Source organism: Winogradskyella sp., from assembly GCF_016744625.1.
GTDB lineage: Bacteria > Bacteroidota > Bacteroidia > Flavobacteriales > Flavobacteriaceae > Winogradskyella.
The window spans coordinates 44304-95004 of sequence record NZ_JADGDZ010000004.1 but is presented as its reverse complement, the minus strand read 5'-3'; the positions used below and the strand labels follow the sequence as shown (position 1 = coordinate 95004).

General features: G+C 32.8%; 43 protein-coding genes and 1 pseudogene. 23 read left to right on the top strand and 21 right to left on the bottom strand.

Going from position 1 to position 50701, the window contains the following annotated elements:
* Together QZZ53_RS01965 and rpsO are read right to left on the bottom strand one after the other, a co-directional pair.
* Positions 1-537, bottom strand: a pseudogene (locus tag QZZ53_RS01965) (polyribonucleotide nucleotidyltransferase); the annotation flags it as partial.
* A 220-nt stretch (positions 538-757) separates the two neighbouring features.
* Positions 758-1027, bottom strand: a complete 270-nt coding sequence (gene rpsO / locus QZZ53_RS01960; protein WP_296380893.1) for a 30S ribosomal protein S15 — start codon at positions 1025-1027, stop codon at positions 758-760.
* A gap of 184 nt (positions 1028-1211) precedes the next feature.
* On the opposite strand from rpsO, the gene QZZ53_RS01955 reads away from it, so the two are divergent.
* Both QZZ53_RS01955 and QZZ53_RS01950 read left to right on the top strand, forming a co-directional pair.
* The gene (locus tag QZZ53_RS01955) at positions 1212-2318 is read left to right on the top strand and encodes a sensor histidine kinase (RefSeq protein WP_296380886.1); all 1107 of its coding nucleotides are present in this window, start codon (positions 1212-1214) and stop codon (positions 2316-2318) included.
* Positions 2319-2395: 77 nt separating this feature from the next.
* Positions 2396-3241 (top strand): hypothetical protein, encoded by an 846-nt coding sequence (locus tag QZZ53_RS01950; RefSeq protein ID WP_296380883.1) that lies wholly within the window; start codon positions 2396-2398, stop codon positions 3239-3241.
* Positions 3242-3296: 55 nt separating this feature from the next.
* Here QZZ53_RS01950 and accD read toward each other — a convergent pair whose 3' ends face one another.
* The 3 genes from accD to QZZ53_RS01935 form a co-directional block, all read right to left on the bottom strand.
* Complete coding sequence (gene accD / locus QZZ53_RS01945; RefSeq protein WP_296380881.1) at positions 3297-4157, bottom strand: acetyl-CoA carboxylase, carboxyltransferase subunit beta; 861 nt, start codon at positions 4155-4157, stop codon at positions 3297-3299.
* A 223-nt stretch (positions 4158-4380) separates the two neighbouring features.
* Complete coding sequence (gene fbaA / locus QZZ53_RS01940; protein WP_296380879.1) at positions 4381-5448, bottom strand: class II fructose-bisphosphate aldolase; 1068 nt, start codon at positions 5446-5448, stop codon at positions 4381-4383.
* 113 nt (positions 5449-5561) lie between these two features.
* Positions 5562-8129, bottom strand: a complete 2568-nt coding sequence (locus tag QZZ53_RS01935; RefSeq protein WP_296380877.1) for a BamA/TamA family outer membrane protein — start codon at positions 8127-8129, stop codon at positions 5562-5564.
* Between the two features lie 98 nt (positions 8130-8227).
* On the opposite strand from QZZ53_RS01935, the gene QZZ53_RS01930 reads away from it, so the two are divergent.
* Entirely contained in the window at positions 8228-8962 is a 735-nt protein-coding gene (locus QZZ53_RS01930) for an RNA methyltransferase (RefSeq protein ID WP_296380875.1), read from the top strand.
* Here the strand turns inward: QZZ53_RS01930 and QZZ53_RS01925 are convergent.
* Positions 8949-9668: a porin family protein gene (locus QZZ53_RS01925; RefSeq protein WP_296380874.1), complete on the bottom strand. Its 720-nt coding sequence runs from the start codon at positions 9666-9668 to the stop codon at positions 8949-8951. The genes QZZ53_RS01930 and QZZ53_RS01925 overlap by 14 nt on opposite strands.
* A gap of 1 nt (position 9669) precedes the next feature.
* On the bottom strand, positions 9670-10401 hold the full coding sequence (ubiE, locus tag QZZ53_RS01920) for a bifunctional demethylmenaquinone methyltransferase/2-methoxy-6-polyprenyl-1,4-benzoquinol methylase UbiE (protein WP_296380873.1): 732 nt from the start codon (positions 10399-10401) through the stop codon (positions 9670-9672).
* A 118-nt stretch (positions 10402-10519) separates the two neighbouring features.
* On the opposite strand from ubiE, the gene trkA reads away from it, so the two are divergent.
* The 4 genes from trkA (at position 10520) to QZZ53_RS01900 (ending at position 14224) form a co-directional block, all read left to right on the top strand.
* The gene (gene trkA / locus QZZ53_RS01915) at positions 10520-11869 is read left to right on the top strand and encodes a Trk system potassium transporter TrkA (protein WP_296380871.1); all 1350 of its coding nucleotides are present in this window, start codon (positions 10520-10522) and stop codon (positions 11867-11869) included.
* Between the two features lie 3 nt (positions 11870-11872).
* The gene (locus QZZ53_RS01910; RefSeq protein ID WP_296380869.1) at positions 11873-13375 is read left to right on the top strand and encodes a potassium transporter TrkG; all 1503 of its coding nucleotides are present in this window, start codon (positions 11873-11875) and stop codon (positions 13373-13375) included.
* Positions 13376-13582: 207 nt separating this feature from the next.
* On the top strand, positions 13583-13831 hold the full coding sequence (locus QZZ53_RS01905; protein WP_296380867.1) for a hypothetical protein: 249 nt from the start codon (positions 13583-13585) through the stop codon (positions 13829-13831).
* Positions 13832-13969: 138 nt separating this feature from the next.
* On the top strand, positions 13970-14224 hold the full coding sequence (locus QZZ53_RS01900; RefSeq protein WP_296380866.1) for a hypothetical protein: 255 nt from the start codon (positions 13970-13972) through the stop codon (positions 14222-14224).
* Positions 14225-14289: 65 nt separating this feature from the next.
* Here QZZ53_RS01900 and QZZ53_RS01895 read toward each other — a convergent pair whose 3' ends face one another.
* The gene (locus tag QZZ53_RS01895; protein ID WP_296380864.1) at positions 14290-15474 is read right to left on the bottom strand and encodes a pyridoxal phosphate-dependent aminotransferase; all 1185 of its coding nucleotides are present in this window, start codon (positions 15472-15474) and stop codon (positions 14290-14292) included.
* 31 nt (positions 15475-15505) lie between these two features.
* Positions 15506-16600 carry an acyl-CoA desaturase gene (locus QZZ53_RS01890; RefSeq protein WP_296380862.1) on the bottom strand — a complete coding sequence of 365 codons (1095 nt, stop codon included), beginning with the start codon at positions 16598-16600 and terminating at the stop codon, positions 15506-15508.
* 141 nt (positions 16601-16741) lie between these two features.
* Here QZZ53_RS01890 and rsmG point away from each other — a divergent pair, with 141 nt between their 5' ends.
* A complete protein-coding gene (gene rsmG, locus QZZ53_RS01885; protein WP_296380861.1) occupies positions 16742-17368 on the top strand; it encodes a 16S rRNA (guanine(527)-N(7))-methyltransferase RsmG in 627 nt (208 codons plus the stop codon).
* A 50-nt stretch (positions 17369-17418) separates the two neighbouring features.
* Here the strand turns inward: rsmG and QZZ53_RS01880 are convergent, their stop codons facing one another.
* Both QZZ53_RS01880 and QZZ53_RS01875 read right to left on the bottom strand, forming a co-directional pair.
* Entirely contained in the window at positions 17419-19098 is a 1680-nt protein-coding gene (locus QZZ53_RS01880; protein ID WP_296380859.1) for a DUF6029 family protein, read from the bottom strand.
* 42 nt (positions 19099-19140) lie between these two features.
* Positions 19141-19620 carry a TlpA disulfide reductase family protein gene (locus QZZ53_RS01875; RefSeq protein WP_296380857.1) on the bottom strand — a complete coding sequence of 160 codons (480 nt, stop codon included), beginning with the start codon at positions 19618-19620 and terminating at the stop codon, positions 19141-19143.
* Between the two features lie 100 nt (positions 19621-19720).
* Here QZZ53_RS01875 and QZZ53_RS01870 point away from each other — a divergent pair, with 100 nt between their 5' ends.
* Positions 19721-20803 (top strand): Omp28-related outer membrane protein, encoded by a 1083-nt coding sequence (locus tag QZZ53_RS01870; RefSeq protein WP_296380855.1) that lies wholly within the window; start codon positions 19721-19723, stop codon positions 20801-20803.
* An 85-nt stretch (positions 20804-20888) separates the two neighbouring features.
* Here QZZ53_RS01870 and QZZ53_RS01865 read toward each other — a convergent pair whose 3' ends face one another.
* Positions 20889-22598: a T9SS type A sorting domain-containing protein gene (locus QZZ53_RS01865; RefSeq protein WP_296380853.1), complete on the bottom strand. Its 1710-nt coding sequence runs from the start codon at positions 22596-22598 to the stop codon at positions 20889-20891.
* Between the two features lie 146 nt (positions 22599-22744).
* The gene (pruA, locus tag QZZ53_RS01860) at positions 22745-24370 is read right to left on the bottom strand and encodes an L-glutamate gamma-semialdehyde dehydrogenase (protein WP_296380851.1); all 1626 of its coding nucleotides are present in this window, start codon (positions 24368-24370) and stop codon (positions 22745-22747) included.
* A 144-nt stretch (positions 24371-24514) separates the two neighbouring features.
* On the opposite strand from pruA, the gene QZZ53_RS01855 reads away from it, so the two are divergent.
* The gene (locus tag QZZ53_RS01855; RefSeq protein ID WP_296380850.1) at positions 24515-25522 is read left to right on the top strand and encodes a DUF6695 family protein; all 1008 of its coding nucleotides are present in this window, start codon (positions 24515-24517) and stop codon (positions 25520-25522) included.
* On the opposite strand, the gene apaG is transcribed toward QZZ53_RS01855, so the two are convergent.
* The 3 genes from apaG to QZZ53_RS01840 form a co-directional block, all read right to left on the bottom strand.
* The gene (gene apaG / locus QZZ53_RS01850) at positions 25519-25905 is read right to left on the bottom strand and encodes a Co2+/Mg2+ efflux protein ApaG (protein WP_045475426.1); all 387 of its coding nucleotides are present in this window, start codon (positions 25903-25905) and stop codon (positions 25519-25521) included. The two genes, QZZ53_RS01855 and apaG, sit on opposite strands and share 4 nt — an antisense overlap.
* A gap of 61 nt (positions 25906-25966) precedes the next feature.
* A complete protein-coding gene (locus QZZ53_RS01845; protein WP_296380843.1) occupies positions 25967-27343 on the bottom strand; it encodes a pyridoxal-dependent decarboxylase in 1377 nt (458 codons plus the stop codon).
* A gap of 71 nt (positions 27344-27414) precedes the next feature.
* The gene (locus QZZ53_RS01840) at positions 27415-28665 is read right to left on the bottom strand and encodes a DUF5103 domain-containing protein (RefSeq protein WP_296380842.1); all 1251 of its coding nucleotides are present in this window, start codon (positions 28663-28665) and stop codon (positions 27415-27417) included.
* Positions 28666-28826: 161 nt separating this feature from the next.
* Here QZZ53_RS01840 and QZZ53_RS01835 point away from each other — a divergent pair, with 161 nt between their 5' ends.
* From QZZ53_RS01835 to nqrF, 6 genes are read left to right on the top strand one after another with little or no spacing between them, the layout of a single operon-like run.
* Positions 28827-30176, top strand: coding sequence for a Na(+)-translocating NADH-quinone reductase subunit A (locus QZZ53_RS01835; protein WP_296380839.1), 1350 nt, complete (start codon positions 28827-28829; stop codon positions 30174-30176).
* Positions 30176-31402, top strand: coding sequence for an NADH:ubiquinone reductase (Na(+)-transporting) subunit B (locus tag QZZ53_RS01830; RefSeq protein WP_296380837.1), 1227 nt, complete (start codon positions 30176-30178; stop codon positions 31400-31402). Before QZZ53_RS01835 ends, QZZ53_RS01830 begins: the two co-directional genes overlap by 1 nt.
* Positions 31403-31404: 2 nt before the next feature.
* On the top strand, positions 31405-32151 hold the full coding sequence (locus tag QZZ53_RS01825; RefSeq protein WP_296380835.1) for a Na(+)-translocating NADH-quinone reductase subunit C: 747 nt from the start codon (positions 31405-31407) through the stop codon (positions 32149-32151).
* Positions 32152-32154: 3 nt separating this feature from the next.
* Positions 32155-32787: an NADH:ubiquinone reductase (Na(+)-transporting) subunit D gene (locus QZZ53_RS01820; RefSeq protein WP_296380834.1), complete on the top strand. Its 633-nt coding sequence runs from the start codon at positions 32155-32157 to the stop codon at positions 32785-32787.
* A 51-nt stretch (positions 32788-32838) separates the two neighbouring features.
* Positions 32839-33576 carry an NADH:ubiquinone reductase (Na(+)-transporting) subunit E gene (nqrE, locus tag QZZ53_RS01815; RefSeq protein ID WP_296380832.1) on the top strand — a complete coding sequence of 246 codons (738 nt, stop codon included), beginning with the start codon at positions 32839-32841 and terminating at the stop codon, positions 33574-33576.
* Positions 33577-33588: 12 nt separating this feature from the next.
* Positions 33589-34902, top strand: coding sequence for an NADH:ubiquinone reductase (Na(+)-transporting) subunit F (gene nqrF, locus QZZ53_RS01810; RefSeq protein ID WP_296380889.1), 1314 nt, complete (start codon positions 33589-33591; stop codon positions 34900-34902).
* Between the two features lie 107 nt (positions 34903-35009).
* Here the strand turns inward: nqrF and QZZ53_RS01805 are convergent, their stop codons facing one another.
* Positions 35010-35387 carry a cupin domain-containing protein gene (locus QZZ53_RS01805; protein ID WP_296380830.1) on the bottom strand — a complete coding sequence of 126 codons (378 nt, stop codon included), beginning with the start codon at positions 35385-35387 and terminating at the stop codon, positions 35010-35012.
* Between the two features lie 69 nt (positions 35388-35456).
* On the opposite strand from QZZ53_RS01805, the gene QZZ53_RS01800 reads away from it, so the two are divergent.
* The 5 genes from QZZ53_RS01800 to QZZ53_RS01780 all read left to right on the top strand — a co-directional run bounded on the left by QZZ53_RS01800 (position 35457) and on the right by QZZ53_RS01780 (position 45111).
* A complete protein-coding gene (locus QZZ53_RS01800) occupies positions 35457-36323 on the top strand; it encodes a DUF4846 domain-containing protein (RefSeq protein WP_296380828.1) in 867 nt (288 codons plus the stop codon).
* A 430-nt stretch (positions 36324-36753) separates the two neighbouring features.
* A complete protein-coding gene (locus QZZ53_RS01795; RefSeq protein WP_296380826.1) occupies positions 36754-41535 on the top strand; it encodes a T9SS type A sorting domain-containing protein in 4782 nt (1593 codons plus the stop codon).
* 120 nt (positions 41536-41655) lie between these two features.
* Positions 41656-43599: a T9SS type A sorting domain-containing protein gene (locus tag QZZ53_RS01790; protein WP_296380823.1), complete on the top strand. Its 1944-nt coding sequence runs from the start codon at positions 41656-41658 to the stop codon at positions 43597-43599.
* Positions 43600-43754: 155 nt separating this feature from the next.
* Positions 43755-44132, top strand: a complete 378-nt coding sequence (locus QZZ53_RS01785) for a Na(+)-translocating NADH-quinone reductase subunit F (RefSeq protein ID WP_296380820.1) — start codon at positions 43755-43757, stop codon at positions 44130-44132.
* A 1-nt stretch (position 44133) separates the two neighbouring features.
* Positions 44134-45111, top strand: coding sequence for an FAD:protein FMN transferase (locus QZZ53_RS01780; RefSeq protein ID WP_296380818.1), 978 nt, complete (start codon positions 44134-44136; stop codon positions 45109-45111).
* Between the two features lie 92 nt (positions 45112-45203).
* Here the strand turns inward: QZZ53_RS01780 and QZZ53_RS01775 are convergent, their stop codons facing one another.
* Entirely contained in the window at positions 45204-45968 is a 765-nt protein-coding gene (locus tag QZZ53_RS01775; protein WP_296380816.1) for a class I SAM-dependent methyltransferase, read from the bottom strand.
* A 1-nt stretch (position 45969) separates the two neighbouring features.
* Positions 45970-46788 carry a type I methionyl aminopeptidase gene (gene map / locus QZZ53_RS01770; RefSeq protein WP_296380814.1) on the bottom strand — a complete coding sequence of 273 codons (819 nt, stop codon included), beginning with the start codon at positions 46786-46788 and terminating at the stop codon, positions 45970-45972.
* 124 nt (positions 46789-46912) lie between these two features.
* Here map and QZZ53_RS01765 point away from each other — a divergent pair, with 124 nt between their 5' ends.
* The gene (locus QZZ53_RS01765; RefSeq protein WP_296380811.1) at positions 46913-48178 is read left to right on the top strand and encodes an acetyl-CoA hydrolase/transferase C-terminal domain-containing protein; all 1266 of its coding nucleotides are present in this window, start codon (positions 46913-46915) and stop codon (positions 48176-48178) included.
* 12 nt (positions 48179-48190) lie between these two features.
* Here the strand turns inward: QZZ53_RS01765 and QZZ53_RS01760 are convergent, their stop codons facing one another.
* Positions 48191-48589, bottom strand: a complete 399-nt coding sequence (locus tag QZZ53_RS01760; protein WP_296380809.1) for a BT0820 family HAD-type phosphatase — start codon at positions 48587-48589, stop codon at positions 48191-48193.
* A gap of 44 nt (positions 48590-48633) precedes the next feature.
* On the bottom strand, positions 48634-50151 hold the full coding sequence (gene gpmI / locus QZZ53_RS01755) for a 2,3-bisphosphoglycerate-independent phosphoglycerate mutase (protein ID WP_296380807.1): 1518 nt from the start codon (positions 50149-50151) through the stop codon (positions 48634-48636).
* A gap of 276 nt (positions 50152-50427) precedes the next feature.
* On the opposite strand from gpmI, the gene QZZ53_RS01750 reads away from it, so the two are divergent.
* Positions 50428-50701: ankyrin repeat domain-containing protein (locus QZZ53_RS01750; protein WP_296380805.1), on the top strand; the 274-nt coding region annotated here is incomplete at its 3' end.

The window sequence follows — 50701 nt, the reverse complement described above, 5'->3', positions numbered from 1 at the left end:
CATCATATCTAAATCAGATTCTGCTAATTGAGCACGTGTTGGGTTGATTACAAATTCACCATTTACACGACCAACTCTAGCTTCAGAGATAGCACATTCAAAAGGGAAATCTGATAATTGAATAGCAGCAGAAGCAGCTAATCCTGCCATTGCATCTGGCATAACATCATCGTCATGAGACATTAATTGAATCATCACTTGTGTTTCTGCGGTATAATCTTTTGGGAATAATGGACGTAAAACTCTGTCAACTAAACGCATTGTTAAGACTTCACCGTCACTTGGTCTTGCTTCTCTTTTAAAGAAACCACCAGGATAACGACCTGCAGCAGCAAATTTTTCTCTGTAATCTACTGTTAATGGCAGAAAACCAAGATCTTTTTGTTCGTAATTGGAAACTACTGTACATAATAACATACATTTTCCTGATTGCACCACAACGCTACCATGCGCTTGTTTTGCTAATTTTCCGGTTTCGATAGAAATTTCTCTACCATCACCAAGGTCAATGACCTCTCTAAATACCTTTGGAATCATAAATTTTTTAATTCTAAATTCTAACGCATTATTGCGCGTTAGAATAATGTTAAACAATGGTCGCTGTGTTGTTGTGTAGTAGTTGTTGTGTGACTGTTAAAGTCGAGACCAATGAAAAACTGTATTAAGCTTCTTCAATTTTTGGTTTTTATACTCGTCCAAAAATCGAGTTATTATATATCAAAAAACCACGCTGTTAGGCGTGGTCTTTTTATTGAGATTATTTTCTTAATCCTAATTCTTTTACTATCGCACGATATCTTAAAACATCTTTCTTAGTTAAGTAATCTAGTAAGCTTCTTCTTTTACCTACTAATTTCACTAACGAACGTTCAGTGTTAAAGTCTTTACGATTGTTTTTTAAGTGTTCAGTTAAGTAATTAATTCTGTAAGTGAACAATGCGATTTGTCCTTCTGCAGAACCTGTGTCTTTTGCATCTTTACCGTGTTTCTTAAAGATGGCTTCTTTTTCTTTTGGATCTAAATACATGCTAATATTATTGTAAATGATTTTTATGTACAATGAAAGATTTTCTTTCAAGCGGCAAATATAGCGTTTTTTTACAATTTGTGATTTTTTTTTTGTAACTTTTAATCAGTATTTAAATGTTTTAATTAAGTCTCCCCTTGACCAATTAAGAGCTTTTGCTATGTAATCCTTTAAACTTTAATGGATGAAAGCCATACGTACAGAACAAAATTTTTCAAATGCTTATGATGTTTTAGATCGTGTCTTTAACAACACTTACAATGGAATAGCTGTTGTTAGTATGGATGGGAACTGGCTAAAGATTAATAAAAGTGTTTGCGATATATTTGGTTATACGAGGTCAGAACTGTTTAATATGGACATTGACAATATTGTGTTTATTGAAGATCTTGGTGTGCATGAAGAAAAATACGGAAATCTTATTCATGGTAAAATCGATAAATACCGTGTTAAGCAACGCTATTTTCATAAAGATGGTTCTATAATTTGGGTGTTAATATATGTATCGTTGGTTTATTTTAAAGAAGGGAGACCACACATGATATGGCAATTTACGGATATTACCAGCCGACAAAAAAACCAAGATAAGTTAAAGACTATGCTTAACGTTGCGATAGAGCAGAATGAAAGATTAACATCATTTGCAGATATTGTAACGCACAATTTAAGGTCGCACTCAGGTAACCTAGCTACAATTACTGAATTTTTAGAGGAAGATTTTTCAAATATATGCCAAAACGAAAATTATAAGCTATTAAAAATAGCGGTTGAGAATCTACAAGAAACCGTATCACATTTAACACAGGTAGCTAAGATTAAGGAAATTGATCCTTCAGAAATGGAAGCGTTAAATTTATATGCTTACGTACAAAAGGCGATGTATAATATTATTGCTTTAGCACAAAATGCTAATGCTATTATTTATAATGAAATTGATGAAAACCTTAAAGTGAAAGCAATTCCGGCTTATCTCGATAGTATTGTGCTCAATTTTCTTACCAACGCCATAAAGTATAAATCTGATGAAAGAATACCAATCATTGAATTATCTTCTGAAGTTCAGGATGATTTTGTGATCTTTAAGATAAAAGATAATGGATTAGGTATAGATATGGAGAAATTTGGAGATAAGATATTTCAGATGTATAAAACCTTTCATTACAATAAAGATGCTATTGGGATAGGTCTTTTTATAACAAAAAATCATATCGAATCACTAGGAGGTAAAGTAGAGGTGAACAGTGAGGTTGGTGTTGGTACGAAGTTTGTAATCTATCTCAAAAAAGCATAAATCCCTTTTTCAATGATTAAACCTTTTTATTGTTAGCTGGTCTTAACAGTATATTAACAATATAAAAAAAAGTAATCATGAAAAATTTCACAGCATTCAAAAACGGAATTTTAAGCCTTGTGGTTTTAGGTTTAATCTTTACGTCTTGTAGTAGCAACGATGAAGCTACAGAAACAGAAAATCCATTAGAAGATACTTTAGAGGTGCAACGCTCAGCCGAGATTGATCAGGTTGATAATGTTATAGGCGATATAATTATTGAGGTCTATGAAGATGAGGAATCTGGTATTGAAGACAGAAATCCGCAAGCTAGAGACATCCCAGAGTGTGTTACTATTACTGTTGTTGCTCAACAAGGTTATAGACAAGTAACTATAGATTTTGGGTCAGAGGGTTGTATAGTGCGAGGACATTTGTTAAAAGGGCAAATTGTGTTTGATTATACCAGAGATTCTGAAGCACAACAAATTATGATTAACTATAATTTGGTTAACTTTTACTTTGATGCCAAAAATGTCATTGGTAGTCGTTCTATTCTTAAAGAACTATCTAATGAAAATGGAAACCCACAGTTTACACACGATTTAAGTATAACAGTTATTTGGTCAAATGGTGTACAAGCGTCTAGAGAAGGAACTAAAATTAGAGAATGGGTTGAGGGTTTTGGTAGTGGTATTTTTAGCGATAATGTTTTTGAAATTTCAGGAGATTGGACAGCAACTTTCGTTAATGGAAATACGCATACTTACGAAGTGCTAACACCATTACGTAGAGAAGTAATTTGTGCTTATTTTGTTAGTGGAAGTTTTGATGTACAACGTACAAACTTTGGTGGTGTTTTTGACTATGGTCTAGGCGAATGTGATAACCAAGCCATATTTACATTTAATAATGGACAAGAAATTGAAATTACCTTGAATTAGTTGTTTTAATTAAGGTTGATTGGAGGAGAAAGCGAGCCAAATGGCTCGCTTTTTTTTATGCTCTTAAAGGTTGGTTTGTAATCAAATCGATATACAAGTTTACTTTATCCTTTAAATATTTACGATGGGTTATAAAATCCAAAAACCCGTGTTCTAATAAGAATTCTGAAGTTTGGAATCCTTCTGGTAATTCCTTACCAGTAGTATCTCTTACAATCCTTGGTCCAGCAAAGCCAATAAGTGCTCCTGGTTCTGAGATGTTTATGTCACCTAACATGGCAAATGAAGCTGTTGTACCACCTGTTGTTGGATCTGTGCATAGAGAAATATAAGGAATACCAGCATCTGCTAATTGCGCCAATTTTGCTGAAGTCTTCGCTAATTGCATTAAAGACAATGCAGCTTCCATCATACGTGCTCCACCAGACTTACTAATAATCATAAAAGGTGTTTTCTTTTTTAAAGCATAATCTGCTGCTCTTGCGATTTTTTCTCCAACAACACTACCCATAGAGCCACCTATAAAACCAAAATCCATACAAGCTATCACTAAATCTTTTCCGTTAGATTTACCAATAGCTGTTCTTACAGCATCCTTTAGATTTGTTTTTGCTTGTGCAGCTTTTAAACGGTCTGGATATTTTTTTGTGTCTTCAAATTTGAGTGGATCTTTTGAAGTTAGATTGGCATCTAACTCTTTAAATGTATTATTGTCAAATAGAATTTCAAAGTATTCTTTACTTCCAATTCTTACGTGATAACCATCTTCCGGACTCACATAAAAATTTTGCTCTAGTTCTTTGGTGTCAATTATTTTTCCTGTTGGAGATTTGTACCAAAGCCCTTTGGGAGTATCTTTCTTTTCCTCGGTTGAGGTTTGAATTCCTTTATCTTTTCTTTTAAACCAAGCTGACATATAAGATTATAATTTTTGGATTCGCGATTAAAACATTAAATGTGGCTAACCGTTATTTTTAGTTAGTAGTTAGTTGCAAATGTAAAACATATAAAATTACTACTTTATTTATTAAACTTAAAAATGAAAAAAAGGATAAGAAAGTAGAATTTTCATATAAATAAAAACCCATTAAAACTCTAATATTAAGTTTTAATGGGTTTTAAAAGTAGTTGTATAAATATTATAATGTATCTACATTATTTAAGTCTTCAAAAGCTTTTTTAAGTCTTTCAACAAAGGCATCTTCACCTTTACGTAACCAAACACGTGGATCGTAATACTTCTTGTTAGGTACATCGTCACCATCAGGATTACCTATTTGAGCTTGTAAATAGTCTTTTTTATCTTGTACATAATCTCTAACACCACTTAAAAAAGCATATTGCATGTCTGTATCGATGTTCATTTTAATAACTCCATAGCTAATACCTTCTCTGATTTCTTCAACAGTAGAACCAGATCCGCCATGGAATACAAAATCAATATGATTATGCTCAACACCATATTTTTCGGTAATATGTTCTTGAGAATTCTTTAATATTTTTGGAGTCAATTTTACATTTCCGGGTTTGTAAACACCATGTACATTTCCAAAAGCTGCTGCAATAGTAAACTGATCACTTACTTTACTTAACTCTTCGTATGCATAAGCTACTTCTTCTGGCTGAGTGTATAATTTAGAATCATCAACGTCAGTATTATCAACACCATCTTCCTCACCACCAGTAATTCCAAGTTCAATCTCTAAAGTCATACCCATTTTGCTCATACGAGTTAAGTATTGTTTACAAATTTCTATGTTCTCTTCGATTGGTTCTTCAGATAAATCAATCATGTGAGAACTATAAAGTGACTTTCCTGTTTCTTTAAAATGTTGTTCACTAGCATCTAATAAACCATCAATCCAAGGCAATAATTTTTTAGCACAATGGTCTGTATGTAAAATTACAGGTACGCCATAAGCTTCTGCCATCTCATGTACATGTTTTGCACCAGCAACAGAACCAGCAATTGCTGCTTTCTGACCTTCGTTGCTTAAACCTTTACCTGCATTAAATTGTGCTCCACCATTCGAAAACTGAATAATAACTGGCGCATTTAATGCCTTAGCCGTTTCTAAAACACCATTTATAGTGTTAGAACCAATCACATTTACTGCTGGTAAGGCAAAGCCTTTTTCTTTAGCGTAATTGAAAATATTCTGAACTTCTTTTCCTGTAGCAACTCCAGGTTTAATATTATGACTCATAATTTATGATTGAAAATTAGAAGTCAAAAATACGTAATTTTTGAGTATTTATTACTGATGAGGTACTATAAAATACCGAAAACGTTATAGTTAAAACAGGCTTATTAAGACTTTTAAAAAGGATAGTTAATACCAATATTATAAACGGCATTTCTAAAGTTGTAGTTTTTAAACCAACGGTTACCTATGTCTTGTGAAGGATCGTAAGTTTTAAAGCCAATATCAAAGCGTAATACAAAAAAGTCGAAGTCGTAACGCAAACCAAATCCAGATCCAACCGCAATGTCTTTTAAAGAGCTAAAATCAGTAAAGGTAGCCGCTTCTTCCTCTACATTGTCTAATACATTCCAAATATTACCTGCGTCAACAAATAGAGCACCACGTAAAGCTCCAAATAGACTAAAGCGCTGTTCTGCGCTTAAATGAATTTTAAAGTTAGCTTCATTAAACTCGTTAGTAGTTTTTGAGCTTCCTGGTCCTAGATTATAGGCAGTCCACGCTCTGTTATCATTTGGTCCACCAGCAAAGAAACTCTCAGCAAACGGAATGCTATTAGAGTTTCCATAAGGAATTGCAATACCAGAATAGGCTCTGAATGCAAACACGTTATTTCTACCTAAATCAACATACTTAATATAATCCAATTCAGTTTTAAAATATTGCGAAAATGTAACCCCAAAGACATCATAGTTACCATCTTCATTTTTAGGAGATCCTATAACTCTAGAGAGATTTGAAAGTAAATTCCCTGCTAATTCTACTCTCCATTTAAAAACAGAAAAGTCATTATCAAAAATATTTACGCGTTTATCCTTTTTATAATCGAAACTCGTTGAAAAAATAAGATTATTTTCGGTTAAACGTTGTTTTCGTTCTTCAATATTATTAACGGTTATAAAATCGTCGTCACTAGATGTTATGTTACCCGATAAAACGTCATTAATAAATTGATTGGCTTCATTTGGAAACCCTAAAGTAGCATCGCTATCAATATAATTAAGATCTCTAGCAACGGTATTTAATCTTCCAAAGGAATTACTATAAACTCCAAAATAATTACTAGTATTAAGGTTCTTCACAAACTGAACATTAAAAAGCTCTAAATTATTAGTAACTGTCTTTGAAGGAAACCAATTATAACTTACAATACCAGAGAGTGTTTGTTTATCTAATCCAATATTTTGTTGACTTGTCGCTGATAGATTAATAGCAGTACTAGGCGACATGTATTTTGGAATAATCTTATCTGTATTAAAAGGAGTAAATAAGCGCGGAAGAGTTAATCGAATATTTCCACCAAACTCATTAATATCAAAAAAGGCACTTTCATCTTTATTTCTACCTTCTGAAGATCCAATAGCTGCAATACCTGTAATTTCTAATGTTTCTGCACCTCTAAAAACATTTCTGATTTTTAAACCTGTACTAAAGGAAAACCCAATGGTTTGAATATTACTCTGATTGATTTCTGGATCAAAGCTTAAGGCGTATTTTTTCTTGGGTTCTAGATAGATGTTTGCTGTGAGTGTAGTGTCAGCCTCATTTTCTAGATATTCTATTCTTGGATATCTAAACATTTGTAAATCGTTAAGATAGCGCGAGGTTCTACTTCTGGCTAAATCACTATAGGTATCTCCTTTATTTATGAAAACTGCATCAGTAAGTGCCTTAGGTCTAAATCGCAAATTCTCTTTACTGTAAAGATTGAAATTTTTGTAAGTTGTTGTATCCGAAATAGCTTTGAATTGGTTCTCAAAATTATCGTCAGTAAATAAATTGACTTCCTTTATTTTATATATTTTAAAAGGTATTGTAGTGGTAGAATCTTCCCCTCTTATGGTACGATTAGAAATTCTTAATTCCGTATTAATTTTGTGGTCGGTATTAATAGTATCTGTTTCAAAACGGATATAGTCTTGCCCAAAATAATAGAAACCAGCATTACGCAAGTAAGTATTTATTCGTTCGCGTTCGTTTTCGAAATTTTGCTCATCGTATTGTTCTCCTTTTTTTAATAACGATGATTTGCTAAATGTATCATAAAGTGAATCTATCGCAGGACTGTTAATAATAGGTGTTATAGAATCTAAAGTGTAGGGCTTCTTTTTAGTGACTTTATATATCACTTGGGCACGTTTATTACTATCCTTTTCAATTTCATAGCTCACTTCATTATTAAACCAACCTTTACTATAATAGTATTTCCGTAGATTGGTAGCAGTTTTAATGGTTTTATCTTCATTGAGAATTACAGGTGCTTCTCCTGTACGTTTTAACCAACTATTAAAATTTCGTTGAGATTCAATTTGTTTATCAAACTGTTTTTTAGAAAGCAAAGCCGTTTTTCGTTTTACTTTTAAAGAATCGGCTAAGACGTTTACATCTATAATCGAATCTATATTTGGTCGTGCTAAGTTATAAACATGAAGTCGAAGCGGAAGACTCAAAAAACCTCGCATTCCGGAATTAGTCTTTTGAATAACGATATTATTAACACGTTCTTCATTGTTTTTCTTACCATCTTCTATTATTGTGTTTTCGGTGATGAGGTGTTCACCTTCTTTAACACGTTTTACTACATTACAAGAGTTAAGTGATAAAACAAATACAACCAACAGCCCATAATTACAAAGTGATTTGTGGCCTTTAATTAATGTTGAAATGCGAAGAAGCAAACTCAAAAGTTGTATCGTTTTTTTTGATAATGATTAAGCTATACAAATATTAGTCCAAAAAAGATTTACTTTGTATTAATAATAACAAATGTAAAGACATTTTAATGTTATCAAAGAATCAAATAAAGTTAATTAAAAGTTTAGGTCAAAAAAAATACAGACAGCAACTCGGCTTATTTATAGTTGAAGGGATAAAAGGGATTAATGAATTTCTCAATTCAGATTTTGAACTTGAAACCTTATATACAACAAAATCTATTTTTGATGTACCAGCTAATCGTATTTTAGAAATTTCTGAAGTGGACTTAAAGAAGATTTCGACATTAAAAAATCCCAATACAGCTTTGGCAGTTTTTAAAATGCCAAAGCAACAGGATCCCTCAGGAATAGGTTTAATTATTGCCTTAGATGCTATTAGAGATCCGGGTAATTTAGGGACTATAATTCGTCTTTGCGATTGGTATGGTGTCAAAGATTTGGTTTGTAGTTTAAATACAGTTGATTGTTATAATACTAAGGTTATACAAGCAACAATGGGTTCTTTAACACGTGTTAATGTGAGTTATTTAAATTTAGAAACTTATTTAGAATCTAGTATAACTGAAGTATTTGGTGCATTTATGAATGGTGAAAATATTTATACTACAGATTTACCTAATGAAGGTATTGTGATTTTAGGAAATGAGGCCAACGGGATTTCTAACGTTATTGAGTCTAAAGTAAAACGAAAGGTTACCATTCCTCAATTTGGTAATACTAAGTCTACAGAAAGCCTGAATGTCGCTAATGCTACAGCAATAGTTTTGAGCGAATTTAGGCGACAATCTATTGGAAAGTAAAATTGATAAAGATACCTCTAGTTTGCATTTTAGCAACATTTCCTGTCCATGGACTATTTGGATCTGCATCTCTAACGATTTCATCATTCATAGCAAAAATACCGCGAATAGAAGGAGTGAATTTAAAGTAGAGTAAGTACAAATCTACACCAAAACCAATCTCGTAAAAAAGCGTGTTTTTTGTCATTCTAAATTGGCCAGCACTATTATCATCTGGGTTCTCTTCATTACTAGAAAGATTTAACGCTGTAGAAATACCACCAATAATAAAGGGTTTAAAATTATTAATACGTTTAGTTGATACTTTTAATAAAAGTGGTATATGGATATAGGTAGACTTAACTTCTCTAAGTAAATCAGAGTCATTAAATTCCATACCATCAAAATAACTTTCGTTATAGTTTAAGTTTCTAGTGGCAAAGAATACTCCTGGCTCTAATCTAAGATTTAAGTAATCATTAATTCGCATATCTCCAACAAGACCAAGATGAAAACCAAAAACATCTTTATCTACGAGAATGTCTTCTAAATCTTCGTTATAGTTAAATTTGAAATCATATTGATTAAAACCTAAAAAATAACCCCAAGACAAAAACTTTTGATCAATATTATCAATGTTATTAGCTACTTTCTCTTTAGTGAATAGCTGAGCTGATGCGCTTTGAAACGCTACTAAAAATGCTATGAAAATTATTATTTTCTTCATATTATGCTTTAGATGCTGTATAAATTGTTGCCACACCCATTGTTTGTGGTTTGTCTTCGACACTAATAAACCCAATTTTTCTTAAAATATTGTTCAAAGCTTCTCCATAAGGAAAAACAGAAGCAGATTCGCTTAAATAAGTATAAGCGACTTTATCTTTAGAAAATAGTTTTCCTATTGTAGGCATAATTAGTTTAGTGTGTATGTTGTATCCAGCTTTGTAAATCGGATTTGTAGGCACAGAAGTCTCTAAAATAACAAAAATTCCATTAGGTTTTAAAACTCTCAGAATTTCAGAAAGCCCTTTTTCTAAATTCTCAAAATTACGAACTCCAAAAGCAACAGTAATAGCATCAAAGGTATTGTCTTCAAATGGTAAATCTTCAGAATCACCAACAACCATTGAGATAATATCCTCCAATTTCTTAGAACTTATTTTCTGACGACCAACTTCTAACATGCCATCACTAATATCTAACCCAATAATTTCTTTAGCATTTGTAGATGTTAGACTAATTGCTAAATCACCTGTTCCAGTTGCAATGTCTAAGATGTTTTTTGGATTTTTATTGGCAACCAGTTTTACCACTTTATTTCGCCACTTTACATCAATACCAAAAGAGATGACTCTGTTTAATCCATCATATTCCTTAGATATGGTGTCAAACATTTTTGTAACCTGAACCTTTTTAGATTGGTCACTATCTTTATATGGATTTACTTTTTTAGCCATCAAAAAATTTTTGCAAATATATGGATAAGTTCTATAGTACTTATAACTTTAAATACTTTAGGTACTTATTAACTTGCAACTTCTTAGTATATTTGCATGTTTATTTTAATAAATAATAATGAAGATAATTATCGCAGGTGCAGGAGAGGTAGGATTTCATTTAGCAAAATTATTATCCTACGAGTCGCAAGAGATAACACTTATAGATACAAAAAAAGATAGCTTGTCCTACGCAGGAGAGCATTTAGATATAAAGACCATAAAAGGTGACGCTACTTCAATTGCTATCCTAAGAGAAGCTCGTATAGAAAAAGCAGAGCTTTTTATTGCTGTTACATCTTCAGAGAGTATAAATATAACAGCTAGCGTTATAGCTAAACAACTTGGCGCAAAACGAACAATTGCGCGTATTTCTAATACAGAATTTATAGATAATAAAGAAACCGTTGGGTTTTCGAAATTTGGAATCGACGAATTAATTTCACCAGAGTCTTTAGCGGCTTCAGAAATAGAACTTTTATTAAATCAGTATGGGTTTAATGATACTTATGAGTTTGAAGGTGGAGCACTTACCATGCAAGGTTTGCGTTTATCTAGGACTGCAACATTTGTTGGTAAAACCGTAAAAGAAGCAGCTGAATTATATTCTGAGTTACACTTTATTCCTATCGTAATTCAGCGTTATGGAACTCAATATACGATCATACCTAGAGGAGATACTATTTTTAAAGAAGGTGATAAAGTGGTTTTTATTACTTCTAAAGGAGGTGATGATGAATTATTTGAATTATCAGGAAAAGTTAAGGTAGATATTAAGAATGTAATGATTCTTGGCGGAAGTCAAATAGGTTATAAAACAGCAAAAGACCTTTGTGCAAGTAAGTTCAATGTAAAACTTGTAGAAAGTAAAAAAACCGTAGCCGAAGATTTAGCCGAAGATTTACCGAATGCTTTAATTATTTGTGGTGATGGTAGAAATGTTGAGATTTTAGAAGAAGAAAATATTTCTGAAATGGATGCTTTTATTTCAGTAACTGGTAATTCTGAAACTAATATTATGTCTTGTCTTTTAGCAAAGTCTAAAGGAGTAAAGAAAACCATCGCTTTAGTTGAAAACATGGATTATTACCAATTGTCTCACTCTATTGGTATAGATACTCTAATCAATAAAAAATTATTAGCAGCAAACAATATATTTAGATACATAAGAAAAGGCGAGGTTGTAGCTATGACCAAACTAACAAATATGAATGCTGAACTTTTAGAATTCGTGGTGAAGCCAGATTCTAAAATCACTAATAAACTCATAAAGGATTTAAATTTCCCTAGATCAGCTATTTTTGGCGGAGTTATTAGAGATGGTAATGGGTTAATTCCTTTAGGAAGTTTTAAAATTGAATCAGGAGATAGGGTTGTTGTATGTTGTTTACCACGATCCATTTCTGAAGTAGAAACTTTTTTCTCATAAGCTATGTCTCGTATTAAGCTTAATTATAAAATCATTTTCCATTTTTTTGGATTGCTATTATTGTTTAATGGTGGTTTTATGATGATTGCCACATTAATAAGCTTCATCTATAAAGATGGTGTTACCTTCCAATTATTTCTTGCTGGTTTAGCAACTTTACTAATTGGCTCTTTTGCCATGATTGGTACGAAAAACCATCGCAAAGAAATGAATAAACGCGAAGGTTATATTGTTGTAGCTTTTGGTTGGATAGTGATGTCTTTAACAGGAACATTGCCATATTTGGTTACAGAAGCTATTCCGTCATTTACAGATGCTTTTTTTGAAACCATGTCTGGTTATACCACTACAGGTGCTAGTATTCTAAATGATATAGAAGTAGTGCCCAAAGGTGTTTTGTTTTGGAGAAGTACAACCCATTGGATTGGTGGTATGGGAATCATTGTATTGGCCATTGCTATTTTACCTTTACTTGGAGTCGGTGGAATGCAGTTATTTGCTGCAGAGGCGCCTGGTCCAGGTGGCGATAAATTACATCCTAGAATTACAGATACAGCTAAACGTTTATGGTTAATCTATGTTGGTTATACAGCAGCAGAAACAATTCTTTTACAAGTTGCTGGAATGTCGTTTTTTGATGCCATAAACCATGCGTTGAGTACGTTGTCTACAGGTGGATTCTCTACAAAAAATGCAAGTATAGCTCATTGGAATGATAATCCTGCTATACAATATATCATCATGTTTTTTATGTTTTTAGCTGGGACTAATTTTGTCTTGAGTTACTTTATGTTTAAAGGAAAAGTTTCAAAAATCATACAAGACGAAGAGTTTAAACTTTATTTTAAGTTCATTGCTGTTTTTACAATAGTTGCGGCACTTTTAATTTATTTTAGAGCAGATGTATCACTATCTTCCATAGACCATCCTATGGTGTTAGGAGAAGTAGAGAGTGCTATTAGACATGGCTTATTTCAAGTTTTGGCAATTATTACTACTACTGGATTTGTTACTGCAGATTATACCATGTGGACGCCATTTTTAACGGTGTTCTTTTTTGGTTTAATGTTCTTAGGTGGTTCTGCTGGTAGTACAGCTGGTGGAGTAAAAGTGGTACGCCAATTAATTTTGATAAAAAATGGTTTTATAGAATTTAAACGAGCTTTACATCCTAATGCAATCTTACCTGTACGCTATAACACTAAATCTGTATCTAAAGATATTGTATTTAATATTTTGGGCTTTTTTATCCTTTACATGTTGTCCTTTATAGTTGGAGCATTGGTCTTTTCAATGTTTCAAATAGATTTTACATCTGCAATTGGTCTATCAGCTTCTAGTTTGGGTAATGTTGGACCAGCCTTAGGTGATTTTGGACCTGTTAACAATTATTCTGCGTTACCTGCTTTAGGAAAGTGGTGGGCTTCATTTTTAATGCTTCTTGGACGTTTAGAATTATTCACAATTCTTATATTATTGACGCCTTTTTTCTGGAGAAATAGGTGATTTACAACTAGGATTTAATCTTATTTTTGGAAGAAATCAATAAATTTTCAACTTTTTTTTAAGATTTTTTAAAACATAGCTAGCCTATATTTTTATTGATTGTTTTTCGAATTGATATGCTTAATATAAAGCTATAGTTGTAACACAGGCTGTAACATTTTTAATAGTTGTGCGTCATATTTATGTAACCAATTAAAAATATCAATTATGGAATTAGCTGTAAATCATGAATTAGAATTTGTACCAGAACCCATTAAGGGAACTCATTTTACAACCAACGGATTGTTAAATTCTAATTACAAATCAGTTGTGAAGAAGAACTTTAGCAAATCAACTACAAAATCAGTATTCGGAATTAGACAACGTCTAAAATCTTCTCAACTAAACATGGTAAATCATACCGCTGTAATCTTAAAATTATCAGTATTTGCCATAGCTTTAGTCGCTTTATTCTAAATAGTACAGACTATTTACTTTTTTGATCTTTAACTGACACTTTTTTTTAAGTGTCTTTTATTCTTATTAATAGCATATTGTATTCTATGTTAATACTGTATACTATTGCCTTTACTTAACTTTTAAAACTCAGAAATTGTGGGAGCTCAAACGATGATTACAATATTGAAGAATAATGAAAGAATGATGGGTAAACGTACTAAGTTTAAAAAGACACTAGGAGGTTATGGTAAAAACAATAAAACGGAATATAATTTACCAAAAGCTACTCCTAAGCAATTGAGAGAGATTAGAAGAAGACTTAAAAAAGAAAATCGAATCCTTTGGGTAAAGATCATAGGATTAACTTTAATAATATTTATCACATTGGTTTGGGTGCTTTTTGCATTATAATAAAAAAGCTATAACGGAATAATCACGTTATAGCTTTTCTTTAAAAAGACGATTGATGTATTATATTAGCTTAACGCTTCTTTAATACGTTTAATTGCTTCTTTAATATTGTCTTGTGATGCCGCATAAGAAATTCGGATACAATTAGGATTCCCGAATGCTTCACCAGTTACAGTAGCTACTAAAGCTTCTTCTAACAAGAATAAAGACATATCTGTAGCATTATTAATGGTTTTGCCTTTTATGGTCTTTCCGAAATATGCTGATACATCAGGAAATACATAAAATGCTCCTTCTGGTTCATTAGCTTTAAAACCATCTATCTCACTTATTAAATTTAAAATAAGTTTACGCCGTACTTTAAATTCATCTACCATATATTGTACACTAGATGCTGGTGCTTCTAATGCCGTAATTACAGCACGTTGTCCAATACAATTTGCACCACTTGTAACTTGGCCTTGCATTTTATTACAAGCTCTTGCAATCCAGTCTGGTGCGCCAATGTATCCAATTCTCCAGCCAGTCATTGCAAAGGCTTTCGATACTCCATTTACTGTAATCGTTCTGTCGTACATATCATAAAACTCAGCCATACTATAATGACCACCTATAAAGTTGATATGTTCGTAAATTTCATCAGAGACTACAAATATATTAGGATATTTTTGTAAAACATCTGCCAATGCTCTCAGTTCATCTTTGCTATAAACAGATCCACTTGGGTTACAAGGAGAGCTATACCAAATCATTTTTGTTTTTGGAGTAATAGCAGCTTCGAGCTGTGCTGCGGTCATTTTAAAATCGTTCTCAATAGAAGTTTCAACTTCTACTGGTACACCATCATTAAGCTTTACAATATCAGCGTAACTTACCCAATAAGGACAAGGTAAAATAACTTCATCTCCTTCATTTAACATTACTGCAGCAATGTTGAATAAAGCTTGCTTTGCTCCTGTAGAAACCACAATTTGCGGTAAGGTGAAATTAAGATTATTATCACGTTTAAATTTAGTGATAATAGCCTCTTTTAACTCTACATAACCATCAACTGGTGTGTAGCTATTGTAGTTTTGATTTACAGCTTCTATGGCTGCATTTTTAATAAAATCTGGAGTGTTAAAATCTGGCTCTCCTAAACTCAATCCGATAATGTCTTTTCCCTCTGCTCTTAATTCTCGAGCTTTTGCTGCCATAGCAAGGGTTGCTGAAGTCGATAGATTGTTAATTCTATCTGAAAGTTGGTTCATTGTAATTAGTTGTTTTAATCTGCGAATTGTATTAAGCCATGCTTGGTTTTTTACCTAATTCTTTTAATTGCTGATAATGTTCCGAAATAGCGGTCCAAATAGAATTGTATTCGTTATAAGGTAAACTAAATTCATGGGCAGTTTCTCTAACTATTTTTGCGATATTTTTATAATGAACATGACTTATATTTGAAAATAAATGATGTTCAACTTGTCTATTTAAACCTCCAGTATAAAACTCTACCATCCAGCTTTTAGGAGAAAAATTAGAAGTCGTAAATAGTTGGTGAATTGCCCATGTGTTTTTCATATTTCCATCTTCGTCTGGTAAAGGCATTTCAGTATTTGGCATTACATGTGCTAATTGAAAAACCACACTTAGAATAATTCCTGCTGTATAATGCATAATTAGAAACCCGATTAAAACTTGCCACCAAGCATAACCTAGAATCATAGGTAAGGCCACCCAAATAGAATAGTATATTATCTTACCAACAATTAACTTCGTCCATTGTGTAGCAGGATTTGGGAAATCGCCATAAGACAATTTTCTTTTAAGGTATTGGTATGTTTGCTTAAAATCTGTTGTAATTGCCCAATTAACAGTTAATAAGCCATATAATAAAAAGGCATAATATTTTTGATATTGATGGATTTTTAGCCATTTAGAATGTTTAGAAAAACGAATAATTCTTCCAGCATCAATATCTTCATCATGTCCTTGAATGTTAGTATAGGTGTGGTGTAACACATTGTGTTGTACTTTCCAGTTGTAATCGTTACCAGCTAAAATGTGTATGCTGCTTCCCATTAACTTATTTACCCATTTTTTACTAGAAAAAGAGCCATGGTTTGCATCGTGCATAACATTCATTCCTACACCAGCCATACCAACACCAATAACCATCATAGATATAATCTGTAGCCAAGTTGGTAAATCAACTGTTAATAATAATACTAATGGTCCTAGTAATAATGCAAACATTATTATAGCTTTTGTATAAAGTTTCCAGTTTCCTGTTTTTTTAATATTATTTTCTTTGAAGTAATTGTTAACCCGTTTGTTTAAGGTTTTGAAGAACTTAGCGGAATCTGTTCTTGAGAATTTTAAGGTTTGTTGTGCCATTAATCTTAGTTTTTAAGATATAACGTAAGGGATTAAAATACATTATAACTGGTCAAAGATAGTTAATAATTAAAATTGAGCATATGAGAATACAATAATTTATACACATTATAATTGAGTATTTTTGAAAAAAATAAAGTTATGGAGTTAATCCTAAAATATTTCCCAGATTTAACCGAAACACAAATTAATCAATTTGAAGCTTTAGAAGGTTTGTATAAAGACTGGAATGCTAAGATAAACGTGGTGTCTCGCAAGGATATTGATGAGTTATATCTAAGGCATGTACTGCATTCCTTAGCAATTGCCAAGGTGATTCAGTTTAAAGATAATTCTTCAATTTTAGATGTAGGTACTGGTGGTGGTTTTCCTGGTGTGCCTTTGGCAATATTGTTTCCAAACTGCAAATTTCATTTGGTAGACAGTATTAATAAAAAACTAAAAGTGATTAATGCAGTTTCTGAAGCTATAGAGTTAACTAATGTTAAAACAACACATAGTAGAGTAGAAGCTATTGATGAAACTTTTGATTTTATAGTAAGTAGAGCAGTAACTGCAATGCCTGAGTTTACCAAATGGGTTAAAGGAAAGATTGCAAAGCATCAAAAGAACGATATAAAAAATGGTATCCTCTACCTTAAGGGAGGTGACTTAACTGAAGAGTTAAAACAATATACTAACGTTAAAGCTTTTCTTCTTTCAGATTATTTTGAAGAGGAATTTTTTGAAACTAAAAAAGTGATTTATTTACCTCTAAAACATAAATAATTTCTTCCAAATTAAATTAAGAGAGATAATTTTATGCTGTATTTACGTCTTTAAAAGGACATGGTTAAGTTTGCAGAAAGACCTGTGGCCTCAGCTACGAAACGACATACACCTCCTACACAAAGAAGACCTGCGCGTTGTCTTCCGTAATTTAATCCTAATCTTGTAGAGCCTTTTGTATAGCTACCACCAATGTTGTAATAATTGGTTTCTGCTGTATCACTATCATTACCTGCATTATATATATCATTAACGTAAAACGAAAACTTTGAGTTTAAATTAAACTCAATAGTTCCTCCAGTCCAATCATGAGATTCTGAATCAGACCATAATTTTTGAGCTTCAAATCTAAAGGACTTTCCGCCTCCAATTTTATAAGTGGCTTCAGCAACTACAATATTAGATTTTATAGATTTAGCTCCAAAATTCCCTTCTATTTCTCTTTTATTATAATATTGGTTAACATAGTATAATATAGAATTCCATTTAGAATTCCATTTTTTTCTTACTTCGAGGCTAACGTCTGAAAAGTATTTGTTTCCAAAACCAATAAGATCTGTATTATAATCTAGGTTAGCATAATCAAAATCACCTTTTAAACCAGCCCAATATGAAGCGTTAAAGGCAATTTTTGTTCCGTATTTTCCTCCAAGCGGAGTATCTTTCTTTATTTTATAGAATACATCTAATTGTCCACCGATTTCACCAACTTTTAATAATCCTGGATCTAAAAACGACACTGCTGATTGTGCCTGATAAACAAAAATATTTGTTAATAGATAATCATGTTGTTTGGTTAAACCAGGTGTGTAGTTGATAATGTTTTCGAGAAAAATATTTCCATCTTTTTTGCGTTCTGAAAAGAATGACATGTTTTCAAGCCTTCTAAACGTAGCATCTAATCCAAATCCTTTTTTAGAAAATCCTGTATTGAAAAGAATTGCACTTCCTGGTTGTATAAAATTATTAGATAATTGACCTACTTGTACCACAGCATCATCACTTATAGAGACATATTCTAAACCTGTATAAAAACTACCTTTAGAAAAATCTATACGTCCAGAAAAAGCATTGGTTAGTTCATCAAACTCTGGATCGATTATATCTGTTTCTTCTTTTCTTCCAACGTAGCTTAATCCAAGACTTAAAGAGGAGTTTTCAAAATTAAAAATAGATGAAAGGTCAACCTCAGCATTAGCTCCAAATACTTCTCCATTAGAAGATTCGAATCCAAAACGTTGTTTACCATATAAAGCTGTTAATGAAATAGATTCTATCGGAGTATATTCTATTTTACCTCCTAAAAGGGCGTTATTAAGACCTAATTGTCTGTCTTCCCAGTTTCTTAAGATTAACCCACTTCCAAATTGAGAATAAAAATGTCCAGCAGTGGCACTTAGTTTTGAATTTTTATAATTTAGAGAATATATACCTAAATCGGTACCCTTATAATTTGGTGAATAATTGATTAGCGAAAAAGGTTCGTAAGATTCTAACTGAATAGTAGCAGTGAAGTTTTTTAAAAATGTATAATTTAATTTTAAATAGTTATTAGATCTTATGTGTTTATCTCCATCTTGGTTTTCGGTGTCAAAAAAAGGTCCTGTTTTTTTGTCATCATTGTACCAAGCAGTATTAGATTCAAGTCCAATTCTTAAATTCTCAATTAATTGTGCGAAAATAAATTGTCCAGATAGACAAAAAACTAATAATAGCATCAGTTTTTTCATGGTATTGGTTTTGGTTGGTAGTTAGTAAATATATTTTGGTTTCTATTTAGAATGCTCTTTAATTACTTCATATAAATCATCTTCACTTCCAGGAGTATAGCCAGTACGTTGATGTATGATTTTTCCATTTTTTACTACAATTAAATATGGTAGAACAGAGATATTTAAAGCACGTTTAAGTTCTTGGTTATCATCTAGCAAAATTTGGTACTCCCAATCTTTGCCATTTACCATTGGTATTACTCTTTTCTTTGTTCTAGAGTCATCTGTAGAAATTGCTATAATCTCTACATTAGTTTCTTCTTGCCATTCTTCATAGACTTCGCTTATGGCATCTAATTCATTAATGCAAGGGACACACCAAGTCGCCCAAAAACTAAAAACTTTAATAGTGTCTGAATTGGCAAGTTCTTTTATAGAGATAGATTTATCTTCTGTACTTTTTAATGTTATGTTTGGTAGTTCTTGTGCCTGACTATATGAAATAGTCAGTAAACAGATTAAAAATAAAACATTCTTCATTTAGGTGGTTTTTGTCAATTCAATAATTTTTTTACAATAATAATACCAAAAATTTAAAATATTATATATTTGTCAACGAATTAATAAAAAAACATCAATAATGAAAAAAACATTGATTTTAAAATCCCTATTTTTTGCTTGCATTTTAATTTTTAATAGCTGTGGAGGTGATAGTAATGATGGGTCTGGTGGAGATGGAGGTACAGAAGAAATAACAAGTATAACATTATCTAGGCAAGTTAATACGGAAGTCTATGTTGGTGACATCGTATTTTTTAATGTAAAAGGAAATACTAATGAAGATGTAACTTCTTCTTCTACAATAACATTAAATGGTAATGATATTGGTGGAAGTTCATATCTTACACAAACAGAAGGAGTCTTAAACTTTGTTGCAACATATAACGAGTTTACAAGTAATACTATTCAGGTTACTGTAGTAGAGCCTTCTGTTAAATTTTCAAAAAATGTGTTGATCGAAGACTACACAGGTACATGGTGTGGTTATTGTCCAAGAGTTGCTTACGGTATAGAGCAAGTTGAGGCTGCCACTAATAATGCTATCCCAGTGGCTATACATCGTGGAAATATAGATCCTAATGGGAGTAATCACGATCCCTATAACTTTAGTGCTGGTGTACTTGAGGATGCAATAAACTTAGAAGGATATCCAACGGCAATGATAAATAGAACTACTTTGTGGACGTATCCAGAACCAAGTAATATTAGTCAAGTTGTTAATTTAACTAATTCAGGTGCTGATGTCGGATTAGCTTTGACTCCTGTGCTTAATGGTAATACGATTTCTCTTGAAGTAAAAATGAAGTTTGGAGAGTTGTTTTTTACTGACGCAAAACTTATAGTTTATGTTTTAGAAGATGATTTAATATATAATCAAGTTAATTATACAAGTTACTATGGTGGATCTAGTGTAATTGCTAATTTTGAACATGACCACGTATTGAGAGCTTGTTTAACAGATTTATTAGGAGATACAATTCCGCCAGCAGAAGTTGTTGAAGATAATGAATATACGGAAACCTTTAGTGTACCTGTGCCAAGTAATGTAACTGATATGTCTAAAATGAGTATTGTAGCATTTGTCGTAAATGGAGTAACAAGTAATGTTTATAATGCTAGATCAGCTAATTTTGGTGATACACAGACTATTGAGGAGTTGTAAAATCTCACTATATATAAAAAACCTGTAAAATATTTTACAGGTTTTTTTGTTGAAAATTACGCCTTAAGGCGATAAAGAATTTCTATTATTTTACAATAAATTTGGTAGAAAATCTTGTATTGTTCTCACCAGTAACATTCAAAATATAAAACCCTGAGGTTATATTTATCGGAATACTTGTACGATTATTCAAATTTAAATTTGTGTTATACATTGTTTTTCCTGTTACATCTATAATATGAATGTTAGCATTAGTGTTAATGTTAGAAAGTAATACTAACTCATTGTCAATAGGGTTTTTTTCTAGCTTAAAAGCAATCTCATTTTCATTTGAAACACTTAATGGAGGAGTTAGTATTTCTAATAAAGCAAAGTCAACATTAGCTTGAGTTAATTGCACATGTGGCTCATTATCGTCTGGTAAAAATGTATTGTCAAAAGGTGTATTGTTTGTCGTTCCACGACTTACGATATTAATATTATGATGCCAATTAACATCATCATCAGTTGCTTCATCTGTAATTTCGAGAGCTAAAGCACTCACGGAAGGAATAAAACTAAATTTATCGATTTGCATGGCTGTTAAGAAATCTGCGGCAATTCCACCACCAGCACCAATATCTCCTGTTAATGCCGATAAATCAAACAAACCACCTGGTGCTGAATCAACGCCATCAAAATTGGTAGTACCAGAACTTGCTACAGATAATAGGTCGGGAATGAAAGGTGGGAAAAGTGGTGCAAAGAAACGACTTACTTGTTGAGCTGAGCCTGCACTTGGTGTCATGTATAATTCTATTTCTACATCTATTGGAGCACCACCAAGAGGAGAATCTACAGGTATTGTGGTGTTAACAATAGTAAAACCATTTGTTACTGGTGTTGTGCCATCTTTTGCTAAGTAAGCACTTCCAATTCCGCTACCATTAATAATAGCAACATTACGAACATTTTCAGGGAAACCAGTTGATGTAAAACTATTTATTCTAGTTTCAAACTCTGTTCTAAATGGATGTTGTTCTGGTAATGTTAGTAATGGGTCAAATGTAAAAGCATCAGCTCCTGAGAGATGTGGTTCAAAATGATCTATTAATAATTGTCTTGCTGCAGATGATTTTAGAAAACCTTCAATAAGTGGTTCTAGTTCAGCTACAGGACTTAACGGATTATTCGCTAAAAAGTTTAGTTGATGTTGTAAACCAATAGGTACATTAGCACCAAGATGCGGTGAATCAAAAGACATATAAAGTCTGGTGTCTGGATCTATAGACGCATCTTCCATATAATTTAAAGCATAACGTGCTATAATTCCTCCCATACTTGGGCCTATAATAACATTTGGTTCAGGATTAGGATTAACTGCTTTTGCTATATTGATAACATTTAGTAACTCTACTAATATCATAGCATTACGATCCATGAAATCTGCACCACCATCAATAGTAGCTCCATCCGCATCTCTCAGATATGTAGGAAAGTTTAAAATGACAACATCAAAACCTTCAGCACGAACAAGGTCTGCTAGGTTTTGAGCACCAGAAGTGCCTGTAAAGTCTAATGAGCTATATAAGCCAGCAATATTTCTAGTGTCACCTGGATCAAAACCATCTACAATAATAATGGGTTTGTCTAAAACATTATCAGCACTCAAAAATATTTCGTATTCACCTTCACCAGGATATGTTGTAGCTTCACCATAAGCTGATAAATCTAAAGGTTCCGTAGAAATAATCTCTATCTGTGCAAACAAAAGCACTGGTAAAAATAATAAGATAAAAAAGTAATGTTTTTTCATAGGTCGTAATTTTTTATTTATAAGACTGAAAAGATACAAAGTTTAGGCTTGTAATTGAATTTTTTTAACGTCATTTCTATTAAAAGCAAAAAAAATCCTTAAAAGGATTAAACTTCTAAGGATTTGTATTTCAGTTTATTATAATCTTAGCTTAAGAAAGGATATCTGTAATCTGTAGGTGTTACAAATGTTTCCTTAATTAATCTTGGAGATACCCAACGTAATAAGTTTTGCGCACTACCTGCTTTATCATTTGTGCCAGATGCTCTAGCTCCACCAAATGGTTGTTGACCAACAACAGCACCAGTTGGTTTATCATTAATATAGAAGTTACCAGCAGAGTTTTGTAACGCCTTAGTCGCTTCTTCAACTGCGTAACGGTCTCTAGATATTATAGCGCCTGTTAAAGCATATTCGCTGGTTTCATCAACTAGTTTTAAAGTTTCCGAGAACGCATCATCTTCATATACATGTATAGTCATCACGGGTCCAAATAACTCAGTACACATTGTTGTGTATTTTGGGTTAGATGTTACAATTACCGTAGGTTCAATAAAATAACCTATAGATTTATCGTAGTTACCACCAGCTATTATTTCAGCATCACTATCGGCTTTGGCTCCATCAATGTATTTTGCTAATTTATCAAATGAACCTTCGTGAATTACAGCTGTAATAAAGTTACTCATATCTTCAGGAGAACCCATTTTGAATGACTTAAGATCTTCAACAAGATATTTTTTTACATCAGCCCAAATTCCTTTTGGAATATATGCTCTAGATGCAGCACTACATTTTTGTCCTTGAAATTCAAATGCACCACGAGCGATTGCTGTAGCTACTTGTTTAGCGTCAGCCGATTTGTGAGCCACGATGAAATCTTTTCCACCTGTTTCTCCAACAATTCTGGGGTACGTCTTATAGTTATGGATATTGTTGCCAATCTGTTTCCATAACTCTTTAAATATGAATGTAGAGCCTGTAAAATGTAATCCAGAGAAATCTGGACTAGCCATCACTGTATTCGTAATCATTACTGGATCACCAAAAACAACATTAATTACACCAGCTGGTACGCCTGCTTCTTTAAAAACATCCATAATCACTTTTGCAGAATAGACTTGGCTATCACTAGGTTTCCAAACCACAACATTTCCCATTAGTGCCATACAAGCTGGTAAATTTCCAGCTATAGCAGTAAAGTTAAAAGGAGTTACAGCATAAGTGAAACCTTCGAGAGGTCTGTATTCAACCCTGTTCCAAGCGTCACTTGTACTTTCAGGTTGCTCCATATAGATGTCAGTCATAAACTGAACATTAAAACGTAAGAAATCAATAAACTCACAAGCTGCATCAATTTCTGCTTGGTGTACTGTTTTAGATTGTGCAATCATTGTTGCAGCATTAATCTTTGCTCTGTATGGACCAGCGATTAATTCTGCTGCTTTTAAGAAAATACCAGCACGTTGTTCCCATGGCATCTGTGACCATGTTTTACGTGCTTCCAATGCTGTAGCAATAGCTTCATCAATATGTTTTTGCTCTGCTATATGATATTCACCTACAATATGTTGATGGTCGTGCGGAGGAGATATAGTTCTGGTATTTCCAGTTTTTACATCTTCACCATTGATATATAAAGGGATTTCAACTTTGCTATTAAACATTGTTTTATAAGTGTCTTGAACAGCTTTGCGTTCAGGTGAACCAGGTGCATAAGATTTCACAGGTTCGTTAACCGCTACAGGTACATTAAAGAATCCTTTTCCCATAATATATTTTGTTTTTTTAGTTTGAATTTTGAAAGTGCAAAGGTACGATATTTATGATATATTCTTAATTTCAAACGTAATAGTTGTGTGAAGATTGGAAGGATAATTTTTGTAAGTTGCATACTTAAATTTTTGAATTTATCGATGCTAAAAAGTGATGCCTTTATTTTAACACTTGCCTATCCTGATACTATAGTTAGAATATCTGATGAAAAACTTGTGCCTTATTTAAAATATATAAACGTTGGTTGCGAAAATTATGTACGAGCAGGACATGCAGCTTTGGTGCTAATAGATATTAAGACAGGGCATTTAGAGTATTTTGATTTTGGGAGATATACATGTCCCCAAGGTTATGGTCGTGTTAGAGGGAAAGTAACGGATCATGAATTAGATTTCCCTTTAAGCGCACAAATTAAAGATGGCAACTTAACTAACTTAAACGACATATTAACTTTCCTAGCAACTCAGCCAAATTTTACTCATGGTGAAGGGAAATTAGTGGCTTCAGTTTGTAATGCTATAAATTATAAAAAGGCTAAAGAATTTATTATGCAATTGCAGCATAAGGATTTTGTTAGATATGGTGCTTTCTTAAAAAAAGGAAGTAATTGTTCTCGTTTTGTAACTGATACTTTAATTGCATCTATTGCTATTAATAAGAAAAAGAAGAAGTTAATTAAATCAAAGCGTTTTACACCAAGTACAGTTAGTAATGTTGTGATTGCTAATACAGAACAAAAGGTTTATGAAATATCAGAATCTGGTACTATTACCGAATTTACATCGACACCCAAAGCTGAAAACAGACGTTGTTTTTTAGATAAGCTAAACGGTTATCAGCCCAATTTAATTGGTAATTTAGAGTCCAAGCGAGTTTTGGAAATCGCTGATCATGCGCAATGGCTAGAGGGCATTGGTGCTGGTGCATGGTTTGAGATTTATGATTTAGGTAACAAAATGGAATATCGATATAGGCGTATTTCTCCTTATGGTAATATTGATTGTGATGGTGTTTATTCTATTAATTCTGAAGGATTTGATATTAATTCTAAATATCAATTTATACACTATTCGAATTGCTCATTCTTTCATATAGAACAACATTCAATATACTATCGATTTGAATTTATAAAAAAATATGAATTTTAATTAAGTGCAAAAGGTGCGCTCAATTTGAAGGTCGGAATATAAACCTTAAATTTATTGGCTTTAGTAAAGTTGACCATATTGTAATGACCGCGCATTGCTCCAAAAGGAGACGTTAACAAACAGCCGGAATTGTAAGTATGAGATTCTCCAGGTTTTAAAACTGGTTTTTTACCAATAACACCTTCTCCTTCAATAATCTCTTCATTATTAAGGGCGTCAAGAATTTTCCAGTGTCTTGTATTAAGTTGAACAGAATCTTTACTTTGGTTTTCAATCGTTACTTTATACCCAAAGGCGAAGTGCACTTTATAGTTCTTGTAAAATGTACCTTCAAAATTGGTTTCGACAGAAATTTTAATTCCGCTTGTAACTTGTTGTACCATTAATCTTAAATAATTGTATGCTAAAATAGCATAATTTTTGAATGCTGAACTAATTAATACGTTAAGAAGCCGATAAATTTAACATATGTGTAGAAACAAAGGCTTCTAAGGTCTTAAAAAAGCTTAAAATATCTTCTTTTTCTAAAACAGTGTTTATAGTGACCATTCTAACAAATTCATTTTCTTGGAATTTTCCGAAGCCAACCATAAGCTCTGAATTTTCGTAAAGTGCAGTACATAATTCATTAGCGGGAATGCCTTTGTAATTGAAACAAACGGAGATGGAATCATTAAAACTATATAAAATATAATCTTTGTGTTCTTTAATATAATCTCTTGCGATGTTTGCCATTTCAAACTGCTTATCCACAATCTTTTCTAAACCTTTTGTACCGACAGATTTCCATAACGTCCAAAATTTTAAGGCATCATTTCGTCTTCCACACTGTAATGAGGTTTTTCCAAGATTAAAGTCATCACCATCTGTTTGATATAAGTAATCCGCTTCATTAGAAAAGGAATGATGAAGTTGCTCTTTATTTTGTGTTACAATTATTGAACAACTTAAAGGTGTGCCTAACATTTTATGTGCATTAACACTAAACGAATCCGAATGTTTTAAACCTTTAATTAAATGTTTGTATTTTTCACTAAAAATAACTCCTCCACAATAAGCTCCATCAACATGTAACCATAATTTGTGTTTTTCGCAAACTTTACTAATAGCTTCAATATCATCAAAAGCACCAAGTACAGTTGTGCCAGCTGTTGCATTTACAAAGAAAGGTTCGAAGCCATCATTAATATCTTTCTGAATTATTTTATCTAAATGTTCAGTAAGCATTTTTCCATTACTATTTGTCTCTATAAGTCTTACTTGATTTCTGCCAATACCAGTTAGAGCTGCATTTTTAGATATAGAGTAGTGAGAAGCTGCAGAGGTGTATAGTGTCATTTTTTTTGAAAGTCCTTCTGCTCTAATAGATTCGTTTTTATAATCTCTTGCCATGATAAGAGCCATCATATTACTCATAGAACCACCTGGTGCTAAAGCGCCATCACTATCACTAGAATAATCTGCTAAGGCACAAATATTTTTGAGTACCTGCTTTTCAATACCAACTTGCGGGCCAGCAACTTTATAGGTGTACATGCTATTATTAAATAGTACTGCGAGTAAATCACCAAGGGTTGCTTTACCAACTCTACCTCCAAATAATTGATTAAAAAATGATTTTGAAGCTGTTTTTGGAGTGCTTTTAATGATGTCCTTTAAGATGTTTTTTAAATCATTGTCAATGATTCCATCATTGTTTAATGATAAATCTAATTGTTGATATAATTCTGAAGTCGAAATTGGTTTTGCAACAGGTTGATTAGTTTCTGCTTCAAAAAGCACGTCACATAATTCAGAAAATAAGGCAATATCATTTTGCATTTTAAAAATGTTTAAAAAGAATGTGAAAGATAAAAGAAATTTAGTCCAAGAAGACCATATTCCTTACAGTTTTAGTTAGAAATATTTACAGAAGATGTATCTCCATAACCTATAAGACGGTCAAAACGTGCTCCCAAATCTCTATAATAGACTAAGACTTTGTAGTTGTTTTCGGTTTGCCAAAAATCGCCACTGATAGCACCTTCGTCAAGAACTCCTGTAGTTTTATCTATAGCAACATGTTTGTAATTATAGAAGCCTTGTTTTAATCTAAGCATGCATTCGTAACGCCCACTTTCTGGATTATATTCCATTTTAGTATAATCTTCAATAGCATAGGCATTAAAGTTACCGTAAATATGGAGGTCCTTATTCTTTAATTCTTCATGTAACAACGAAAAATGAATCATTGTGTAATCCGCTTCAATGTCCACATCAGTTCTGTCTATAACTGTGATCTGGAAGTTTCCATTAATATCAGGATTATAAGTATATGGTCTATCTTTTCGAGATATATTGGCATATAAATAATTATGATAAAGCTCTTTTAACTCAATATACTGAACACCAACATTAGAGGCTCTTACATTTTTATTTTCAAAAAACAGATATTCATTTCCTCCATAAAAAGCAGATTCGGTATCATATCTGTAAATAAGTTCGTTGCCTAAAGTGTATTGAGGTTTTAAATCTGAAATGGTTGTGTTGAGGTTGTTATTCTGAACTATAAGTGTTTTAATAGTTTCTAGCGGATTATTAAAATTGATGCTATTGGTAGAAATGACAATATCTACGGACTGCTTTTCTGCTATCACTTTAACATCTCTAGAACGTTTAACTTTGGCACCTACATTGACTAAATCTTCGTAAATCATGAATTTTCTACTGAACATAAGTTCATCATAATCATCATAAATAGAAATCATATAGTTTCCACTTTTTAATAAACCTCGTGTTTGTATATTAGGTATTCTTAAATCGTAATGAGAGTATATTTGATAGGTGTTGAAAGAGTTTTCGTAAGTCAAAATCCTTTGGTTATCTAAGCCTTTTAGATATTCAGATTTCACTAAAGTAGAAGGCGTCCAATCAAAATTAAAATGCTCTATGACGTAATAAAAATCTTCTTCATCACCAGTGAGTGCGTCAAATTCTAAATTTAAAGGTTCACCAAGTTTTAAAATAGGCAATTGACCTTGAGTTGTATTACTTTTAAAAGTTATTGTTTTTATAAAGTCAGGAGGAGAAACCTCTTCAACTTGAGAAATTAAAATTGTTGGTAATAGTAAAAGCAAAAAGGTGCTATAAAAATTCTTTTTCATTATTAAAATTCTGTGGAGTATAAAGATAATCAAAATCTGTGCCCTAATATATTTAACTTATTTATAATCACTATAAATAAAAAAGATGCTTCAAATTGAAAACTATTTAAGCATTAATTCGTAAATTTGCACGGATTTTTAGATAACTAATCTTTAAGTATATGTCAAAAGACATCAGAATTAAAAAGGGTTTAGATATAAAGTTAATCGGTGAAGCCGAGCAAGCTACAGAAAATGCTATCATTAGCAATTCGTATTCTATTAGACCCGAAGATTTCCACAGTATTATCCCAAAACTTGTTGCAAAAGAAGGTACGCGTGTTAAAGCAGGTGAAACATTGTTTTACAATAAAGATAATGAAGCTATGAAGTTTGTTTCGCCAGTATCTGGTGAAGTGACTGAAGTACAGCGTGGAGCAAGACGTCGAATCGACGCTATTAAAATTACTGCAGATAAAGAACAAGCTCATGTAGATCATGGTAAATTTGATTTATCATCTGATGCAGATAAAGTAAAGTCACATTTACTAGCTTCTGGTTGTTGGGCTTTTATAAAACAACGTCCTTATGATGTTGTTGCTAAAGCTGAATCTACACCAAAAGCAATTTTTATATCTGGTTACGCAAGCGCACCTTTAGCAGCTAATTTAGATTATACCTTAGCTGGTAAAGAAGCAGAATTACAAGCTGCTGTTACTGCATTATCAAAATTAACTGATGGTGGAGTTCATCTTTCAGTAGGAAGTTCTAACTCACCTTTGGCAAATTTAGATAACACAACAACTTATAAAGTTTCTGGGCCACATCCTTCTGGTAATGTAGGTACTTTAATAAATAAAGTAAGTCCAATAAATAAAGGGGAAGTTGTTTGGACAATAAATGCTCAAGACTTAGTTGTTATAGGAGAGTTGTTGTTAACAGGTAAGTTTAATGCTGAGCGTGTTGTTGCTTTAGCTGGTTCTTCAGTTAAGAAGCCAAGATATTTTAAAACTAAGATTGGTTCTGAAATAGCAACTATGGTTTACGATAATGGAGTAGATAAAGATGGTAATGATCGTATTATCTCTGGAAATGTACTAAGCGGAAAGCATGTGCAACCAGATGGTAACTTAGATTACTACAGTAACGTGATTTCTGTAATTCCTGAAGGAGATGATTATGAACTATTTGGTTGGAATAAACCAGTTTTTAATAAAGTTTCTACATCAAGAGCGTTGACGTTTTCTTGGTTAACTCCTAAGAAGAAATTCGCGTTAAACACTAATACAAACGGAGAGCATCGTGCATTTGTAACTACAGGGACTTATGAAGAGGTATTTCCTTTGGATATTTATCCAATGCAGATTTTAAAAGCTTGTATGTATAAAGATTTAGATGAAATGGAAGCTTTAGGAATGTACGAAGTTGCACCTGAAGACTTTGCGTTAACAGAATTTGTATGTGTGTCTAAGCAACCACATCAAAAAATTATAAGAGAAGGTTTAGACTTAATGCTAAAAGAGATAGGATAATGGGTTTAAAAAGTAGTTTACATAATTTTAAAGAAAAAAATAGAGACAAAAAATGGTTGCCAGCATTTTCGGCAATTCATACGTTTTTATTTCTACCTAATGAGACCACTCATAATGGAACTCATATAAAAGCTGCCGATGATTTAAAACGAACAATGAACACTGTTATTATGGCAATGGTTCCTTGTTTAATATTTGGTATGTTCAATGCAGGTTATCAGCATCATTTAGCATTTGGTGAAATTCAACAAGCAACAGGAGGATTCTTTAGTGCAGAATTCTGGACTTTAGATAATTTTTCAGTTGGTTTCTGGAAGGTGATTCCATTAGTAATTGTTTCTTACGTTGTCGGTTTAGCAATCGAGATTCTATTTGCTATAAAAAACAGTCACGAAGTAGAAGAAGGGTATTTAGTAACAGGAATGTTAGTGCCACTTATTGTACCAATTGATACTCCACTTTGGATGTTAGCTGTTGCAGTAGCTTTTGGTGTTGTAATAGGTAAAGAAGTCTTTGGTGGAACGGGAATGAATATTCTTAATCCAGCATTAACAATTCGTGCATTTTTATTCTTCGCTTATCCAACTTGGATGTCTGGAGATAAAGTTTGGGTTCATGGAGCTGTAGAACAAGATCAGTTGATTGCAGCAGGACAAAATGTTGATGCCATTTCTGGTGAAACAATCTTAGGTAGTTTGGCTCAAAATAAAGGAGCTGGCTATGAAGTCATGGATATGTTCTATGGTTTAATTCCGGGTTCAGTTGGTGAAACCTCTACACTTTTAATCTTACTTGGTGGTTTATTCTTAATCTTCGCTAAAATAGGAAGTTGGAGAATTATGCTATCATCTGTTGTAGGAGCCTTAGTAATGGGTTTAATCTTCAACGGAGTTGTTAGCTCTGGTTGGATTACAGAATCTAGTAAGTTTTACGGATTAATGAGTACAGAATTCTGGCAGCATATACTAATAGGTGGTTTTGCTTTTGGTACTGTGTTTATGGCTACTGATCCTGTAACAGCATCACAAACAACAAAAGGAAAATGGATATATGGTTTCTTAGTAGGATTTATTTCTATTATGATACGTGTATTCAATCCAGCATATCCAGAAGGTGTAATGTTAGCAATTCTATTAATGAATGTATTTGCACCAACAATTGATCATTATGTGGTTCAAGGCAATGTAAAGAAAAGAATGAAACGTGTAAAAGTTAAAGCAGCGTAATCATGGAACAAAGAACAGATAAAAATTCATATACTATAATTTTTGCCATTGGTATGGTATTAATTGTAGGTGCTTTATTAGCGTTTTTAGCGTCTTCGTTAAAGCCTATTATTACTGAAAATGAACGTTTAGAGAAACAACAGAACATTCTTTATGCAATGGGTGTTAATGCTAATGAAGGTACTAGTGCAACTTTTGTTTCTACAGATGAGGCGCCAAAACTTTTTGATCAGTATATCAAGAAACAAATTGAAGTTCAAGGTGGTAAAGTTGTAGAAAATGACCAAGCTTACCTTATAGATGTAAAGAAACAACAAGCTAATGCTAAGAATGGTGGAGTTAGAAAGCTACCATTGTTTGTTGGTGAGAAAGATGGTAAAACATTTTACATCGCACCAATACGAGGTAAAGGACTTTGGGATGCGATTTGGGCTTATGTTGCTCTAGATGAAAATATGGTTGTACAAGGAGCTTATTTTGATCACAAAGGAGAAACACCTGGTTTAGGAGCAAATATTAAGCAACGTTTCTTTATGGACGATTTTATTGGTGAGCATTTATTGTCTAATGGTGCTTTTAAAGGTATCAATGTGGCTAAAGGAAATGCAGATCCAAAGAATAATGATAAAACAGATAATGAGGTTGATGCTATTGCAGGTGCTACAATTACAGGTGATGGTGTTACAGCAATGATCAAAAAAGATTTAAAGCTGTATCTACCTTATTTTGAAACTTTAAAAGGAAACTAAGACATGGGAAAAGACAGTAGATTAATATTAGACCCATTAGCAGATAACAATCCAATTACTATTCAGGTATTAGGGATATGTTCTGCATTAGCAATTACTGCAGAGCTAGAAGCATCAATTGTGATGTCTATATCTGTATTGTTTGTATTAGGTATAGGTAACGTTGTTATTTCTTTAATGCGAAATATCATTCCTTCAAAAATTAGAATTATTGTACAACTTATCGTTGTTGCAACATTGGTAATTATTGTGGATTTAGTACTAAAGGCATTTGCATACGAACTAAGTAAAACACTTTCTGTATTCGTCGGGTTAATTATAACCAACTGTATTATTATGGGGCGTTTTGAAGCTTTCGCTTTAGGTAATAGTCCTTGGAGATCATTTTTAGATGGTATTGGTAATGCTTTAGGATATGGTGTAATTCTTATTATTGTTGGTTTCTTTAGAGAGTTATTAGGATCTGGTACTTTGTTAGGTATTCCTGTATTAGGAGATCCAATTGAAAAAACAGGATTGTATGCTTTTGGCTATGAGAATAACGGATTTATGTTATTATCACCAATGGCATTGATAGTTGTAGGTATAATTATCTGGGTACAACGTAGTAGAAATAAAGCTTTAATAGAAGACTAAAAAATTGAATTGTCATCCTGAACTTGTTTCAGGATCTCAAACTAAAAATATATGGAACATTTAGAATTATTTTTCAAATCGATATTTATAGACAATATGGTATTTGCTACATTCTTAGGAATGTGTTCTTATCTTGCTGTATCTAAAAAAGTTTCAACAGCTGTTGGTCTTGGTGCTGCTGTAATATTCGTATTAGCGATTACAGTACCTTTAAACTGGTTGTTAGATCAATATATATTACAACCTGGTGCTTTATCATGGCTAGGTGAAGACTATGCAAGCTATGATTTAAGCTTTTTATCTTTCATTATGTTTATTGCTACCATAGCAACAATGGTACAATTAGTAGAAATTGTGGTAGAGAAATTCTCACCATCTTTATATAACTCTTTAGGTATATTTTTACCATTAATTGCTGTAAACTGTGCCATCTTAGGTGGTTCATTATTTATGCAATCGAGAGAGATTGAAACCTTAGGTTTAGCCTTAAACTACGGAATTGGTTCTGGTATTGGATGGTTCTTAGCCATCTTAGCAATTGCAGCTATTCGTGAGAAAATTAGATATAGTAATGTACCACCAGCTTTAAGAGGCTTAGGTATTACGTTTATTATTACAGGTTTAATGGCCATAGGATTTATGAGTTTTGGGGGAATGCTGACAGGTGGAGATGAAGAAGCAAAGTCAGAAGATAAATCAGCCGTTATCGAAGTAATAAAAGAAGACATTAAAAAAGAAGAAGCTAAGCTTAAGTCTGACTTAGAAATAGCTGAAAATACAAACAAGTAATTGATTAGTATGATGATATTAGCCGCAAGTACAATCGGAACTATAGTAGCAACAGTAGCAGCCTTTTTATTGGTGACACTAGTGTTGGTAGCTTTATTATTATTTGTAAAACAGAAACTTTCACCTTCAGGACCTGTAAAGATTTTGATTAATGGTGAACGCGAAATAGAAGTAGCTTCTGGAAGTACTTTATTAACGACCTTAGGCGGAAATAAAATATTCTTACCATCTGCATGTGGTGGTGGTGGAACTTGTATTCAATGTGAATGTCACGTTTTATCTGGTGGAGGTGAAGCACTTCCAACCGAAACTCCTCACTTCTCTAGAAAAGAGTTAGCACATGGTGCACGTTTATCTTGCCAAGTAAAAGTAAAGCAGGATATGGAAATTACTATACCTGAAGAGATTTTTGGAATTAAAAAATGGGAAGCAACAGTAGTCTCTAATTATAACGTAGCTACTTTTATTAAAGAATTTATTGTAGAAATCCCTGAAGATATGGGCTACAAAGCTGGAGGTTACATTCAAATAGAAATTCCAGAAACGATAGTTAACTATTCTGATATGGATGTTACGGCACATCCTGAAGATCATCCTGGTGAGCCAGATAAATTTAAACCAGATTGGGAGAAATTTGGTTTATGGCCATTAGTAATGAAGAATACAGAGACTGTAGAACGCGCATACTCTATGGCTTCTTATCCTGCAGAAGGAAGAAAAATTATGCTTAATGTTCGTGTTGCTACACCTCCTTTTGATCGCGCTAAAGGCGGATGGATGGATGTAAATCCAGGAGTAGCATCGTCATACATTTTTAATCAAAAACCAGGAGATAAAGTAACAATCTCTGGACCTTATGGTGAATTCTTTATCAATGAGTCTGAAGCAGAAATGCTTTACGTTGGTGGTGGAGCTGGTATGGCACCAATGCGTTCACATTTATACGAATTATTTAGAACCTTGAAAACAGGACGTAAAGTAACGTATTGGTATGGAGGACGTTCTAAAGCAGAACTATTTTATATCCATTATTTTAGAGCATTAGAAAAAGATTTCCCAAACTTTAAATTCTTTATTGCATTATCAGATCCTACTGAGGCAGATAATTGGAAACTTAAAACAGATGTAAATGATGAGGTTGGTGATGGATTTACAGGTTTTATTCACCAAGTAGTAATAGACCAGTATTTATCAAAGCATGATGCACCAGAGGATTTAGAACTCTATTTCTGTGGTCCTCCTTTAATGAATCAAGCAGTTCAGAAAATGGGAGAAGACTTTGGTTTAGATGATGAGAATATTAGATTCGATGATTTTGGTGGATAGGTCGCTAAACACAAATTTGTCATTCTGAACTTGATTCAGAATTTAATATAAAAAAACCAACTCAATTGAGTTGGTTTTTTTATGCCTATAATTTATAAGCTACTAGTTTATTTATATTCCATAATCAAGAAAATAGCCGTTGTTTCTCCAATATTTAAAACTTCATGAGAAACAATTTCATCGTTACTAAAACTAAAGCCAGTTGGTATATTTACTTCTCGTGTACCAGTCGTATCAGTTATTCTGAATTTTCCACCTGCAAGTGTATATCCAACATGCGGATTATGATAATGTTTTTCGTGTCCAACATTGGGCTCAAAAGTACATTTTAGGACTCTTAGTTCTTTGTTGTCTTCCAGAACTTCACAAACTGCTTCACCTTTCCAGCCAGCTTCTAAAGGGTCTGGTAAGGTGTTTTTATTTTCGCAACTGAATGATAGAAATATGAATGTAATAACTATTAAAAATTGTGATTTATATCTCATAAGAAGATTAAAGTTACACAAATTTTGAAGCTATATAACAAAACCTAAATTTATTACGTTTTAAATATTATGAAAAAAGGACTTCTCATAATATTAGTATGCATTGCAGTTATAATTTTAGTACTTCAACTTAAACCAGTTAATAAAGCAGTTGATTTTGTTGAAGCTATAATTGAAGCATCAAGCTTAATCAATAAAGATAGTGTAACTATAAAATCTAGGGTTAATATTCCTGAAGGATATAAACGTGTAGATTATAAAAAAGGAAGTTTTGAGGATTATCTCAGAAGCTACAAACTAAAACCCTTTGGAAGTAAAATTATTAATTATGATGATTCAGAATATTTCTGGCAAAGAGGTCATGTAGGTATTTTAGAAATCCCTGTACCTAAAAACGGCTTGCAACAGTGCGCTGATGCATTAATTAGAATTAGAAGCGAATATCTTTGGGATAACAACAGAAAGGATGAGATAGGTTTTAAGTTTACGTCAGGTCATTATTGCTCTTGGGCAACATATGCTGAAGGTTTTAGACCAAGAGTCAATGGCAATACAGTAACGTTTCATAATACGGCTAGTGTTAATTATTCTAAAGACAACTTCTATAAGTACTTAAACCTTATTTATATGTACTCAGGCACCTTATCATTATATAACGAGTTAAAACCTATTGACGCTAAAGACTTAAAAATAGGTGATATGCTTATTAAAGGAGGTTCACCTGGTCATATTGTAATGATTGCTGATGAGGTAATTAATGAAAATGGAGAAAAGTTATTTCTTTTATTTCAAGGTAATACACCAGCGCAAAACGTTCATCTTGTAAAAAATCTTGAAGATGCTTCTATTTCTCCTTGGTATCAGTTAAAAGATGATGCTGTAACACCTGTTTCAAACTACACATTTAACAGTGCAAAATTTGTCCGTTTCAAATAAGTTTTAGTTTTTTCTGCTCACATTTAAAATTTGTTTCGATGTAATATATAAAGCTATTAATTATGAAACATTTATTAAAAAGATGTAAATGTTATACTCAATTTTTATAATTACTTCGCTTTAGAAGTATAACGTAAAATACTTGCTATTAAACAATTACAATTTATAGTGAAATACTTTAGACTCATCGAAAAAAATAGGAGTATACCGATAATAAAAATGTTGGTAGTATTTTTTTTCGTAACTTAAGATTGATTAATAGCCATTGCTGATTTCTTAATATTAGCTGTACGACCTATTGTATAGCAGAGGAAATCTTAGCAAATTATGGTCCCAATTTAAGGATTTTTTTACAGATTTAATGTCTGTAAAACCTTTCTTTTATTCTACATAGGACTTGATAGGATACTAAATTTAAAGGCTATTAATTATGAAACGATTCTTACTATCAATGCTATTGTGCATTACATGCACAATAGCATTCGCACAAACAACCTGGACGGGTTTAGGTGCAAACACGAACTGGAATAATATAGACAACTGGGACACCAATTTGGTGCCAACGGCAGCTGACAATGTTATTATTCCCACAGCAAGCATAGCAACTATTAATGTTGCAGCCTCTGTATTATCAATCGACATACAAGGAACTGCTATGGTAACTATAAGCAGTAGCTTAACATTTGTAAACCCATCAGCAGTAGGTGCTAATGCCGTTATAAATTGGACATTTGGAAGTATTAATGGAGGTGGTTCAACGTTTACTAATAATGGTACTTTTAATTTAACAGGAGCGTCATCTAAAACCATTACTGGGCTGACTACCTTTAATAATGAAGGTACATTTAATATTACCTCTTCTGGTGATTTTCTCATTACAGATGGGATTTTTAATAATCAGCTCGCAGGCATAATGGATATGCAAGCGGATTCTGGAAATATTACATATTCCGGATCTGCACCATCACGCATTCTCAATAACTATGGACTTTTAAAAAAAACAACAAGTAGTGGTGTTGCCTTTATTCAATGTATTCTTAACAATTTTGACGGTATTATAGAAGTTGAAAGTGGGACATTGACCTTCAATTTTTTGACAAAAGCATTAACAGATGGGACTTATAATGTAGCAGTAGGAACTGTGTTGAATTGGGATGTGCCCATGAACGTATCTGGATCCTTAACTGGAACCTTAGATGGAATTTTAGATTGGTCAACAACATTAATAGCTGCAACAACCTTATCTTTTGATTTTTCGGGTGCTAATGGATTACAATGGACGAGTGGAACGATTACAGGAGGTGGTACAGTCACTAATAATAACATATTAGATTTAATATCGACTAGTGGCCATAGTATACAAGGATTAACTACGTTTAATAATGAAAGCACAGTAAATATTACAAGTTCAGGTGATTTACTGATAAGTGATGGCATATTTAATAACCAACTTAATGCCACTATTGATATGCAAGCCGATGCGGGTAACATTACCTATTCAGGGTCAGCGACGCGCATTCTTAATAACTATGGACTTATTAAAAGAACAACTACTTCTGGAAATGCTCAAATTCAGTGTTTTCTTAATAATTTTGATGGTAATATTGATATTCAAAGTGGTTCAGTAACCTTTAATTTTCAACCTAAAACCTTAATAGATGGTAATTATGATATTGCATCTGGTTCTGTATTAAACTGGGACACTGGTATAGATATAACAGGGTCTTTAACGGGCGTCTTAGATGGGGTTTTAGACTGGTCAGCAATAGTAACTGCTTCAACGACAGCATCTTTTGATTTTTCAGGTCCTAATGGTTTGCAATGGAACAATGGAATTCTTACAGGTGGAGGCACAGTAACCAACAATGGTATATTAGATTTAATATCGACAAGTAGTCATACCATCAACGGACTAACGACTTTCAACAATGAGGGTGAAGTAAATATAACAGATACAGGAGATTTACTTATAAGTGATGGTGTTTTTAATAATCAACTTAATTCTACCATTGATATGCAAGCCGATGCGGGTAATATCACATATTCTGGTTCAGCATCTCGAATACTCAATAACTACGGACTTATAAAAAGAACTACTACTACTGGAAATGCCGATATACAGTGTTTTCTGAATAATTTTGATGGAACTATCAATATTGAAAGCGGTAGTATTACTTTTAATTTTCAAGAAAAAACTTTAACCGATGGCGAATATAATATAGCTGCTGGAAGTAACTTAAATTGGGGTGTAAATACTGTTTTTACTGGTACTATAGCTGGATTAGTCGATGGTGATATTAATTGGAATAGTACAGTAACCATTCCTGCAGCCACGACCGTAAATTTTGATTTTAGTGGTACTGGTAGTTTAAATTGGAGATCGAGTAGTTTATTAGGTGGCGGTACTTTAGTACTTAAGAGTCCTATTAATCTAACAACAACTGGTAGTAAAACAATCACTGGACTTACAACTTTAAACAACGAAAGCGGCTTTAACATTATTAGTTCTGGAGATCTATTAATTTCAGATGGAGTCCTTAATAATCAACTTACTGGTGTTATAGATTTACAAGCTGATGGTGGTAATATTGCTTATGCAGGGTCCGCATCACGCATACTCAATAACTATGGAACTATTAAAAGAACTACAACGGCTGGAAGCGTTCAAATTCTAGTTTTTCTGAACAATTTTGATGGAAACATAAATGTAGAAAGCGGTACACTCATTTTTAATTTTCAAGATAAAACATTAACAAATGGTAATTATAATGTGGCCGCTGGAGCTGTCTTAGAATGGGATATAAATATTAATCCTATTGGTACTTTGGAAGGGTTAGTTGATGGAGATATTAATTGGGACAGTACGGTAACAGTACCTACTGCTACAACTGCAAATTTTGATTTTAGTGGCACTGGTAGTTTAAATTGGAGATCTAGTAGTTTGTTAGGTGGTGGTACTTTAGTCGCTATGAGCCCAATTAATCTAACAACAACTAGTACTAAAACAATCAATGAACTTACAACATTAAATAACGAAAGCGACTTAAATTTTATTGGCACTGGTAATCTGCTTATCACTGATGGCATTCTTAATAATCAAGCTTCTGGAGTCATGGATTTGCAAGTGGATAATGCCAATATATCGTATTCGGGTTCTGCTTCTCGAATCCTTAATAATTTTGGACTTCTAAAAAAATCTGGAGGTGCTGGAGTAACTAGTATTCTTGTTCAAACTACTAACTCTGGTATTATTGATGTTATGACTGGAGAACTTGAGTTCGTAGATCCATTGGGCATCAATAATACAGCAACGGGAATTGTAAAAGGTGTTGGTACTATTGATATTCCAATTCCTGCGAATCATACCAATGATGGCACATTTGCACCTGGTGCTTCACCAGGAACATTATCAGTAATCGGTAATTTTATATCGTCTACATCCTCAGTTTTAGATGTTGAATTAGATGGATTGACTCCAGATACAGAGCATGATGTTTTGGCAATTACTGGGACAAATGTTGTTTTTGAAGGTAATGTTAATATTAGCATGGGTTTTGAAGCTGAGATTGGCAATACCTTTACCATCGCAACGACCACAGGAACAATAACGACACAAAATTTGGTCACGCCTATAATTGTAGATTACGATGGTAAGCGCTATACATTTGATGTAACCTATCCAGGGAATAATTCAGTAGTGTTGTCTATTTCCGATAAATTAGATATTCAAGTACCAGATGTGATTACTCAAGATATTACAGTGCAATTAGATATCAATGGAAATGCATCAATTACAACTGGTGATATAGATAATGGATCTTCAGATAATTGTACATTGACTCCAAACTTAGTGTTTGCACTTGATACTACAAGTTTTACATGTTCAAATTTGGGAACTAATACGGTAAACCTAACGGTAACCGATGAAGCTAATAATTTTGCTTCTTTACCTGCAACTGTGACGGTTGAGGATAATGTTGCACCGACAGTTGTCACTCAAAATATCATTGTACAACTCGATAATTTTGGTAATGCAAGTATAATACCTGGAGACGTGGATAATGGATCTTCAGATGCTTGTGGTATAGATACTTTAGACCTCGATGTTTTCGACTTTACTTGCGCTAATATTGGTGTAAATATTGTGACGCTTACAGTTATTGATAATGAAGGAAACTCATCGAATGATACAGCTATGGTAACAGTAGAGGATGATCTTCCACCTTCTATAGTCACGCAAGACATTACAGTACAACTTGATGGTACTGGAAATGTGAGTATTGTTCCTGGAGATGTAGATAATGGCTCTTCAGATAACTGCGGAATTGCTAGTATGTCACTAGATGTGTCTGACTTCACTTGTGTTAATATTGGTCCAAATGCAGTTAACCTCAGCATCTTAGATGGTGAAGGAAATTTCACCAATGATACAGTAACAGTTACTGTTGAAGATATTGAAGAACCAACAGTAGTTGCACAAAATGTAACCGTTCAATTAGATGCATCTGGAAATGCTAGTATCACGACCGCAGATATAAACAATGGTTCTAGTGATAATTGTACAATAGCTAGCTTAAGTTTAGATGTAACCGCTTTTACATGTTCAGATTTAGGAGATAGGACGGTTGAGTTAACAGTAACCGATCAAAGTGGAAATACCGCTATGGAATTTGCGACTGTGACAGTAATAGATGTTATTGCGCCAACTATTACTTGTCCATCAGGATTTAATGTAGAGAGTAATGGGGATTATACCTTACCAGATTACTTTTTAGATAATGAGGTAACAGCGACAGATAATTGTAATATTACCGTAGTCCAAACACCTGTTCCTGGAACTGTTTTACCTGATGGTGATTACACCATTTCATTCACAGCTACTGACGCTTCGGGAAATAGTGATGCATGTTCTTTTGACCTTAAAGTCATAGATACAACATTAAGTCTTGATGACTTTGAACTTTCTAGTGATGATGTATTATTATTTCCAAATCCAGTTAGTGACATATTCACCATCCAAAACAACAGCAGGTTTCAACTAATAAATGTCGAAATTTTTGATGTTACAGGAAAACGGATTCAATTTATTGATCTTAGAACAATGCCTCTAGAAAAAGAGGTTTCTCTTGCAAATTATGCGACAGGTGTGTATGTCATTAGAATTTATGCTGAAAATAACAGTACACTTGTTAAAAGGATTGTAAAAAAATAAGATTTTAGTTAATTTCAGTTAACCAAAAAAGCTGCTGATTTATTTTGGTAGCTTTTTTTTTGCTCACATTTTTAATTTGCTTCGATGTAGTTATATATAAACCAAATAAAGCTATTAACTATGAAACGAATTTTATTTTTTACAATGTGTTTTGCATTCACATTAACAACCCTAAATGCACAAAATTTTGACCAAGTTGAGTTTACAGGAGCAGGAGACGGTACTTCCTGGGAAGACGATCTAAACTGGGCTAGAGGAGGAGATCCAAATTTACCTGGTGTGCCAGAACCTTATGATGATATTTTAATTAACGGTCATTATGTATATTTTAATGGTCTTGGGTCAGTTCCACTAAATCAAGAATACGGAACTTTAGAACTAGTATTTGGAGCGCATTTATCTACTCAAGGCGATTTTCATCTTTTAGGCGATCTTATTGTAGATCCTCAAAGTACTTTAGAAGTTATTGTTAGAGATGTAGATTTTATATATAATATAACGTGCGAAGGAAATTATTATTTTAATGGCAGTATACAGATGGGGTTTTCTGGTTTTGTACCTCAGATTGGACAAGAATTTCTTGTTATTGATGGCGACCAAGGCTCTTGTTCTACATCTCCAGCCGTAATTATTTATGGTAATGGTTTTGAAGCGACATTAGGTACGCTATGTGAGTTTGAAGGTTTAAGCTATGTGGTTACAGACCTTGCTTATACTACGGCTTATGCTTGGGATGGTGAAGGAGGAGACGGTCAATGGAATACCGAAGCTAATTGGAATCAAAATACTATTCCACCTCCAGGTTCAACAGTCATAATCAATTTGCCAGGTGCAGGAGGTTATGCTATAACTAATGGAGCAGGTATTACTGATGCGCATACCATATATATAGGACATAACAATACCCTTGAAGTAAATGGGGATTTATTACTAGAGAAATTTATTTACCTTCAAAAAGGAGGGACATTTACTTGGAAGGGCGGGAAAATTTATAGTCCAGACGAGAATCAACAATCTGCAATGATAGGTTTTGGAGATATTAATTTTGATGGACCAGGATTAATGGAACTAGACACCAATTTTAATATCTGGCAATTTTATGGAGATATTAATCACAATGGTGGTGATTTAGATATTAACAATGGTATTATAAGAATGTTTAACTTCAATAGTTATAATATAAAAGGTGATAATATTACTATTGGTTATAGTAGTGGTAATCTGCATGAGATGACTATTTCTGTTATTAGTAAACTCAAAAAAACAAACGGAAGTGGTACGTCTTCAATTAATTTAACAAGATTTGTAAATTATGGAGAAATTATTAGTGAATCTGGCACTTTAGCAATAAATGAAGATTTAGTTACAGGAGAATATGAAGAATATGTTGATGGAGATCTTGTAGAATATGTAGGGACTTATAGCGGTAGCGGAAGTTTTCAATTTCCAACAGGATATGTTTTTGATGGTGAAATGTCTCCAGGAAGTTCACCAGGCATTTTAACGGTTATAGGAGATTTAATCACGGCACCTGAAGCAGATTTTATCATTGAAATCGATGGACCAATTGTCGGTACAGAATACGATCAAGTTGTTGTTACAGATGACGCAAAATTAGAAGGCACTATTAATGTTACTCTTGGTTATCTGCCTGCAAATGATGCGAGTTTTGAAATTCTTACGGCTGCATCAATTTCTACGTGTAACTTACCTGCACAAGTAACTGCAAATTATAATGGCACAAATTATACCTTCGATGTGGTTTGCCATAATAATTCTGTGTACTTAAATGGTCCTGGTGCCATATTATCTACAACTAATTTTGAAGCAGAATCAATTAGTATGTATCCAAATCCAATAAAAAATGAATTTAATATAAAACTACAAACTCCATCAGAAGGAAGTTGGATGATTTTTAATGAATTAGGGCAGAAAGTATTACATGGTCAATTAGAAGGCCTAGATACCAAAATTAATACGCAAGCTTTAGTTTCTGGTTTTTATGCAATTCAAATTAAAGATGAAAATAATACTACAGTTACAGTGAAGAAGATTGTTAAATAATAATTAGGGTTATTACTTGCTATTAATCTTTCTGTTAAAAGCCTCCAATTTATTTTGGTGGCTTTTTTTATTATCGATTTAAATTCGGAAATATCTCAGCAAGACTTTATCTTAGCATAACTAAAATAGATTACCTTTTCCCTCAAGAAGAAAACATGAGTAAACCATTAACACCTCAAGAAATCCATAACCTTGCGATGAACCATGTTGGTAAAGATTTAGAGGCACGCGGTTTTGAGTTTGTAGCAATTAACAGTAAGTTAAAACGTCACCCACAATTTGTTTGTATCGATAAGAAAAGTCAATACTTTTTTGTTGTGGTAAGAGCTGTAATTCTACCAGAAAATCCCAATAATTACGATGTAGTTTGGATGGAAACATTTAAAAAGCATGCTTACGAAAAAGATGCAAAAGTATTATATGCAGGTGTAGGTATAGGTAATCCAGATGGCGAAGATTTGCCAATTTATTTAGATAAAGAATATATTATTGAATATAATGGTATACAAGTCTTAGAAATGAATTTGAATTAATATGAAGAGATTCGTTAGTACATTAATATTTATAGTCTTATTCTCTTGTAGCAAAGACCCAAAGAATGTTAAGCTTTCAGGCCCGATTTTCGGGACTAGTTTTAATATTCAATATTTTTCAGAAGAGGATAAAGATTATCAAAAACAATTTGATAGTTTATTTTTGGTAGTTAATAATTCCCTATCTACTTATATTTCAGATTCAGATATTTCAAAGCTAAATAGAAATGAAATTACAACAATCGACAATCATTTCGAACGTGTTTTTGAAGCATCAAAGATAATATATAAACAAACTGAAGGGGCTTTTGATCCAACAATTGGTAATGTGGTTAACGCATGGAGTTTTGGAGCAGAAAAGAACAAGTTTATTACAGATACCATAACTATTGATAGTTTAATGCGATTTGTTGGGTTTAATAAAGTGGATCTTAAAGCGTCTAATGTTAAAAAATCTAAAGAAGCCTATCTAGAGTTTAATGCTATTGCTAAAGGGTATGGTATAGATGTAATCTGTGAATTTTTAGAATCTAAAAGTATAAAGAACTATTTGGTAGATATTGGTGGAGATATGCGTGTTGCTGGTACTAATATTGAAAGCGCTAAGAACTGGACTGTTGGTATTGATGATCCAAATTTTAATGGTAAACAATCCTATTCTAAAGTGATTACACTTAAAGATGAAGCTATGGCAACTTCTGGTACTTACAGAAAGTTTAAGACAGATGAGAATGGTAACCGTTATGCACATATTATAAATACAAAAACGGGCTATCCTACCAAAACTAATATTTTAAGTGCTTCTGTTATTGCACCAGATTGTATGAGGGCAGATGGTTATGCAACTGCGTTTCAGGCTATGGGAATTGAAAAAGTAAAAGTTTTTTTAGAATCTCATTCAGAATTGAAAGCTTACTTTATTTACGAGGATGAAAATAAGGTTTTACGTACTTTGAGTTTAAATGATTTTCCTAAATAAATGTGTGACTTTTCTTATGCAATAGTGTCTTATTAGTGCTATTAACTACTATTCAAAAAAAGTTGTTCCTTGTTCGTTTGGTTCAGCTTTTTTTATTTGAATACAACAGGAATTATCTCACCTTTAGCTAAGCAATACTTATCAATTTTAGAATCAGAAAGTTGAGCTGTGTAATCGACTTCTTCAACTTTAAATCCTATAGAACGTAGCTTGTCAAAATAATCACGTCCATAAACTCTAACATGGTCGTATTGTCCAAATATTTTAGTGCGTTTTGCCTTATCTGTTATGGTATTATCTTCAAAAGTAGTTTCGCGATTTAAATCTTGTGGAATTTGAAATATACCATAAGCACCTGGTTTCATAACACGAAACAATTCTTGCATCGCCTTTGTATCATCAGGGATATGTTCTAAAACATGATTGCAAAGAATAATGTCATAGCTATTATCTTCAAACGGAAGATTACAAATATCTGCCTTTACATCTGCTATAGGTGATAGCAAATCTGTCGTTGTGTAATCTAAGTGTTTTAATTTCCTAAAACGCTTTAAAAAACATTGTTCTGGCGCAAAGTGTAAGACTTTTAGGTTTTCGGAAAAGAAGCTTGTTTCGTTCTTTAAATAGAGCCAAAGCAATCTATGTCGTTCTAAAGAAAGGGTAGATGGTGACAATACATTTGATCTTTGCTTGCTGTAACCATAGGGTAAAAAACTTCTAAAGCTTTTACCATCAATTGGATCTGTGAATTTGCTGCCTTTTAGAAGTAAAGAAAGAATAGGTTTTACTAAATAACTAAGCCTTATTAATAGAGGTCTTGGTATAATGTTTAGGAAAAATTTAAAAAGTGATTTCATTTTAAAGCACTAAAGCGTTCTGACGAAACGCATCTTCTTCATTAGAGGTTATACCTAAGGCTTCATGTACATAAGCAAATGTCGAGAGAATCTCTGGCTGTCCATTAACTATTGCCACATCGTGTTCAAAATGCACACTTGGTTTTCCATCTTGAGTAACAATGGTCCAACCATCTTTTAGTTGTTTTACTTTATGAGTTCCCATATTTATCATAGGTTCTATGGCAACAACCATACCTTCAATAAATTTCTTTCCTCTTCCTCGTCTTCCGTAATTAGGCATTTCTGGGTCTTCGTGCATTTTGCGTCCTAATCCATGACCAACCAATTCACGTACCACGCCATAACCTTCTTTTTCACAGTATTGTTGAATTGCAAAACCTACATCACCAACTCGGTTTCCACGTTTCAATTGGCTTATACCAATATAGAGTGATTCTTTAGTTATTTTAATTAATTTTTTAGTCTCTTTATCAACATTACCAATTTCAAAAGTATAAGCATGATCTCCATAAAAACCATTCATAAAAGAACCACAATCTATCGATACAATATCCCCATCTTTTAACGGTATATCAGTAGGTAAACCATGTACGACAGCTTCATTGACACTGCATAAAAGTGTAGAGGGACAATCGTAGAGTCCTTTAAATCCAGGTAAGGCACCATGATCTCTAATAAATTCTTCTGCTATAGTATCTAAATGATTGGTTGTAACACCTTCTTTTACTTCCTTGGCCAACATACCTAAAGTTTTAGATACGATGAGTGCGCTTTGACGCATTAATTCAATTTCCTCTTTGGTTTTTACAATAATCATAATTCGTATATTGAGGGACAAAGATAGGTAATTATAACAATTTTTAATTATTACTAAAACATGACAAAAGACAGTTTTTCCGAACGTATTCTAATGTAATTTTACACCCTTAAAAACAATTAAAATGTACAAAGTCGTAAGCGCTGATGAGGCCTTAAAAATCGTAAAATCTAACGATAAAATATATCTACAAGCTGCAGCGGCAGTCCCAAATGTCTTAATAAGAGCACTTACCAATAGACATGAAGAACTAAGAAATGTTGAGATTTGCCAATTGCATACCGAAGGTGAAGCGCCTTATGCTAATCCTGATTTAGCTGAGAGTTTTCATGTGAATTCATTTTTTATAGGAAAAAATGTTCGTCACACTTTGCATGCAGGAAATGGGTCTTATACTCCTGTTTTTTTAAGCGAGGTACCTTTATTGTTTAAAAGAAATATTGTTGATTTAAATGTGGCTTTAATTCATGTATCTGTTCCAGATAAACATGGTTATTGTTCTTTAGGTGTTTCAGTTGAAGCTACCTTAGCAGCCATAGATAATGCGGACTACGTTATAGCTCAAGTTAATAAACAAATGCCTAGAACGTTTGGAGATGGAATTATTCATGTTACAGAAATCAATGCTTTTGTGGAATGTGATGAGCCTTTGCCAGCGCATCCTGTAACAGCACCAACAGATGTTGAAACAAAAATTGGTGACTACGTCGCTAATTTAATTGAAGACAGAAGTACTTTACAAATGGGAATAGGAAATATTCCTAATGCCGTATTGTCTAGGTTACACAATCATAAAGATTTAGGCTTACATACAGAAATGTTTTCTGATGGTGTAATAGATTTAATCCTAAAAGATGTAATTAATGGCAATTATAAAGGTGTAAATCCAGGTAGAGCTTTAGCAACTTTTTTAATGGGCTCTCAACGTTTGTATGATTATGTAAACGATAATCCTTTTGTTGAGATGCGTACCTCAGATTATGTAAATGATGTGTCTGTGATTAAACAAAACCCAAGAATGGTTGCTATTAATTCTGCGGTAGAGGTGGATGTAACAGGTCAGGTTTGTGCAGATTCTATTGGGTCTAAAATGTACTCTGGTGTTGGTGGGCAAATGGACTTTATTAGAGGAGCTTCTTTAAGTGAAGGCGGTAAAGCTATTATAGCTCTTCCTTCAGTCACTAAACGTGGAATAAGTAGAATTGTACCGTCACTTAAGCTTGGGGCTGGTGTTGTTACCACTCGAGCACATGTTCATTATGTAGTTACAGAATTTGGTGTGGCAAATCTATACGGAAAAACAATAAAAGAGCGTGTGAGATCTCTTGTTAATATTGCACATCCAGATCACAGAGAGTCAATTGATAAGGCCTATTTTGAAATGGTATAAGGATATAGTCAATTAAAATTGCCACCATTTTTTATTGGCATTTTTAATATCTGGTTTTTCATTAGTAATCATTTGGTAAACTTCTCCCCAACCAAGGATTCCACCAATGTTACGATCATCTATAAAAAGATCTGCATGGATTTTTCGACTTCTGCTATAATCAAATTTTTCTTCAGGGAAACTAGCATTAACAGCGTAGAATTCAATGCCGTTTTCTTTACAGAAATCAACAGCTTCTTGCAGTTTTACACCACTTCTATAGGTCCAAAGAATAAGTCTATGGCCATCTTGCTGTAACCTTTTTAAGGTTTCAAAAGCGAAAATGCGTGTTTTCCCAATTTTAGGATATCCATCTTCTACAATGGTTCCGTCAAAATCTACTGCTATTATTAATCTGTCCTGAAAATTCATTTTATATACTCAGTTGTTAGGTAAAGGTACAATAAATTACTACTCTATATGAGACTGTGTTGTGTCATAGCTTCTGGCTGAGGTATTCCGATTAATTTTAAAACTGTTGGAGCAATATCTCCTAGAATGCCATCTTTTATGTCTTTTAAATCCTTGTCTATTAGTATAATTGGAACAGGGTTTGTCGTATGAGCTGTATGTGGTGATCCATCAGGATTTATCATGGTTTCACAGTTACCATGATCCGCAATTAAAATAGTAGTGTAGTCATTTTCTAAAGCTGAGTTTATAACTTCTTTTACACAAATATCAACGGCTTCGCAAGCTTTTATAGCAGCTTCCATTACACCTGTATGACCAACCATATCGCCATTGGCAAAATTTAAACACACAAAATCCACCTCTCCTTTTTCTAATTCAGGAATTAATGCATCTTTCAATTCGTAAGCACTCATTTCTGGTTTTAAATCGTAGGTTGCTACTTTTGGTGAGTTTCTTAAAATTCGTGTTTCACCTACAAATGGTTTTTCTTGTCCTCCAGAAAAGAAGAATGTCACATGAGGATATTTCTCAGTTTCTGCCATTCTTATTTGTTTCTTATTATGCTTTTCTAAAACTTCTCCCAAAGTTTCAGACAAATTGTCTTTGTTAAAAACAACATTAATGCCTTTAAAATTATCATTGTAATTAGTTAAGGTAACATAATGAAGGTTTAGTTTATGCATGTTGTATTCGTGGAAGTCTTTTTGAGATAAAACTTCAGTTAATTGACGTCCACGATCAGTTCTAAAGTTGAAAAAAATGACAACATCATCACCCTTAATAGTTGCTGTTGGATTGTTGTTTTTATCAACACTAACTAATGGTTTTATAAATTCATCAGTAATATCGTTTTCATAATTTTCTTGAATAGACTTTAAAATATTTTGGGTTTTAGTGCCTTGTCCTTGAACTAAAGCATTATAAGCTAATTTTACGCGTTCCCAACGTTTATCTCTGTCCATAGCATAGTAACGACCAGTAACGGTAGCTAATTTTCCTGTTGTTTTGTTTAAGTGGTCTTCTAATTCTGAAATAAAGCCATAGCCAGATTTAGGGTCTACATCTCTACCATCTGTGAAAGCATGTACAAAGACATCTTTTAACCCATAATCATTTGCAGCATTAATTAAACCAAATACATGATTGATGTGAGAGTGCACACCTCCATCACTTACTAATCCTAAAAAATGAACATTCTTGTTATTGGTTTTTGCATATTCAAAAGCATTTTTTAAAACTTGCTCTTCTTTGAGTGTTTTATTTTTAATAGCAAGGTTTATCTTTACTAAATCTTGATACACAATTCTACCTGCACCTAAATTCATATGTCCAACTTCGCTATTACCCATTTGCCCTTCAGGTAAACCAACATGAAGTCCGTCTGTTCTTAAACTAGCACTTGGATATTTAGTGTATAGTGAATCAATAAATGGTGTTTGTGCATTATCTATAGCTGAAACTTTGGGATTGGGTGATTTTCCCCAACCATCTAAAATCATTAAAATAACCTTCTTGTTCATTTGAAAATTTTTAGTGGTTTCAAAGATAACATATAGATGATTATAACAAATTTGTAATCCAAAAAAGATTAACTGATTATCTCTATCTCTATCTCTATCTCTAACGTAAAGATGTGTTTTGTTAACAAGGAAATGGCTTTTGGCAAGTCTTTAACAGATTTGTTTCCAAATCGTTAAAAAAATGTTATATAACTTTTTTTAGTGTAACACTTTAGAAGTTATGTCGTCTCTTTAGTATAATCAAAAACAAATCAATTAAATTTAAAATCTTTCATCATGAAAAAATCAGTAGTAGTTTTAGCCTTAGCATTAGGCTTTTCAATTAGTAATTTAAATGCGTCAAACGAAATTTCAACTTCAAATGTAAATGAAGTAACTGTAAAAACAATTGAGGTAAGTCCTCTATGTAAGGCTGTTGCAACTGGCAATACAGATGAAGTCTATAGACTTATAAAAGCAGGTGCAAATGTTAACACTAAATCGAATGGTATGTTGCCAATTCATTATGCAGCAAAATTTAACCGTGTAGATATGATTAAAATATTAATCA

Bases quoted from the DNA above. Each gene is read 5' to 3' on its own strand.
- rpsO (WP_296380893.1), bottom strand. From the start codon at position 1,027: ATGTATTTAGATCCAAAAGAAAAAGAAGCCATCTTTAAGAAACACGGT.
- QZZ53_RS01955 (WP_296380886.1), top strand. From the start codon at position 1,212: ATGAAAGCCATACGTACAGAACAAAATTTTTCAAATGCTTATGATGTT.
- QZZ53_RS01950 (WP_296380883.1), top strand. From the start codon at position 2,396: ATGAAAAATTTCACAGCATTCAAAAACGGAATTTTAAGCCTTGTGGTT.
- accD (WP_296380881.1), bottom strand. From the start codon at position 4,157: ATGTCAGCTTGGTTTAAAAGAAAAGATAAAGGAATTCAAACCTCAACC.
- fbaA (WP_296380879.1), bottom strand. From the start codon at position 5,448: ATGAGTCATAATATTAAACCTGGAGTTGCTACAGGAAAAGAAGTTCAG.
- QZZ53_RS01930 (WP_296380875.1), top strand. From the start codon at position 8,228: ATGTTATCAAAGAATCAAATAAAGTTAATTAAAAGTTTAGGTCAAAAA.
- QZZ53_RS01925 (WP_296380874.1), bottom strand. From the start codon at position 9,668: ATGAAGAAAATAATAATTTTCATAGCATTTTTAGTAGCGTTTCAAAGC.
- ubiE (WP_296380873.1), bottom strand. From the start codon at position 10,401: ATGGCTAAAAAAGTAAATCCATATAAAGATAGTGACCAATCTAAAAAG.
- trkA (WP_296380871.1), top strand. From the start codon at position 10,520: ATGAAGATAATTATCGCAGGTGCAGGAGAGGTAGGATTTCATTTAGCA.
- QZZ53_RS01910 (WP_296380869.1), top strand. From the start codon at position 11,873: ATGTCTCGTATTAAGCTTAATTATAAAATCATTTTCCATTTTTTTGGA.
- QZZ53_RS01905 (WP_296380867.1), top strand. From the start codon at position 13,583: ATGGAATTAGCTGTAAATCATGAATTAGAATTTGTACCAGAACCCATT.
- QZZ53_RS01895 (WP_296380864.1), bottom strand. From the start codon at position 15,474: ATGAACCAACTTTCAGATAGAATTAACAATCTATCGACTTCAGCAACC.
- QZZ53_RS01890 (WP_296380862.1), bottom strand. From the start codon at position 16,600: ATGGCACAACAAACCTTAAAATTCTCAAGAACAGATTCCGCTAAGTTC.
- rsmG (WP_296380861.1), top strand. From the start codon at position 16,742: ATGGAGTTAATCCTAAAATATTTCCCAGATTTAACCGAAACACAAATT.
- QZZ53_RS01880 (WP_296380859.1), bottom strand. From the start codon at position 19,098: ATGAAAAAACTGATGCTATTATTAGTTTTTTGTCTATCTGGACAATTT.
- QZZ53_RS01875 (WP_296380857.1), bottom strand. From the start codon at position 19,620: ATGAAGAATGTTTTATTTTTAATCTGTTTACTGACTATTTCATATAGT.
- QZZ53_RS01870 (WP_296380855.1), top strand. From the start codon at position 19,721: ATGAAAAAAACATTGATTTTAAAATCCCTATTTTTTGCTTGCATTTTA.
- QZZ53_RS01865 (WP_296380853.1), bottom strand. From the start codon at position 22,598: ATGAAAAAACATTACTTTTTTATCTTATTATTTTTACCAGTGCTTTTG.
- pruA (WP_296380851.1), bottom strand. From the start codon at position 24,370: ATGGGAAAAGGATTCTTTAATGTACCTGTAGCGGTTAACGAACCTGTG.
- QZZ53_RS01855 (WP_296380850.1), top strand. From the start codon at position 24,515: ATGCTAAAAAGTGATGCCTTTATTTTAACACTTGCCTATCCTGATACT.
- apaG (WP_045475426.1), bottom strand. From the start codon at position 25,905: ATGGTACAACAAGTTACAAGCGGAATTAAAATTTCTGTCGAAACCAAT.
- QZZ53_RS01845 (WP_296380843.1), bottom strand. From the start codon at position 27,343: ATGCAAAATGATATTGCCTTATTTTCTGAATTATGTGACGTGCTTTTT.
- QZZ53_RS01840 (WP_296380842.1), bottom strand. From the start codon at position 28,665: ATGAAAAAGAATTTTTATAGCACCTTTTTGCTTTTACTATTACCAACA.
- QZZ53_RS01835 (WP_296380839.1), top strand. From the start codon at position 28,827: ATGTCAAAAGACATCAGAATTAAAAAGGGTTTAGATATAAAGTTAATC.
- QZZ53_RS01830 (WP_296380837.1), top strand. From the start codon at position 30,176: ATGGGTTTAAAAAGTAGTTTACATAATTTTAAAGAAAAAAATAGAGAC.
- QZZ53_RS01825 (WP_296380835.1), top strand. From the start codon at position 31,405: ATGGAACAAAGAACAGATAAAAATTCATATACTATAATTTTTGCCATT.
- QZZ53_RS01820 (WP_296380834.1), top strand. From the start codon at position 32,155: ATGGGAAAAGACAGTAGATTAATATTAGACCCATTAGCAGATAACAAT.
- nqrE (WP_296380832.1), top strand. From the start codon at position 32,839: ATGGAACATTTAGAATTATTTTTCAAATCGATATTTATAGACAATATG.
- nqrF (WP_296380889.1), top strand. From the start codon at position 33,589: ATGATATTAGCCGCAAGTACAATCGGAACTATAGTAGCAACAGTAGCA.
- QZZ53_RS01805 (WP_296380830.1), bottom strand. From the start codon at position 35,387: ATGAGATATAAATCACAATTTTTAATAGTTATTACATTCATATTTCTA.
- QZZ53_RS01800 (WP_296380828.1), top strand. From the start codon at position 35,457: ATGAAAAAAGGACTTCTCATAATATTAGTATGCATTGCAGTTATAATT.
- QZZ53_RS01795 (WP_296380826.1), top strand. From the start codon at position 36,754: ATGAAACGATTCTTACTATCAATGCTATTGTGCATTACATGCACAATA.
- QZZ53_RS01790 (WP_296380823.1), top strand. From the start codon at position 41,656: ATGAAACGAATTTTATTTTTTACAATGTGTTTTGCATTCACATTAACA.
- QZZ53_RS01785 (WP_296380820.1), top strand. From the start codon at position 43,755: ATGAGTAAACCATTAACACCTCAAGAAATCCATAACCTTGCGATGAAC.
- QZZ53_RS01780 (WP_296380818.1), top strand. From the start codon at position 44,134: ATGAAGAGATTCGTTAGTACATTAATATTTATAGTCTTATTCTCTTGT.
- QZZ53_RS01775 (WP_296380816.1), bottom strand. From the start codon at position 45,968: ATGAAATCACTTTTTAAATTTTTCCTAAACATTATACCAAGACCTCTA.
- map (WP_296380814.1), bottom strand. From the start codon at position 46,788: ATGATTATTGTAAAAACCAAAGAGGAAATTGAATTAATGCGTCAAAGC.
- QZZ53_RS01765 (WP_296380811.1), top strand. From the start codon at position 46,913: ATGTACAAAGTCGTAAGCGCTGATGAGGCCTTAAAAATCGTAAAATCT.
- QZZ53_RS01760 (WP_296380809.1), bottom strand. From the start codon at position 48,589: ATGAATTTTCAGGACAGATTAATAATAGCAGTAGATTTTGACGGAACC.
- gpmI (WP_296380807.1), bottom strand. From the start codon at position 50,151: ATGAACAAGAAGGTTATTTTAATGATTTTAGATGGTTGGGGAAAATCA.